We start from the raw sequence: 56225 nt of genomic DNA on the forward strand, positions 1-56225 counted from the left end.
GTGTGGCAGGGCTTTTCTGACTGATAGCGCGACAGTTCCTCGCGGACCCACATACTGTCTGTCTGCGCCATGCGCCGCCGCAGGTTTTTGAGCACGCCTTCAAAGGGTTTCGTAACGGTATGGACCTTGCTGCCATCACGATACGGAATGGCGATGGCCTCTTTGGAACCATACAGGATCAAATCCCGGGTTTCGGCTTTCAGGTCTCGCCATGGCGTGTTCATGGTGTCCCCGCAATGGCGAGCAAGAGCTGCAAGAGTCTGGTCATACCAGTCCGTGCTGGCACCACTCCAAGGGGCAATCACACCTTCAGAAAGTGTCAGGGTGTCGTCACTGACGATCAGGTTCTCGTCAAAATGGGTTTCCGTACCGATACCATCGCAGGTCGGACAGGCGCCCATTGGGGCATTGAAGGAAAACAGACGGGGTTCGATTTCCTCAATCGTAAAGCCTGAAACAGGGCAGGCGAAACGTGAGGAGAAAACGATGTGGGCGGGGGCAGCTGTTTCTCCCGCACGCCTGACTTCTTCGGCGTAGGCCAGACCGTCGGAGAGTTCGAGGGCTGTCTCAAAGCTGTCCGCCAGCCGGGATTCGAGGTCAGGTTTGACGACAATCCGGTCCACCACGACTTCGACATTGTGGCGGGTCTTGCGATTGAGTTCGGGGGCTTCGGCAATTTCGTAAAGCTCACCGTCAATTTTGACGCGCGTGAAGCCCTTGCGAGCCAGGTCTGCCAGTTCGCGTTTGCAATCCCCTTTACGGTCCCGGACGACCGGCGCCAGCAGCATGAGACGCGTGCCTTCAGGAAGCGCCATGACGCGATCTACCATCTGGCTGACCGTCTGGGCTTCAATAGGGAGGCCGGTTGCGGGTGAATAAGGAACACCTACGCGCGCCCAGAGAAGGCGCATGTAGTCATGGATTTCCGTGATGGTGCCGACGGTGGAGCGGGGGTTCTTTGAGGTCGTTTTTTGTTCGATCGAGATGGCCGGGGAGAGGCCCTCAATGGAGTCCACATCCGGCTTGCCCATCAGTTCAAGGAACTGGCGGGCGTAAGCGGAAAGGCTTTCCACATATCGGCGCTGACCTTCGGCATAGATCGTATCGAAGGCGAGAGACGACTTTCCGGAGCCAGAGAGACCCGTGATGATCGTCAGGGAGTCACGGGGAATCGTGACATCGATATTCTTGAGATTGTGGGCGCGGGCACCACGGACACGGATCGAATGATTGTCTGGAAAGCTCACGAAAACCCCGAAGACTATGCAGAAAGTAGAATGTGAGATGGGAACGCATCCAAAGGGATGCTAGATCATTTCATAGATGGGCTTTCTGAGCCGCATGAAAAGAACAATTCGAGAATAAATGGTTGGTACGGAATGGCAGGTAGCGTCAATAAGGTGATTCTGGTCGGGAATCTGGGCAAGGACCCGGAAGTCCGGAACACGCAGTCAGGTGGGAAGGTTGTCAATCTGACGATCGCCACGTCTGAAACATGGAACGACCGTCAGTCCGGTGAGCGCCGCGAGCGTACGGAATGGCATCGCGTCGTCATTTTCAATGATCGCCTGGGCGACGTGGCTGAGCGTTTTCTGCGCAAGGGGCGCAAGGTTTACCTCGAAGGTGAGCTGCGGACCCGTAAGTGGACCGACCAGTCTGGCCAGGAGCGTTACACGACGGAAGTGACGATTGATCGGTTCCGCGGTGAGCTGGTGCTCCTCGACAGTAACCGCAGTGGCGGTGATGAAGGCGGTGGCTTCGACGGTGGTGGTTCGTCCTACGGTGGCGGAAGCAACAACGGCGGCGGCTTTGGTGGTGGAAGCCGGAGCGGTAGCAGTGAAGGCGGCTTCGGCGGTGGCTCTCGGAGTAGCGGCGGTAGCGCAGGCGGCGCGTCGGGCAGTCGGGGCGGTGGCTGGGATGCTCCGCCAGATAACGATCTGGATGACGAAATCCCGTTCTAAGGGATTTTCCGGAGAACCGGGCTGGCAGTGTCAGTCCGGTTTTTTTATGCGTGAAAGGCCCGTTTCAGAGCGACAGATGAAGGAACTGGTTGAACACAGAGGCCTCATAGTCAGCGAAAGGTTCGCCGAGTTGAAAGCCTCGGGCCTTGTAGAGCTTTAATGCGGGTTCGAAAGAGGAGTTCCGGCCGGTTTCAAGGTTGAGCTTTTTCAGGCCCACAGAGCGTGCTCTGTGAATGAGATGATCCAGAAGAGTGCTGGCGATGCCCCGTCTTAAAAAATCCGGATGAGTACGCATGGACTTGAGTTCACCGTCGTGAGCACTCAATCGTTTTAGCGCACCAATGCCAGCAACGTGGCCGTGGTGATGGACAGTCCAGACCTCGATATCTGATGAGGTGAGAGCAGCCAGATCCAAGGCGAAGACGTGTCCAGCAGGGGTGTTTTCGTGCATTCCTGCAAGATGAAGGGCCAAAAGGCCGCGTGTTTCTTGGTCGGAAAAATCTGCTGGGTGGAGAGTGTAGTTCGGGTTCATGGGGTGGAATCCGGAGTGGCCGTGCTTCTGGACAGAATGACAAGTTTATAGCCCGCATGAGCTGTCGGAATGAACGTTGTTTGATCGTAGTGGAGAAGGCCTTGTGTTGGATGCTGAAAGCTCCGCTGCCCTCCTTCTCTGGGGAGGACGCTTTGGTCCTCCCAGAAACGGTTAAATTCCGGACTTTCTCTCTGAAGAGTTGAGACAAGTGTCTGAAAAGGTTTGGTACGGGCACTCGAAACTGTATCGGCCCGAAATTCGGCCAGAAGCCGCTGGGCGCGGGTTAGCCAGTCCGTAAGGAAAATTCGGGCATTGAGGTTCAGAAAAACATAGCGCAGCTGATTGGTCTCTGAGCTGTTCAGCCAGGCATCGAAAAGGGTTTTGGCTGCGGAATTTGCGCTCAGAACATTCCATAAGGGATCTAGCAAATAAGCAGGGCTGGAGATCTGTTCCGGGAGGCTGAGCAGTGTGGCCGGTGCAGTTGGCGCAGTGTGATCCTGCTGAGGGTCTCGCAGTTCTGCCAACGTGAAAAGGTAGCGTCTTTCCGTCGTGGACAGTTTCAGAGCCGTGGCAATTCGCGACAGTGTGGCGGATGAGCATGAGACGTCGCGTCCCTGTTCCAGCCACGTGTACCATGTCGTGCTGATCCCGCAGAGTTGAGCTGTTTCCTCGCGGCGTAGCCCTGGGGTGCGTCTGCGTCGTAATGGAGTCAGCAATCCTGCTTCTGACGGGGGAAGCCTTTCGCGGTGCGTGCGAAGAAACAGACCAAGAGTTTTACGGCTGGACGTAGGCATGGTGCAATTTATACCATGATAAAATAGGATCTTATACCTGATTGTTTGTTGTCTGATGATGGTCTCCAAGGGAGAAAGATCAGATGGTTAGGCAGGCAGGACAATTTGCTGCGAAGCATTATGAAGACAGGGCGTCATCTTACGTAAATAGCGTGGTGCATCGTCAGGGCGATGATCTGGACGTGATGGTTCGGGCTGTTCAGGGGCGCGGGTTTGAACGTGTGCTGGACCTTGGCTGTGGCGGGGGGCATGTCAGCTATGCTGTGGCGCCACATGTCGGGCAGGTTGTCGCCTGCGATGTCACGGCCGGAATGTTGGCTGCGGTGAGCCGGTCCGTTCAAGACCGTGGGCTTGGCAACATTGCTGTTGAACAGGGCGCCGCAGAAGCGCTTCCGTTTGATGATTGTGTGTTTGACGCTGTTTTATGCAGGTTTAGTGCCCATCATTGGGAAGGCTTTGAGGCTGGTCTGAGAGAAGTGCATCGCGTTCTGAAGCCAGGAGGTCTGGCTATTTTCGGCGATGTTACGGCTCCTGAAGACGCTATGTCCGATAGCTGGCTCCAGACGTTGGAATTGATGCGGGATATCTCTCATGTGAGGGACTATGCCGTGACAGAATGGGTGTCTGCTCTTGGAAGATCCGGTTTTGTTGTGGATGGCCTGATACGCAGCCGTTTGCGGATGGAATTTGAGAGTTGGGTATCGCGAACACGAACGCCGACGGAACGTGTAGAGGGCATCCGGTCGTTGCAGCGTGGTGCGCCTGTAGCTGTCCGTGAAAGACTGGGGTTGGAAGAAGACGGCAGTTTCCTGCTGGACGTGACCGTTTTTCAGTCTCACAGGCCATAATGGGGTGGGTGTGGCATGTAGGCCGCGCATGGGCTATGCTGTGCGGACTGTATTTTAGCGTGGTGGACCTGTCTTGACCGAGCTGAACGAGCCGACTGATATTGTACCTTCCGATCGTCTTCCGGTGACGATCGAGGAGGAGATGCGCTCCTCCTATCTGGCCTATGCGATGTCGGTGATCGTCTCGCGTGCCTTGCCCGATGTGCGTGACGGCCTGAAACCCGTCCATCGCCGCATCCTGTACGCGATGCGCGAGAGTGGGTTTACGTCTGATAAGCCTTACCGCAAGTCTGCGCGTGCGGTCGGTGACGTGATGGGTAAATACCATCCGCACGGTGACAGCTCGATTTACGATGCCATGGTTCGTATGGCGCAGCATTGGTCAATGCGCGTCAAGCTGATTGATGGACAGGGTAACTTCGGTTCGGTCGATGGCGATAGCCCGGCTGCCATGCGTTACACCGAAGCTCGTTTGGCCAAGTCTGCGTCGTTCCTGCTGGATGATATTGAGCGGGACACGGTTGATTTTCAGCCGAACTACGACGAGAGCGAGCACGAGCCTAAGGTTCTGCCAGCGACGTTCCCAAATCTTCTGGTGAATGGCGCTTCGGGTATCGCGGTCGGTATGGCCACGAACATCCCGACGCATAATCCTGGCGAAGTTATTGATGCCACGCTGGCGATGATTGCCAATCCGGCGATTGAGCTGGATGAGCTGATGCAGATCATCCCCGGCCCGGATTTCCCGACCGGCGGCATCATTATGGGCCGGAGTGGCATTCGCAAGGCGTTCGAGACAGGGCGTGGGTCTGTTCCGGTTCGGGCTCGTGCTGAGATCGAGGAGATCCGCAAGGATCGTCAGGCGATCGTCATCACCGAGATCCCGTATCAGGTGAACAAGGCAACCCTTCAGGAGAAGATTGCCGATCTCGTTCGTGCGAAGGAAATCGAAGGCATCTCCGATATCCGGGACGAAAGTGATCGTTCTGGAATGCGCGTTGTCATTGAGCTGAAGCGCGATGCGACGCCGGAAGTGGTGCTGAACCAGCTCTATCGCTTCACGCAGCTTCAGACGTCCTTCAGTGTCAATATGCTGGCACTCGATGAGGGCAAGCCGCGCACGATGGGGCTGATGGACGTTCTGCAGGCGTTCATTCGTTTCCGCGAAGACGTCATTCTGCGTCGCGCACGCTTCGATCTGAACAAGGTCCGGGATCGTGGGCATCTGCTGGTTGGCCTTGTGCTGGCTGTTGCCAACATCGACGAAGTGATCGCGCTGATCCGTTCTGCCCCGGATGCCTCGACAGCGCGTGAGCTGCTCATGGCGCGCGAGTGGGATGCGAGCGAAGTTGTGCCGTTGCTGGAGCTGATCCAGGACGAAGGCAATGTCATTTATGATGGCAAGGTTCGCCTCACAGAAGCGCAGGCTCGCGGTATTCTCGAACTGCGTTTGCAGCGTCTAACCGGTCTGGAACGTGAGAAGATCCAGGGTGAGCTGAGCGAAGTTGCGGCCAAGATTGCCGACCTGCTCGACATCATTGGCAGTCACACTCGTCGCATGGATGTCATGCGCAATGAATTGCTGGCGGCCCGGGCTGAAATTGCCACCCCACGGATGTCGGAAATCTCCGATGCGCTGGGCGATCAGTCTGACGAAAGCCTGATCGAGCCGGGTCAGATGGTTGTGACCATCACGCGTGACGGTTTCATCAAGCGGACGCCGCTTGAGATGTTCCGCTCACAGAACCGCGGTGGGCGTGGTCGTACGGCGTCTGGCCGTCGTGGCGATGACGTCATTATTCGCAGCTTCAATGCCCATACCCACCAGTGGGTACTGTTCTTCTCTTCGGGCGGCAAAGCTTATCGCACCAAGGTCTGGCATCTGCCGGAAGCGTCTCCGACGTCCAAGGGGCGCGCGCTGGTCAACCTGCTTCCAGAGCTTGGTTCGGACGCTATTACAGCGGTGCTGCCGCTGCCGCAGGATGAAGAGCTGTGGGAAGACCTACACCTCACCTTTGCGACCGCCAGCGGCAATGTTCGTCGTAACCGCCTGAATGATTTCCGGAATATTCGGGCATCTGGTCTGATTGCGATGAAGCTGGATGAGGGCGATTCCCTCATTGGTGTGGCGACGTGTCGTGAAGGTCAGGACGTGTTCCTGGCAACGAAGAACGCGCGCTGTGTCCGCTTCCAGATCACCGATGATACGCTGCGTGTGTTTGCCGGCCGTGGCAGCTCGGGCGTGCGTGGTATCCGCCTTGGTGATGGGGATGCGGTGATTTCACTGTGCATCCTCAACCATGTGGATGCCAGCGTTGAAGAGCGTGCGGCCTATCTGCGGATGGCCAATGCAAAACGTCGTGCCGAAAATGCTGCGTCGGCAGAAGGTGCTGAAGAAGAAGTGGTGTCCGGTGACGAAGACACTGTGGAGATCGCTGGCGATCTGACGCAGGAGCGCTTCGAGGAGCTGGAACATCAGGAAGAAATTCTTCTGACTGTGACGGATGGCGGGTTTGGCCGTCGTTCCTCCGCCTATGATTATCGTGTGTCGGGCCGTGGCGGTCAGGGCATCACGAACATGACCTTCTCGGCCAATCGTCGTGGCAAGGAAGTGGTTGGGACGCTTCCGACTCTGGATGGCACGGATGTCATGCTCGTGACCGATACGGGTCGTCTGATCCGTCTGCCGGTGTCTCAGGTGCGTGTCATGGCACGTCAGGCCAGTGGTGTGACGCTATTCCGCCTGAACGACAGTGAGACCGTGATCTGTGTCTTCCCGGTTGTGGAAGATGATGGAGAAGAGGGCGACCTGATCGAAGGGGATGTCGTGGCAACGCCAGACGGTACAGTGCCTGTTGATGGCACTGTGACGGACGGTGAGGCTTCTGTGGGTGACGCAGCCCCTGATGCCTGAGTGGCAGACTGATCCGCGTGTCGGGTTTTATCCCGGCACGTTTGATCCGGTGACGTTCGGTCATCTGGATATTATCGACCGTGCGTCTACTCTTTTTGACCGCCTGCTGGTTGGTGTGGCGGTCAATGAGGGGAAGCAGCCGCTTCTGACGCTGGAAGAGCGTCTGGAGATGATGCGGCAGGAGGTCTCGAAATTGCCTCATGCGGACCGGATCAGGGTTTTGGGGTTTGATACCCTATTGGTCGATGCCGTACGTAAGGCTGGCGCCGGGACGGTTGTGCGCGGCCTTCGTTCTGCGGGGGATTTCGACTTTGAAAGTCAGCTCTCTGGGGCGTTGCGTCGTCTGGCGCCGGAAATTGAGACGGTCTTTCTGCTGTCTTCCGAAGGGCATCGCACGACGGCCAGTCGGATTGTGAAGGAAATTGCCCGTCTTGATGGCGATATTTCCTCCTTTGTCAGCGAAGATGTTGCAAGTCTCGTCTTGTCGAAACTGGGTCGAAGGGCGACATAGGAACCTTCATTGATTTCTGGAAGGTTCCAAGATGTCTGAGACCGCAGTACCCGACGGCAATAAGCTGGTTTTCGAACTCAAGAGCGGCAAGGTCGTCATTGAGCTGCGCCCTGATCTGGCGCCGCTGGCTGTGGAGCGTCTGAAGCTTCTGGCGAGCGAAGGTTTTTATGACGGTGTGAAGTTCCACCGTGTGATCGAAGGCTTCATGGCACAGGGCGGCGATCCGACTGGCACAGGCACCAGCGGTAGCAGCTACCCGGACCTGAAGGCCGAGTTCACGGACAAGGCAAAGTTCGAGCGTGGCACACTTGGCATGGCCCGTACGATGGCTCCGCACTCTGCAAACAGCCAGTTCTTCATCATGTTCCAGGACGTGCCGTCCCTGAACGGTCAGTACACGATCGCTGGCAAGGTTGTTGAAGGCATGGAGTATGTCGATCAGATCAAGCGTGGCGCTGGCTCGTCAGGCGTCGTCAAGGATCCGGACACCATCGTTAAGGCTTATGTAGAAGCCTGAAGCTGTTTGGGCTGTTCTGAGTGTCTTGCGGGACGCTCAGGCAGCTTGCTGCTTGTTCTCTGGTGTGCGCAGGACTGTCACTCCTGCGGCATCATGAGGGTAGGGCGAGCCGCATTGAGCGGTGTAGCGCTCTGAAAAGGCCTCGCGTTCGAGGCGTTCACAATAATCCAGATATTTGATCAGGGCTCGCTCGGCACGCGGAGTGCGGCCGTAAATGCGCTTGTAGTGCTTCCACAGGATCAAGGCGTTGACGGACCAGGCATCATAGACGTGTTCGTTCAGGCGTCTGCGAATGGATGCTGGAAGCTGGTCGAATGCATCCCACTCGTTCCCCTCAAAGCGTTGCCAGATTTCATGCCGTACAGTGCGATCGTTTAAGGCGGAGTGAGTGGTCAGGTTGTTATTTTTGGAGCGCATACGGGGGGGCTTTTTCAGGCTCTGAATCGGTAGTATTTAATATGTTATAACATAACTAAAAAAATTCTAGTGCTGTTTTCCGGCTGCTGGAGGTTGACCTCCATAGTGGTTGTGGGGTAGCCATCCGCTCGGATGAACCGGTAGCTCAGTTGGTAGAGCATTCGACTTTTAATCGAATGGTCCTGGGTTCGAGTCCCAGCCGGTTCACCATTTTCCTTTTAGATCAAATATGTTTGGAAAACTTCGCCTAGGGCGAGGCATATTCGATGATGGGCTCCGTTAGCCCTGCGCCATTAGCAAGCAACGCTTTCAAGCTAATGATTTCGTCCCAGGCCGATATGTGCTGCCAGCCTTATGGGACGAAAGACGCTTTGCCACGGAGTTGGTCCGCAGAGCGTGGTTTCATTTTTTTCCGGATGCTGAGTGCTTTATCAAGATGCGTCAGATGGGCATCCATGATCTTTACAGCATCTTTTACCTTGTTCTTGCGGAGTGCGCTTACAAGTCGACGGTGGTTGTCGCAGGATTGCTGCGCGTCTGCCTTGGATTGATACAAGGTGGCGATCAGCACGATGCGGGTTGTCAGTTCTTCAAGAATGTTGGCCAGAATAGAATTGCCAAGCGCTGCGGCAAGGTGAACGTGGAAGTGGCCTAGAAGGTAGCTCCGACGACCCAGGTCATTCTCATCGATGGCGCGCTGTTGCTCCAGGACATGTGCTTCGAGCTGCTTGATCATCTCTGCACTAATATTTTTTTGAGTCATGAGAAGACCGATTTCAACAGATCGGCGTGCTTCGATTGTTTCCCGGGCTTCTTCGACGGTGGGTTCAATAACGAACCAGCCTCTTCTCGGTGAGACTGCCACAATGCCTCGACTGCTGAGGCGCATCATTGCTTCTCGCACCAGTGTTCGCGAGACCCCGAAGATCTCGCCCAGATCTTTTTCTCCCAGCCGCTCTCCTGGTGAAATCTCTTCAGAAAGAACGGCCTGTATGATTCTGTTCTCGATGACATTGCTGCTGGCTGGCTGCATCGATTTGTTCCGGTCTTCCATGGCAGCTTTTATGCGCCTCCTTTTTTGAGGGAACAAGCACAACAGAAGATCGGAAAAAGGAATATTCCGGTTTAGATCATTTTTAATGTGGAACAAGAAGGGTTTGTATTCTATCTGGTATACAAGATTCGCCGACATGGTGAATTGCGACACATCCTGACTGCTTCACATCGCCGATCTGGAAATGCCCGATGTCCCTTGTTTCGCCCTGCCGCTCCCGTTCTGCTCTCTCGTTGCGCGTAACGCTCTTGTCCACAGCTCTTCTGTCCTGTGCAGGCAGCGCGGATGCTGCTGTAGTGGCAGCGAAGCGGAGTTTGCATCCGATCGCTAAGCATGGGGCTGGAGCAGTACGGCATCGTACAGTTGATGCTTCCGCGGCGAGTAATGAGGTCGTTCACGTTAATGCCCGGCGCGGTGTGACTGGCGCAGGTCAGCACGAGGCGCATTCTGAAACGGTACTGTCCCGTCAGGAGCTTCAGAATCGTAACGTTCGTCAGTTGATAGACATCGTTCGTGTGGCACCAAATCTGACTATTCAGCCTTCTTTTGGAAGCTCTGCACTGAACTTTGCATTGCGCGGTGTCGGGCTGATGGATTTCACCCAAAACAACACCCCGTCTGTCATGCCGTATGTCGATGGTGTGGCCTATCCGGTGAGTATTATGACTTCGGGTATGCTGTTTGACATGGATGACATTTCTGTTGCGCCTGGTGCGTCCGGTTTCACGCATGGGCAGTCCACCACCGGTGGTGAGATTAATTTCCACACGGGTGATCCTACCCCTGAGTTTCATGCAGGTCTGATGGAAGACATTGCCAGCTATGGTCGCAATCGGGTCGAGGGGTTTGTCTCCGGGCCAATTTCCAAGTCGGTTTCGTTCCGTTTGGCAGGGCAGTCCATGACGGGGGGCGGCTTCCAGCACAATTCGCAGGGCGAAGGGTACGGCAACTCTAATATCGGAGCTCTTCGCGGCAAGCTGCGCTGGAAAATCGACGCTACATCGACGCTGGACATTGGCGGGCACTGGACGACGGACCAGTCCGAGACGTCTTCGGGGCATAATTTCTATAACAGCTACGGCGTTCCTGTGACGTCGGATATCATGCAGACCGAATGGGGACTTGATCCGCGGTTTGCGAAAATTATCGGTATCAACGGAGCTAATCAGAAGCCAAGGGAAGACAATATCTTCTGGGGAGCGAATGTCCGCTATACGAAGGACTTCAGCTGGGGCCGGTTATGGACGCTGAGCGCTTTTGAAGCCGTTGACGAGCATGAACTGACCAACCAGACGAACTCGGTTGCGTCCTATGGCAATATGTTCCGCAACAACCAGACGAATGTTTTCTCGCAGGAAGTTAAGCTTGAGTCCCGTGATCCGCATGCTCGCTTCCACTGGGAAGTCGGCATGTATTACAGCCGTGCACGGATGGCGCAGAATTTCTGGTATGATTCATCAGACCGCCCTGGGACGACACCGCTGAATGAGACGTCCTATCGTCAGAATCAGCAGAACTTCAATCAGTATGTTCAGCTTTCATATCGCATTTTGCCGAAGCTGACCCTGATCGGGGCGATCAGCCATGAGTCGGACGACCGGCAGATGCTGAATGTTGTCAGTGCTGATTACGACCTGAATACGGGTGCCAGAACGCATGTGCAGAACTTCGGCAATTCAGGGGCACTGACAAATCAGTTCGCTGGACGTGTCGGGGCACAATACCAGTTCAATCCCAGCGTGATGGGATATGTCATGTTCTCGCGTGGCTTCAAGCCAGGAGGATTTTCGGCCAACATCACCCAGCAGGCCAGCCAGCTAAAGCCGTTCAAGGCCGAGCAGGTTCTGACGTATGAGGGTGGTTTCAAAACGATGCTGTTCAACCGGCGTCTGCGCTTTAATGCAGCCGGTTTCTATTATGATTATCGGGACCAGCAGTTGCTCGGGACCATCCTCGTGCCACCGTACGGTGTGCTGGGCGGCTACGTAAATGCACCGCGCTCCAACATTTATGGCGCTGAGTTCGATATGGAAGCACATCCGTTTCGTGGGCTCGTGCTGACACAGAATTTTGGATACCAGAACGGCTCTTACTCCCAGTTCCAGAGCCTGAATCGCAGTGCCACAACTGCCCAGTTTGCCTCAACGGGTGTCTGGTCGCCTGTGAATACGAACTATAATGGCTACAACATGGGGCTGGCCAATCTGACTCTTTCTGGAGCGGCTACCTACACCTGGTCCATGTTCCATGACTACAAAATGACTTTTGACGTCGATTATAATTATCGCGGCGCACAGACGCAGCCGCAGCATATTGGAGATGGCGGGATCTACCGTGCTCCGGCCTATTTCCTTGTGAACTCGTTCCTGACGTTTGCGGCACCGAAACAGCATTGGTCTGTATCGGTTTATGGGCAAAATCTTGCTGATCGCCGTTACTGGCTTTCTGGCGGGACGCAGGCCACTTTCTATGGTGTCATGCCGGGTCTGCCACGTTTCGTAGGCGCAAAAATGAACGTAACGTACTGAACGAATCATCAGGACCTGAGCCGGAGCGCAGAACCTCTAGCCGGCGTCAGGTTTCCTGAAGGAACGACGGGAAGAAGGTCTGGATGACGAGCAATACGAGCCTTTCGAAAGATGCGAAACGCAGGTTTCGTCCAGGGATTTTCTCTCAGGTTGTGATTGCAACTCTGATCGGGGTTCTGGTTGGTCTGTTCGCACCGCATGTTGCAGGGCAATTCCGATGGCTCACTGATCTGTTCCTTCGTCTGATTCTGATGGCGGTCGGCCCGCTGCTGTTCTGTATTGTCGTGACGGGTATTACGGGCGCGGGATCGCTAGGTGCTGTGGGACGACTGGGCTTTCGGTCCCTGATTTATTTCGAGGGTATGACCACGCTCGTCCTGCTGCTGTCGGTTGGGGCAGCCATGCTTATCCGGCCCGGACAAGGGCTGACTTTTACGCCCAGCCCTGAGGATGCCCATATCGTGGCATCCTACGCTGCGAATGCTCACCTTCTGCACGGGCAGGGTTTTACCGGGTTCATCCTGAGTCTTGTTCCACGGTCTCCGGTTGCGGCTTTCGCCGAAGGGAACATTCTCCAGATCCTGTTTTTCGCTATTCTGACAGGATGTTGCCTAAGCAGGATTGGGGACGCTGGTGCACATGTTACACGCCTGATTGAAAGTCTTTCGACGCTTTTTTCAAGAATGATGCGCCTGATTATTGCTCTGGCGCCACTAGGTGTGTTTGGGGCTGTTGCGACGACGGTAGCAGAGTACGGACTGGATGCTATCGGTCGGCTTGCGTCGTTCGTTGTGCTCTATTTCGCAGCTATTGCAGTTTTCATCGTTGTGCTTCTGGGTGGCTGCCTTTTGGCGTGTGGTGTTCATCCATGGCGCTTTGCCCGTTATTTCCGTGAAGAGATCCTTATTGTCACGGCGACGACCAGCTCTGATTCAGTTCTGCCAAGCATCATGGCAAAGCTCGAAGCCATGGGCGTTTCCAGGCAGGTGGTTGGCTTGGTCGTTCCTGCCGGATATTCGCTCAATCTGGATGCACTATCGATCTATCTCGGCTTTGCCATTGTGTTTCTGGCCGATGTGACTGGTACGCCTCTGACGCTGACGCAAATGCTCTCTATGCTGGCGACGGCACTGATTACGTCCAAAGGGGCTCATGGAGTTCCGGGGATTGCGATCGTCGTTCTGGCTGCCACGTTGGCTGCTGCTCCTTCCATTCCGCTCTCCAGTCTTGTGCTTCTTTTGGCAGTAGACTGGTTTATCGGAATTGCCCGGGCTGTTGGTAACCTTGCAGGAAACTGTGTTGCTCCTGTTGTTATGGCGGCGTGGACTGGGGCGCTGGATCGTGAGCAGGCCCGACATATGCTGGCTCCCCGTGCGAAAATGGAGCTTCCGTCATGAGCAGCATGACAAAGCTTTTGTATTATCCGGAAGCGTTGCTGTCTCAGCGTGTTCACGCGTGTCTGGTGGAAGCCGGAGCGGAGGATACAGACGCCGAAGCCACGACCCGGGCCTTGCTTCATGCATCTCGTATCGGGGTCGATAGTCATGGTGTTCGACTGGTGGGACATTATGTGCGGCTTCTGCGGTCTGGTGGGGTGAATTCCCTGCCCGTTCCTGTCTTCACCAGAACAGGGCCGGCAACTGGGCAGTTGAATGCTGACGGTGGGCTGGCTCATTCTGCGGCCTATCGCGCCATGGATGAGGCTGTGTCGTTAGCTCGGGACGCTGGAATTGGCGCGGTTGGAGTGCATCATTCCTCGCATTTCGGAGCAGCTGGCGCGTATGTCGTTGAGGCTGCGAGGCAAGGAATGATCGGTTTGATCATGAGTAACTCTGACGCAGCCGTGTCCCTGTTCGGGGGCGCCAGGCCATTTCACGGAACAAATCCTATTGCGATGGCTGCTCCGACCAGTGGTTCTGATCCGTGGCTTATGGACATTGCGACGTCCTCAATTCCATTCAACCGCGTCAAACTCTACCGCTCCCTTGGCTTGTCGTTACCATCAGGTGTGGCTGCGAGTGATGACGGACGACCCACACGGGATGCACAGTCAGCTGCGTTTCTTCAGCCACTCGGTGGGGAAGAGTTTGGTTTCAAGGGAGCTGCACTGGCTGGGCTTGTTACCATACTGGCAGGCGTTCTGACGGGCGCGGCACTGGACCCGGTTATGGTTGGCACTGATGAAGAGCAGAGCGACCGGAAGCGACAGAACGTTGGCCACTTTGCAATCGCCATAGATCCAGCAAGGTTTATTGGCCAAGCGGCTTATGATCTTGCGATGGGCTCTTATCTCGATCTTTTAAGAAATGGTCCGTCCGTTAATTCGCATAACCCTGTTATGGCGCCGGGTGACCGGGAGTGGCAGGAAGCTCGAAAGCGTGCCGAGACAGGGATTCCGGTTGATCCCGATACACAGCGAATTCTCGGTTTGATTTGAAGGCATAATTTATTCCCCAAAAATAGCGATCGGTACGTCTTGGTTGGACGTGCTGTCTTTTTAGGGGGGGCGGAGAGGAGGCAGTCAAACCCAAACTACACCTCTCTCTCTATGTCATCAGTTTGCGCCCGTGCTGCTTTTTTCATGGTCCATTTGTCCTTTTGGTGGAGAAGGGGGCGAGATTGTGAGAAGGAGACACCATGGTTGCGCTCACTCCTTCTCAGAAAACGGCTCTCGATGAAATCATCAAGGCGCATGCTGAAAAGCGGCCTACGCATTTACTGACGGGGTATGCCGGGAGCGGCAAGACGACCCTGATGCAGGAAGTGGCCAGGCATTTCCTTCGTTTGAATGTTGTGACCGTGATTACGGCGCCGACACACAAGGCCACGGCTGTACTGCGAAGCAAGGTGGACAAGACCGTCGAGTGCCGGACCATCCAGAGCCATTTGAGCCTTCAGCCGTCATCCCAGGGTGGTAAAACCACTCTTGTACGCGCGAAGCGCCCGCAAACCATTCCGGATGGCGTGGTTATTGTGGATGAGTGTTCCATGATTTCGCGTGAGCTGATGGGGTGGATCCGGGATCTGCTCAAATACTGCTTCGTGCTGTTTGTGGGTGATCCAGCGCAGCTTCCGCCGGTGGGGGAAGACGCTTCGCCGTCTTTTTCTGTCCCGTCGACATCGCATCTTGAGACAGTGGTTCGGCAGGCGGCGGGTAATCCCATTCTGGAGGCTGCTACGATCATCAGGCAGAGTCAGGGTGGCGATGTGGACTGGAGCTGGGTTCAGGATGCCCGGAAAGGCTCCTCCGGGTTATTCGTCCCCAAGGATGTTGAAAGCTGGGTGCGCAAGGCCTTCACGTCTGATGCATTTGACGCAGACAATGATAGCTTTCGTTACCTGTGTTGGACGAATGACCGGGTTCATCAAGTGAACCAGATGGTTCGACAATGGCGGTATGGGGAGACGATTGATCGTCCCTTTATGCCGGGGGAACGTGCCGTCGCGCGTGCGCCTTTCAGTCGACAGAACGAAGACAAGAGCCGACAGCAGATTGCGACCAATGAAGAAGTTCTGGTCATGGATATTCAGGCGTCTCGTTTGTCGTACCGTTTTGAAGCCTGTGGATCTCTGGCGGCATGGACAACGGATTTACCAGCTTGGGAGCTGACTGTGCTCACGCTGGCAGGAGAAGAAATTACCGCGCATCTGGTGCAGGATCCGCGGGACCTTCAGGGCGTGGATCGTCGGCTTGTTCAGGAAGCCAAACAGGAGCGCAAACGCTGGCAGCAGCGGTTTGCGTTTCAGAGTGCGCTGCTTAATTTGCAGGCCATTTATGCCATGACGGTGCATACGTCTCAGGGCAGTACGTTCCGGAATGTTTTTGTGGATCTGGGTGACATTCGACGTCGGGCAGGAGGAAACCCTCTTGAGACCCAGCAGCTTTGTTATGTAGCCCTGACCCGCGCGACGGATATGGTCTTTCTCGTCAATACTGGCTCTGCGAACTGAAGACTGACGGTTGATTTACTGAGATTTCCGTTGGTGAGCTCGAACGAAACAAGGAATAGGGCGATGCGGGTAAAAGTTGGTCTGGCTCTGGCACTTCTGGTGGCTCTGGCTGCTTGCGGGCCGGATTATGGTGGACAGGGTTCACGCCAATATCGGGGAGATGGGTTCGGTAATACGGGTTCAGGTCGGAGCAGTTATGGATATCAAGGTGGCCCAACCTGAGAAGCGTTTGCTGGCCTGAGCGTCAGGCCAGCGCGTCCTGCACCAGTTTTTCCTGCTGCGCCGCATGTGCACCAGGAAGACCGGTTGCAGGAGAGGCAGCACTTTCACGGCCCACATAATCAGGGCGCTGTACCTTGTGACCGCACTCCCGAAGAGCGCGCTCGATCCGACGATCAACAAAAATCCAGGCACCATTATTCTGGGGCTCTTCCTGGCACCAGACAATCTGTTCAGCATCCGGATAAAGCTCCAGCTGCTGGATCAGGGCGTGATGAGGGAACGGATAAAGCTGCTCCAGCCGGATGATGGCCACGTCCGTGCAGGACTTCCGCGCCCGCTCGGCAGTCAGGTCATAGAAGACCTTACCGGAACACAGGATAATTTTTCTGGGGTTGGTAATGGTTTGCGGGTCTGCCAGGACTGGCTGGAAACGCGTGTGCGGGCCCATCTCAGCAAGCGCAGAAACGGCTTCCTTATGGCGAAGCAAAGACTTGGGCGTGAAGATGATCAGCGGCTTGCGGCAGCGGCGCGCAATCTGGCGGCGCAGAGCATGGAAATAATTGGCCGGGCTTGTGATGTTGCAGACGCGCAGATTGTTTTCGGCACACAACTGAAGAATGCGCTCTGGTCGTGCGGATGAATGTTCAGGTCCGCCACCTTCATACCCATGAGGAAGAAGGAGCGTCAGGCTGGATGTACGAAGCCACTTGGTTTCCCCTGAGGCGATGAACTGATCCAGAATGACCTGTGCGCCGTTGGCGAAGTCTCCGAACTGGGCTTCCCAGAGAACCAGTGTGTCCGGGTCGCCGAGGGAATAGCCGTATTCGAAGCCTAGCACCCCGAACTCGGAGAGGGGGGAATTCCAGAGGTGCAGTGGGGCCTGATGGGGGGCGATATGGGCGAGGAGCGTTTCTTCCCGTCCCGTTTCCTGATCAAACAGCACAGCATGACGCTGGCTGAAAGTGCCGCGTCGGCTATCCTGACCTGACAGGCGCACAGGATGCCCGTCCATTGAGAGCGTGCCAAACGCAAGGGCTTCGGCTGTGGCCCAATCGAGAGGGCCACCGTCAGCGACGGCTTTGCCTCGGGCGATAATCTGCCGTGCCAGGCGGGGGTGAACGTTCAGGCTTTTTGGAATAGTGCCGATGGCCTCTCCGATTATGCGCAGACGTTCCATCGGAACGCCGGTCATGGGTTGGATGCGCTCGGGCTCATCCTGGAGGCGGGTGGAATCCTGCGGCCCGTCCAGCCAGTCAGTTGCGTTTGGCCGGTAATGCTCGGAGGCTGCGAATTGTTCTTCCAGTCTTCTCTGGAAGTGCTGCCACATTTCTTCAACCTGATCCGACGTCAGAATGCCTTTACGGATCAGGGTATCGGCATAGAGGCGACGCGTCGTGGGGCGGGACTGGATGGCATGGACCATGGCAGGCTGAGTGAAGGCGGGTTCGTCGGTTTCATTGTGGCCATGGCGACGATAGCAGACGACATCCAGTACGACGTCTGCGTGAAAATCGCGGCGCCATTCATGTGCCAGCAGGGCTGCCCGCGCGACAGCGTCCGGGTCATCGCCATTGACGTGCAGGATGGGTGCCTGAACGGATTTGGCGATGTCTGTATTGTAGATACCAGAATGAGCGTCGGATTGAACGGTGGTGAAGCCGATCTGATTGTTGATGATGACGTGGACGGTTCCGCCTGTGCGGTAGCCTTCAAGTTTGGAAAGGCCCAGCGTTTCATAAACAACGCCCTGCCCGGCGAACGCAGCGTCTCCATGAACAAGAATACCAAGATGGCGATCGCGGTTCTTGTCTTTTTCACGATCCTGATCAGCCCGGACGCGACCGAGAACAACAGGGTCCACGGCTTCAAGGTGAGACGGGTTTGGCAGGAGGGAAATACGCAAGGTGTGGCCTGCGTGTTCCATCGTGGTGGCGGTGCCGAGATGGTATTTGACGTCCCCAGATCCTTGGATGTCATCTGGCTTGAAGGATGCACCAGCAAATTCGCTGAAAATTGCCGCGAAGGGCTTCCGCAGGATATTGGCCATAACGTTCAGTCGGCCGCGATGTGGCATACCCAGCGATACAGATTTTGCCCCATCGCGTGCAGCGGCATCGATCAGGGTCCGGAGGGCGACAATAACGCTCTCTCCACCTTCCAGACCAAAGCGGCGCATTCCCATGAAGCGCTTTTGACAAAACCCTTCAAAGCCCTCTGCACGGGTCAGGGCCAGAAGAATGCGTTCCGGCTCCATCGCTGGCGTCGAGGATGACGTCTCAAGCCGGTCAATCCACCATTGTCTCTGCTGTGGGTCCTGAATGTGCATGAATTCGGCACTTAAGGTGCCCGAATAGGCGCGGCGCAGGCGAGCAAGCAGATCACGGTCTGCGTCGGGTGGGCTAAGCTCAGGGATGTGCGGCGTTGGTGCGAGACCGAGTGGATCCAGGCGTGCAAAAGCGTGGCCGCGCAGACGATAGGCGTTTTTCAGGGCCTCAGCGCTATTGTCCGACGTGTCAGTTGTCGGACGTTCAGCACCAAGGGTTTCGAACAGGGCGGCGAAAGCTGGGTCTACGGACGCAGGATCGGTCTGCCAGCGGGCATGAAGCTCGGCCAGATAGACAGTGTTTGCGCCGTTGATGGCATCGCGGTCGTCGCGGTGATCGCCCATGAAAAATCAGTCTCCAGTCACAGGGGCGCGAACTCTAGCCCATCAGAGCAGGTGGGGGAACGCATTTGGATAATGCATTCCGTGTCAGTCTCTAGATGGGGTGAAGAACCGCTTCATGGAAGTGATTCGTCTGTTGAGGGTACGTTTTGCCACAGGAGTTTCTGTCACATCAAAGGCATGGAAGGCCCCGGGGACGATCTCCAGTTCCACGGAGACCCCGCTTCGGATCAATCGTTGGGCGTAGAGCAGGTCTTCTTCGAGAAACAGATCCAATGAGCCGATCGTCATAATGACTGGGGGCAGCCCAGAAAGATCGCTGGCGCGGGAGGGCGCGGCATAGGGGGAAATATCGTCAGCGCCGGGCAGGGAGGGTGCGAGAAGAATCCCCCAAGCGTAAGTGTTACTGGCGCGCGTCCAGACGAATTCGCCTGCGACAGGAGAAGGGTTTGCCTCGTTGTCGATCGTCCGGTCATCCAGCATCGGATAAATCAGGTTCTGAAAGAGAATGGCTGGCCCGTTGCGGTCTCTGGCCAGCAGGCAGATAGCCGCCGCAAGATTTCCGCCCGCGCTTTCTCCGGTAACGGCGATCTGATCGCGGCGGATATTCAGGGCGTCAGCGTTGTCATGAATCCAGCAGAGCGTTGCGTAGGCATCTTCAATGCCACCAGGGAAAGGTGTTTCTGGTGTGAGGCGGTAATCCGGGGAGATGACAAGGCAGTTCAGATCCTGAGCAAAACGGCAGAGCTCGGCAGTGTTCTGTTCGGGGCGTCCAGCGCAGTGACCTCCACCATGGAAGTGCAGCAAAACCGGACGGGGTGTAGAGCTTGTCTCTTTAGGTTGAACGGTCAGAAGGCGGATGGTTCTGTCGCCCTCAGGGGTTGCAGGGATGTGACGTTGTTCAACAGTAACCTGAAAATCTTCAGCTTTCTGAAATGCTTGCGCGGCGCGGTTCTCAAGGGCGTTTCTCAGATCCGGAAGTGTTTCTGGTGTCAGGTCAGTGGCAGGAAACTGGCTTAGGGTCGGAAGGAGTTCCGGAAGGACAAGTCGCGCTGTATTCATGAGAGCATTCCTGAAAAATGGGAAACCTGATCTTTTGGTGGCTTCAACGTCTGCCTGAAGGGGAGGTTTGAGGCATCATGTTTTAAGGTAGAGCGAAGTTTGCCATAAAATTGCCGCAACTTTTGAGCGGCACGCAGCGTCATACAGGCAGTGCCTTCTGGCAGTTTCTGGAAATTGCGAAGGACATGTCGAGGAGTTCAGCTCATGCGTGCTCTGCTTGTCTGTCTATTTTTGACTGTCACAACCCTTATGACTCCGGATGCATCGGCTCAGGGTCTGGAAAGTGATATGCTGTCCGTACGGATGAGACTTGCTGAAGATGCAGGGATGTCTGGTGTGGACCGGCGGTTGATTGTTTGTCGGATCAATCCGCGCCTGTTGCATACGGTCTGGATTCCGAACGTGAAAGAACCGCGTCAGCCGCAGGTTTGCACGGGCGGCGCTAACGGGCTTGGGGCTGGATATGTCCGCTATCTGTCAACCAGCCGCGTTTCAAAGGCGCAGAAGCCACTTCGCGGGTAAGTTTCTTTCGTAAGAGTTGGTGTTGGCGTGTGTGGAATAGGTCTTGCCGGGTCGTTGGGGCAGGGCTAGCCTCGGCCACTATGTCCAACATTTCTCTCGATTATGATGCTCTGGCGCATACGCCGATTGCGGAGAAGCCTTTCCCGCATGTGGTTGTGCCGCATTTCATCAGCAATGATGATCTTCAGGCCATTGTGGCTGATCTGCCGGACATGCAGTCCGGCGGATCTTTTCCGCCGGAGGCGCTGGAGCTCACCCCTCGTGTGAACAGCATGATCGAGGAGTTGCAGGGTCTTTTGCTCAAGGACCTGATTGCGGAGAAGTTTGGCCTGGACTTGGCGGATGCACCGACCATGCTGACGGTTCGTGGTCGGACGCGTGAAAAAGACGGGCGCATTCACCGGGATTCCGAAGCCAAGCTGGTTACCGTGTTGCTGTATCTTAACCCGCGAGGCGAAGACTGGTCTTCGCGGGATGGGTGTTTGCGTCTGTTGAATGGCCCGGATGATGTCGAGGACTATGACGTCGAAGTCACGCCGGCTGAGGGAACGCTGCTGGTGTTCCCTAATGGTCCGACAACGTGGCACGGACATCGGCAGTTTATCGGGACGCGGTATGCGATCCAGCTCAATTATATGGCAACGGGCCGGAAGGCTCGGTACGAACTGGGGCGGCATCGTCTTTCGGCGCTGGTCAAGCGCCTGCCTTTCGTAGGCTGATTTTTTACAAGGGAACGGAAAACATCATGGGTTATCGGGTTGCGGTTGCGGGCGCCACGGGAGCGGTGGGGCGCGAGCTGCTGCGGATTTTGGCAGAACGTAATTTCCCTGTGGACGAGGTCGTGGCACTCGCGTCGCCGCGCTCTGTCGGGCGGGAAATTTCCTTTGGCGACAAGGCAGTGCTGAAGGTTCAAAACCTTGAGACGTTTGATTTCAAGGGGTGGGATCTGGCGCTGTTTTCGCCGGGCGGAGAAGTATCGGCGATTTATGCGCCGAAGGCTGCCGCTGCGGGTTGTGTCGTGATCGACAACACGTCCCATTTCCGTATGGAGCCTGGTATTCCTCTGGTGGTGCCAGAGGTGAATGCGTCTGCGCTGAAAAAGGCGCGTCGCGGAATCATCGCCAACCCGAACTGCTCAACGGCGCAGATGCTTGTAGCGCTGAAGCCGCTTCATGATCTGTTCAAGATCAAGCGGATTGTTGTCTCGACCTATCAGGCTGTGTCCGGTGCGGGCAAAGACGGAATGGACGAACTGTTTGGGCAGACCAAGGGCACCTTTGTGAACGACCCGCCGACGGTGGCTCAGTTTACCAAGCAGATCGCGTTTAACGTCATTCCGCACATTGATCGTTTCATGGAAGATGGAGCGACCAAGGAAGAGTGGAAAATGGCGGTTGAAACCCGCAAGATTCTGGATCCGGATATTCAGGTTCTGGCGACCTGTGTCCGTGTTCCGGTTTTCATCGGCCATTCCGAAGCGATCAGCATTGAGTGCGAGAGGCCGATTGACCTGAAGAAAGCTCGTGAGGCTTTGCGCAAGGCTCCTGGCGTCATTCTGCGCGATGTACGTGAAGACGGCGGTTATGTAACGCCGATTGAATGTGTCGGGGAGGATGCAACGTATGTGTCTCGCCTGCGCATTGATCCGACAGTCGAGAATGGTCTGGCACTCTGGTGCGTCTCGGACAATCTTCGCAAGGGTGCAGCACTGAACGCCGTGCAGATTGCGGAAAGTCTGGTTGAACAGGGTCTTTTGAAAAATGGAGCCTTGTTTCCGGTAAAGGAATAAGGGAGTTTTCTAAAGTTCTGGCGCGTCTGAAGGGAAACTTTCAGACGCGTTTTTTATGTCGAGATGAAAAGGGTCATTCGTGACTGTTCCCCGCACAGAAACGGTTCTTGAAGCCAATCAGACTATTGAACTTCTGCCTTTGAATTCGCTTCTGGGACGGCTGTTGGACTCTCAGAAAGAGGCCTTAGAGCGGGTCGGAGAGGCACTCCCGTCCATTGAAGCCGCAGTTGAGGCGAGTGTGCCCCGTCTTCAGGGTGGCGGTCGGTTGATTTATGCTGGGGCTGGAACGTCTGGTCGTATTGGGGTTCAGGATGGGGTGGAACTGACACCAACGTTTGGACTGCCCCCTGAGCGGCTGGTTTTGCTACTGGCTGGTGGCGCCGGTGCAGGGACGCAGGCTGTCGAAGGTGCAGAAGACAGGGAAGATCAGGCGCGCGTTGATCTTGGAGCATACGGGCCCACGCCGAATGACGTGGTCATTGGTGTCGCGGCGAGTGGCAATACGCCCTACACCTGTGCTGTTGTTGAAGCCGGGCGTGAGGTCGGGGCTTTGACAATTGGGGTAAGTGGAAACGCGCATTCACGTCTTTTACGGAGTGCTGAAATCGGGATCAGTATTCCGACGGGCGCTGAAGTTCTGGCTGGCTCCACGCGGATGGCAGCAGGGACGGCCCAGAAGGTTGCGCTTAACCTGTTTTCTACCGCTTTGATGACGCGCCTTGGGCATGTCTATCGCGGGCGTATGGTCGATATGCGAATTAGCAATGACAAGTTGCAGTTGCGTGCCGAGCGTATGGTGTTCGAATTGGCTGGGGGAACGGACGAGGAAGTTCGTGATGCGTTGCGGTTGGTTGGCGGCAATGTAAAGCGGGCAGTTCTTGTGAGAAAGGGTGTGTCTGTCGAGAAGATTGAGACGCTTCTTCAGGCGCATAACGGCAATCTGCATACGGTCCTGGCCTCTCTCTGAAGGTAGAAACCTGATGTCTTTCGAGAATATGCAATGGGCCATTGGTCTCATGAGCGGCACGTCTCTTGATGGGGTGGATGCGGCTCTGGTGCAGACAGATGGGGAGCGGATTGCTCAGTATGGGCCAGCCGTGACGGTTCCCTACGACTCTGCTTTGCGGGCTCGGCTGCGCCATTTGCTGGATCATGCTGCACATCTGGCAGAAGATGATCCGGATATTCTGGCTGCCGAACGGGACGTAACGCTACGGCATGTGGATGCTGTTCGGGAGCTTATGAAGCTGGCTCCAGATATTCGCCCTGATGTCATTGGCTTTCATGGGCAAACAGTCCTGCATCAACCCGAAAAAGGGCGAAGCTGGCAGATTGGTGATGGAGCGCTTCTTCAGGTGGAGTGTGGCGTCCCGGTTGTTTATGATTTCCGTGCACGGGATCTGGAATGTGGTGGTGAGGGTGCGCCATTGGTGCCAGTCCTGCATGCCGCGCTTTTGGAAAGTGAGACGCAGTCTGTTGCTGTTCTGAATATTGGTGGCGTGGCAAATGTCACCTTGCTCGGGCCGAATACAGAGGGGCAGCGTCAGGTCTGGGCGTGCGATACCGGACCGGGAAATGCTCTTCTGGACGACTGGGCGGAGCGACATACTGGCGTTGCGTGTGACGTCGATGGCGCGTTAGCGAGAAAAGGAAAGGTAGACCGAGCTGTTTTAGAAAACTTGCTGGCAATGCCGTATTTTCAGCGTGAAATGCCAAAGTCATTGGACCGTTTGAGCTTTCATGCCTCTGCCATGCAGGCCGTTGAAACCCTTTCTGCTGAAGACGGCGCGGCGACACTGCTGGAGTTTACGGTGGAAGCGATCGCTCGAACGCCCATGCCAGTCAAACCCACAAAGTGGTTTGTCGCTGGAGGGGGACGCCACAATCCGGTTTTGATGGAGCGCTTGCGCTCACGTTTGGGATCTCTGGGGTCCGTCGATGATCTTGGGTGGGACGGAGATGCACTTGAGGCCCAGTGCTTTGCGCTTCTGGCCGTTCGTTATGTACGTGGTCTTCCTTCGTCGTGGCCACAGACGACTGGGACGGAAAAGCCTTGTGTGGCAGGCCGATCAGCACGCTGAGCGGTCTGCCTGTCTGCTCGGATTTTAGACTGATGCAAGTTCCGGCCAGCCCGTTTCGGGACGGTCCAGATGCTTCAGAAGTTCATGATCCGGGGTGTTCGTAAGATCTTTTGTCAGGCTTTTGAAAAGCTTCTTGGACGCCGGCTTGTCCAGACTTTCACGGATGTCGTGAAGAGACTGCGCTGGAGCTATAAGAAGGATTCCCTCAACATTGCTGTCCTGTGCAGCCTTGTTGATGTGAGCCGCCAGATCTTTCGCGAAGTGTGTCTTGAGCTGCTCCTTCGGGCTTGTATGAGCAGCCTTGAGCGAACCTACATCCTTGGCTGCGTCTGAGCCCTTATGGATATCGAAGTTTTCGATTGTTCTGAGCTGTGAGCCTTCCAGACGAAGGAAACGAGCCTTTTCACCATCAGCGACGACGTAGATGACGGGGTCTTGGGTTGCCATTGTATCAGATCCTTTCCCGATCAATCAGATTGGTCAGGATCTGAACGTGGGCGGAGCGCTGGGGTTGCCCTTCCAGAAGGGCTCACCTCGATTCTTCAAGGCTTAGGATCATGATAAAAAAGGATATTTTTCAGTGAAGGTTATTTTTTTGACGTTTGGATGAATTTTTCTCTTGAATACCGACGGCGATATGATCACTCTCAGTATTGAGCCCACGGAAAACTTTCCCAGAGGGTTCAAGGAGGCAAATATGGCTTTGATGAATACTTTCATGCCGTATATCGGAACGATCGGTGCTGTAATGGCGGTGATCTTTTACAATGCTTCCCGCCGGGTTGAACAGCCAAGTCTTTCCTATGCACGTGTAAAGCGCCGACGATAGCGTCCCGAAAGGGACGCGCATCCCTCGGTTAATGTGTTTTTTCTCTTTCGCCATTTGTAGCCCTGTTTCACACTGAAGGGTACTATGGCCTTCTTTTTCAAAAAACCCCAGCATGCCTCTCCGCCTCATGGACGGACAGGCATCCTACTTCTCAATCTCGGTACGCCTGATGACACCAGCTATTTGGCGGTGCGTCGGTACCTGAGTGAGTTCCTCTCCGATCGGCGCGTTATCGAAAGTTCGCCGCTGATCTGGCAGCCCATCCTGCAGGGCATCATCCTTACCAAACGACCATTTGCCAGCGGTGCAAACTATGCACGAATCTGGGATCGGGAGGAGAATGCCTCTCCGTTGCGGGTCTATACCCAGCGTCAGGCTGAGAAGCTTCGCCTTCGGTTAAAAGCAGACGGTGTCCCTGTTGAGTGGGGCATGCGCTATGGCCGCCCATCTGTTGCGCAGGCTGTTGAGAGCCTGATGGACCAGGGGTGCGACCGTATCGTCAGTATTCCGCTTTATCCGCAATATTCCTCAGCAACGACCGCCACGGCCAACGATCAGCTTTTCCGGGCATTGATGAAGCTGAGAAAGCAACCCGCTGTTCTAACGGTTCCGTCTTTTCCAGATCATCCTGCGTTTGTGCGGGCCTTGGAAACGTCGGTGTTGAAGACGCTGGAAAGCCTTTCCTTCAAGCCCCAACGAATTGTGGCGTCGTTTCATGGATTGCCAAAAGTCTGTATCGAAAAGGGCGACTCGTATCAGGACGAATGTGTTCGTACGATCGCTGCCTTGCGTCAGGCGTTAGGGCTTTCTGAAGAGCAGATGCCGCTGACGTTCCAGTCGCGCTTCGGGCCGCTTGAATGGATTCAGCCTTATACGGCCCCTTATGTAAGTGCTCTCCCGAAGCAGGGCATCACGAAAATTGCAGTTATCATGCCAGGCTTTATGGCGGACTGTATTGAAACGCTGGATGAAATTGGGAATGAGCTTCGAGAAGAGTTCATGGAAGCGGGCGGCGAAGAGTTTGCGCTTGTGCCCTGTCTGAATGATTCAGACGAGTCGGTTGACCTTCTGGAGGCATTGTCTCGTACAGCCCTAAGAGGGTTTGGAGTGGCTTGAGACTGTTTCGATACTTATGGAAAAGGCCCGGCTGTTACCAGCCGGGCCTTTTTTGTTTTTAGTGCTGCGGCGCCTGCGGAGCTGGCGCATTTGTGCCTGGCTCGGGGTGTTCTGCGTCGTACCACTGAGCCTTCTGGTTCACGGACGTCGCATCGTGGTGGCTCTGCCACCAGCCGCCGGTATTCGGGGCTGCCGGATGCTCCTTGTCCCAAAGAGCAGCCTTTTCGCGCAGATCCTTGCGATACAGGTGGCGGCGATACATGCCAGCGGCGCATCCACCAACGGCGCCAATAACACCATGGTGGTTGGCCAGATGTCCGCCTACGGCACCGGCTGCACCGTACTTGATGCAGCCACCCGGTTCGGCAAGGGCCGGGGTAGCGGTGAGGAGGGCGGCCAGAGCCAGAGCAGAACGCATTGAGCGTGTCATGGAAGTTTCGTCTCTCTTATCGGTCTCTTGGGAGAAAGAGACTTTCTGAATGTCGAAACTAGGTATGTGGGGGGAAGGTTTCAACTCTCTGGCGAGCAGAGATGGTTTTTAGGGTTGTGTTGCGGCCAGGTTTTTCATATAACTGTGGCATTGAGCCACAAATCGTTAGGCAGATGGCTCAATTATCAATATCAGAAAATGATTTTCATAAGAGGCTGACTCCACGAGGGGGCAGCCTCTTTTTTTATGAGCCTATTAGGATTTCAGGCTGTGGATATTTCGGGTTTTGATCTTTCGGGTCTGCTTGCTGACATTCCGGCCCGCTATGAACTTTGGGTGGCTCTGCTGATTATTGGCTGCAAGCTGATAACGGTTTTCTTGCCGCCTCCACAAAATACATCACGGTTCGGCGGAATTTACCGCGTCATTACCCTTCTGGGGCTGAACTTTGGCTGGGCTGCCAATCGTCTTGAGCGGCAGGTCGGTAAAGTTACGTCAGCTTCTGGGAGTGGAGAAAGCGTGAAGAAGGACGCTTCTCCGAAAGCGTAAAATACTCTGGCTCCCGAATTACTTGGAATTTTTTCCTGAGAGCCAGAAATTTTTTCAAATACTTATTCAGTATGGATCAGTAAAATTATGAATGCTATTTCCTCCCAGTCTCTGGTGCAGGCAAATTTTTCGCGTCCTGTTCCAACCAAATATCCTGTTTCTCGCTGGACGATTGCGGATGCGCTGAAGGTTCGTACAGACGATCCGACGACGACCATGCCGCTGATCGATTACCAGTTTCCCATTATGTCCAATGACGTCATGATCTGGGACAGTGGTGCGCTGCGTGACATGCACATGCGTACCGTGACGTTCAAAGGCTGGTTCGTCCTGTGGTCGCTTGCCGTGGACAAGATCGATAAGACCAACGCCAAGATTTATGACGAATGGCACTCCCGCAATGACCGCGCTTATATCGGCTACTGGTATAGCCGCGATGGTGTGGAGTGGACCTGGGGCGGCCGACTGTTCCAGACCTCTGCCGATCTGCGCCCATGGGAATGGTCCGGTTCTCTGGTGATGCGTGAGGGCACCGAGAACAAGGTGGACATGTTCTACACGTCCGTCGGTGCGCCTGATGGCAACTCTGTTCCGGCGGTCAGTTCCGGCACTATTCATGCAGATGATAAGGGTGTCTGGTTCGACGGCTTCGCCACAAGCACGGAAATGTTCAAGGCAGATGGTGTTCATTACGCCAATGCGTCTGAAGATCCATATTTTGATTTCCGTGATCCGCAGCCGTTCATCAATCCGGGCGATGGCCAGCTTTATACGCTGTTTGAAGGCAATGTTCCGGGTGCGCGCGGCCAGTTTGTTATCGGCACCGATGAAATGGGTGCGGTTCCGCCAGGATATGCGGTGGATGCTGGCGCACAATATGGTGCAGCAGCGATCGGTCTGGCCCGGTGTGTCTCCGGCTGGCGCAAGGGGGATTATTCCCGATGGGAACTGATGCCTGCTCTGGTAACGGCTCTTGGCGTGAACGATCAGACCGAACGTCCCCATTTCGTTTTCAAGGACGGTCTGACCTATCTGTTCACGATCAGTCATCACTCCACGTACACGGGCAAGAGCACGGGGCCTGATGGCGTTTATGGCTTTGTGTCCGAGAAGGGTATTTTCGGCCCATACAAGCCCCTGAATAGCTCAGGGCTTGTACTCGGTAATCCGTCTTCGCAGCCGTATTCGACGTATTCGCACTTTGTGGATGCGGAGGGCTATGTTCAGTCCTTTATCGATACCATTCCGGCTGCCGGTCAGAATGCAGAAAATCCGGAGACTTACCGGATTGGCGGTACACTTGCACCGACGGTTCGTCTGGTTCTGGATGGTGATCGGACGTTCCTGACAGAAGTCCATGATTACGCGCAGGTTTTTGCCCAGTCTGCCTGGCCGGCCTCTCTGGCGTATGACGTCAGAGCCTGAGTGTCAGAGGCTCAGGTTAAAAAGACCTGAGATTTTTTGATAAGGCGTTGATGAAAGCCACTCTTTTACGGGAGTGGCTTTCATTTTTTTCGGAGCGTTTTGGCATGTGCCTTGGCTTTGCTTCGATCAGAACGAAGAACTCCCTGCAAATACGGCATGCCGCTCTGGTTTCTTCATTCTCTGTTCGTGGAGTGTTGATGAGTGATTGAGCGTAGACTGGGCAAGTTGCCTCCGCGTTATGATGTACGAACCTATCGGCTTTCGCCCGTTCTGACGGCGCGGGTTCCAGACGTTCCAGAGCACCAGGACTGGTCCCAGGGGGTGCCCTATCAGATGTGGGGTAATGATCAGTTCGGATGCTGTGCTTTTGCAGCTCATGCGGCTTTGACAGCAACCTGGACAAAAGTGGCCCAGGGGCTGGTATTGCTTTCTAGCGAACAGGTTCTTCAGAACTATGGCGCTGTCACGGGATTTAATCCGGTAACGGGTCAAAATGATAATGGCACGATTTTGCTGGAGCAACTGCAATACTGGAAGAGCAATGGATTTGTTCGGCCGGGGCAGACACGAGATTATCTGACGGCTTACGGTATTATTGATTCCCATTCAGTGAGCGGCATCAAACGCGGTATTTCCTATCTGGGCGGCGTCTTGGCAGGGGTGCAGGTTCCGCGCGGGTTCATGAGTCTTCCATTAGGTACCGATTGGGATTGGGATGCTGTGCAGGACCACGTTTTTGTCGGAGGACATGCTATCGCGCTGACGGGGTACACACCGGACGGTGTATTTTTTAATACATGGGGCAGCCGGACCTTCATGCCGTGGAATACGTTCCTGAAGATTTGTGATGAGGCCTATGGGCTCGTTAGCAGACAGAACTGGCTCACTGTGCAAGGTCTTTCGCCAAAATCTGAAGATGTACAGGCCCTTGTTGCGGAAATGAGCGCAGCATGAAGCCGATATATTTTTTGCCTGTATGGTTGATGCTTTCAGGATGTGTCTTTGGTTCTGGTGAACAGACTTCGGTGAGTGCAGCGCTGGCCGGTGTTCAAAAGGATCTGGCTAAAGCTGGTATCGTCAGTGTTTCCGAGGTTCAGGACTGGTCCGCAGAGCAGTCTCATCGCTTTGATGGGAACGTGCGTGCGCTACAATGTTCGCAACACACTCTGGACCCGGTTGTCGCGCTTGTTTCCGGGCCTGTGACAATGCAGCTCAATGGTAGTTTGACGCAGTCTGGTTCATTCTCTGTGTCTGCGCTGACAACTGTGCCAGTCATTGGTATTGCCGCAGATGCCAGCCGTTCAAAGACGCAACAGTTGAGTTTGCCTGTTCAGTTCGTGCCATTGTCTGCTCTTCCTGATGCGGAGATGCAGCGTGAAGTCGAGTATGCCGGCGCTCTGCTCGGGCAACCTGGCGATGTTCGCGATAAAGAGGCTGGCAGAATTCTCAATGCGCGGCAGGCCTTGTACACGCATATTCACGGCCTTCAGGCTCCGGAAATTCTAGCGGAATGTCAGCCGAACCAACCTTTGCATCCCTTTGTCGGGCTGAAACCTCTTTGAAATCAGGGGAGATCGCCTGACAGCGCCGTAGTCAGGAGATCGAGCAGACGTTCCGGAAAAATGATTTCGGTCGTCTGTTCCAACTCACGTCTAGACCACCAGTGATGACCCTTGAGAACGTTCTTTTCGTTGGGCGTCCAGCCGGAAGAGGAGAGCGTGGTCTCTGGTGCACGAAGGGCAAAAAAGCGCTCGTCAGCTAAAACAGTTTCACCACTCGCGAGCGTCAGGACGAATGTTCTCTGACCAATTTCAGAGCTGAGAAAGGGCGCGTTTAATCCTGTTTCTTCGTGCAGTTCGCGTTTTGCCGCCTGAACAAAATTTTCTCCATCCTTCAGGCTTCCGCCGGGCGTGGACCAATAACTTCGCCCAGCCAATGCGCCTGAGGAGTGAAAAAACCTGAAGAGAAGGACGCGATCCTGCTGATCCAAAACCAGTAATCGGGCAGCGGGGCGTTGACGCATAGCAAGTCTCCCGAGAACTGTTCGGGCCATGATTTTTGTATATGAAATTAGGACACGGTTAGAGCGTCAAGTAACTACGCTCTGATCAGATTTTTCTGATAATCCGTTTATCGGCTGGTCGGAGTGAGAGGATTCGAACCTCCGGCCCCTGCGTCCCGAACACAGTGCTCTACCAGGCTGAGCTACACTCCGGCCGACGGCGCTTCTCCTACCGGGAATTTGCTTTCGTGGCAAGAGGATGGGGTAAAAAATCAGATGGAAACCAATATTCTTTTGATACTTTTCCAAGAGAACAGAACGGTAATCGCACGACCCTGAAGATTCCAGATTGGAAGAAGGCCTACACCGCCTTCTGCGACTGAAACACGGGAGTCAGCCGAATTGTCTCTGTTGTCTCCCATGACGAATAACCTGTCTGCCGGGACCGTAAATTCGGGGACGCTATCCAGAGGTCCATGGGTCGTCAGTTTAACAATGTCATGGTGAATTCCGTCTGGAAGCGTTTCTTCATAACGCTCAGCGGAGTAAGTATGCCCGCGACTGTCCTCTTCTTGATCCGGCCCCTTATCTCTCCAAGGCAATATTTTCCCGTTCAATAGAATTCGACCATCCATCAGTGCAATTCTGTCTCCAGGAAGGCCGATGACGCGTTTAACCCATGTTTCATGAAGATTTGCGGGGGCTCGAAAGACAGCGATGTCGCCCCGGTGTGGCAAATGCTCAAAGAGGCGTTTTTGCGTCGTTCGGGCGAACGCGTAGCCGAAGGGTAGAGAGGCTGTGCTTAGGCCATAAGAAGGTGCAGAAACGATAATTTCGTCACCGATCTTTAAGGTCGGTTGCATCGACGCCGATGGAACGATGTAGGCCGCGCCAAGCGCTGTATGAATAAATAGTACGCCCAAAAGAGGTGGCAGCGCAGGCAGCAGTTTTCGGAAAATCTGAAGATGTTTCATTGCGGTCTCTCCAAGATCGGAGAGTGCCATACGGCCGGGGTTCCGCAACTTAAGCCTTGGACAGGCTATGTCAGGAAAATTGCAGGTGACCTGTCATAATGGTCACCTGCAAAGACGTGTTAGAGAGCTTTTTCGAGTGCCGGAAGCACTTCAAACAGGTCACCCACGATACCGTAATCGGCAACGCGGAAGATTGGGGCTTCAGGGTCTGTGTTGATGGCCACGATCACGCGGCTGTCCTTCATGCCAGCCAGATGCTGGATTGCGCCAGACAGTCCGACGGCGATGTAGAGTTCTGGTGCCACGATCTTGCCGGTCTGCCCGACCTGCATTTCGTTCGGAGCAAAACCAGAGTCCACCGCCGAACGGGACGCACCAATTGCGGCATTCAGCTTGTCAGCGATAGGCTCAAGCAGCTTAAAGTTGGCTGCATCCTTCATGCCTTTACCGCCAGAAATAACCACCCGGGCAGATTCCAGTTCCGGACGATCGGACGCTGACAACTCAACCTTCACGAAAACTGACTTTTCGCTGGCTGGGGCTTCCAGTGTTTCAACCGCTGCAGAACCGCCATCTTTTGGAGCAGGATCAAAGCTGGAACTGCGAATGGTCAGGACCTTGATGCTGTCAGCAGAACGAACGGTTGCCAGTGCATTGCCCGCGTAGATGGGACGCACGAACGTCTCGGCGTCCTTGATCTCCACAACATCCGGCACAGGTTGTACGTCAAGCAGGCCCGCCAAGCGTGGCAGGATATTCTTTCCGCTTGCTGAGGCAGACGCCAGGATGTGGCTGTAGTCCTTTGCGATGGACGCCAGCAGGTCGGCGGCAGGCTCCGCCAGATCCGTGGCCAGAGCTGGCACGGACAGAACCCGCTTTACCCCAGGCAGGGCTGCGGCGGCGCTGGCGCCTTCACCAAAAACGATGGCGTCTACATCGCCAAAGCGTGCGGCGGCTGTCAGGGCTGAACGTGACGCCTGACGAACTTCACCATTCTCGACTTCGAGCAGAACAAGAGCGGTCATCAGATCACCTTCGCTTCTGTCTTGAGCTTTTCGACCAGTTCGGCCGCACTGCCCAGCTTGATACCTTCCTTGCGTTCCGTCGGCTCGGCGACAGATACGATGGTCAGGCGGGAGGCCAAATCAACACCGAGATCTGTAGCCTCAAGCGTTTCAAGTGGCTTCTTGCGAGCTTTCATGATGTTCGGGAGGGACGCATAGCGCGGCTCGTTGAGGCGCAGATCGGCCGTCACCACGGCGGGAAGCGCCAGCGAGACAACTTCCGTACCGCCGTCGATCTCGCGAGCGACTTCAATACGACCATCCGCAACGGTCACTGCGCTGGCGAACGTGCCCTGAGGCCAGCCGAGCTTTGCTGCCAGGATCTGGCCCGTTGCATTCATGTCATCGTCAATGGCCTGCTTGCCCATGCAGACAAGACCCGGCTGTTCGCGTTCGACAATGGCTTTCAGCGCATTGGCGACGGCGCGAGGCTCAAGAGTATCATCTGTTTTGACCAGAATGGCCCGGTCTGCGCCCATCGCCATTGAGGTACGCAGGATATCCTGCGCGGCCTGAACGCCGATGGTCACCACGACCACTTCGGTTGCCACGCCTTTTTCGCGCAGGCGGATGGCTTCTTCCACCGCAATTTCATCGAACGGATTCAAGGACATTTTCAGTCCCTGCGTTTCGACACCACTACCATCGGCCGCTACACGTACCTTGACGTTGTAATCGACCACCCTTTTGACTGGGACCAGAATTTTCATCGTGATCTTTCGCTGCTGACGCCGCTGGAAAAACGGCCGCCACCGTAGCGGAAATGGATCAGGAAGTCACATTCCGGTCAGGAAGCGGCCCGTCTGTTTAGAGGATTTACATCCCGACAGGGTAGTTCGGGCCGCCGCTACCTTCTGGCGTGCACCATTCAATGTTCTGCGTCGGGTCCTTGATATCGCAGGTTTTGCAATGGACACAGTTCTGCGCATTGATGCGCAGCGACCAGTCATTGTCTCCACTCTTTTCCTGCTCATACACACCTGCCGGGCAGTAACGGCTTTCCGGCGCGTCAAACACATCATGATTGACGGTGCGCCAGATAGCTTCGTTCCGCAGCTTCAGATGGACAGGCTGGTTTTCTTCGTGATTTGTCGCACTTAGGAAAACCGAGCTGACACGATCGAAGGTCAGGACATTGTCTGGCTTCGGATAGTCGATCTGTTCGCACAGCGCCGCTGGGCGTAGCGTCTCATTGTCTGCGTGCGGATGATGCAGCGTCCAAGGTGCGCGGCCGCGCAGGATCATGCTGTCAATGCCAGCATAGAGCGCGCCAGCCTTCATACCCCATTTAGCGAAAGCCGGACGGATATTGCGGACATCGCGCAATTCGGACCAGAGCCAGGAATTGCGGACGCGCTCTGTCAGGCTTGAAGCTTCTGTACGCTCGGTCTGGAGTGCTTCGGCTACAGCCTCAGCGGCCAGCATGCCGGACTTCATGGCGGTATGCGTTCCCTTGATTTTGGGAACGTTCAGGAAGCCTGCCGAATCGCCGGCTAGAACGCCGCCGGGGAATGTCAGGCGTGGAATGGACTGAAGTCCACCTTCCGAGAGCGCACGGGCGCCGTAGATCAGGCGCTTTCCACCTTCAAAATGTTCCCGGAATGCCGGGTGCAGCTTCGTACGCTGCATTTCCTCAAAGGGGGAGAGGTAGGTGTTGCTGTAGTCGAGGCCGGTCACGAAACCGTAGCTGACCAGATTTTCCCCGAAATGATAGAGCCATGCGCCACCGTAGGTGTGGTCGTCCAGTGGCCAGCCGAAGCTGTGCTGAACGAGGCCCGGGCGGTGCTTTTCCTTCGGGATTTCCCAGACTTCCTTGATGCCTAGGCCATAAGTCTGTGTATCGACATCCTTGCGTAGGCCAAAACGCTTCATGGCGTGGGCGCTCAGCGAGCCGCGTGCGCCTTCGGTCAGGATTGTCTGTTTGGCACGCAGGATCATGCCGGGCGTGAAGTTGGAACCATGCGTGCCATTGCGCTCGATGCCCATGTCGCCTGTAATGACGCCAGCAACGCGATTGTTTTCAATGAACAGTTCAGCGCCCGCAAAGCCTGGGTAGATCTCAACGCCAAGCGCTTCTGCCTGTTCACCCAGCCAGCGGCAGACTTCCCCCAGAGACACCACATAATTTCCGTGGTTCGCCATATGGGGCATGACACGATCCAGATAGGGAATCTGAATGGCGCGCTTTTCCGTCAGGAAAAGCATGCGCTCTTCCGTGACTTCCGTATTCAAGGGGGCACCAAGAGAGCGCCAGTCTGGCAGGAGTTCCTCAAGCGAACGCGGTTCGATGACAGCACCAGACACGATGTGCGCACCGATTTCGCTACCCTTTTCGATCAGGCAGACCGAGGCGTCCGGAGCAATCTGTCGCAGGCGGATTGCCGCGGACAGACCGGCGGGGCCACCACCGACCACCACGACATCGAATTCCATTTCTTCGCGTTCGATCTGGGTCATGATGTCAGGAACTCACTGTAGTCAGATAAAAGGGCGGCGCCTCAAGGGCGCCGGGTAAATGTCCAGTAGAAAGGCTGTCGACCTTCCCGGAAGGCTTTGGCCTCATATCGGGTTGGGGACCATCCTTCAGGACGTTCCGTTTCCGGAGGGGGGGCATCAAACAGATCCTGTTTGCCCATCACTTCCGTCACCCATTCCTGATAGACCGGATGATCGCTGGCGACGCGCCAGATTGCTCCGGGTTTCAGAACGCGGTGAACCTCCTTGAGGTTTTCCGGGTGGATGAAACGGCGCTTCGCATGGCGTGATTTAGGCCATGGATCCGGAAACATCAGATAAGCCCGATTCAGGCAATTGTCCGGCATATCCTTCAGGAGTTGCCGAGCGTCTTCTGGCCAGATCCGGAAATGAGGCGGAGGCTCGGCTGTCTCGTCCTGTCCTTCTGGGACAAGACGAGACATAAGCGAGCACAAGCCGTTCTCGAAAACTTCAGAAGCAATGTACCCGACATCCGGGTTCATTTCAGACTGGGTAGCGGCATGCTCGCCGCCACCAAATCCGATTTCGAGAAAAACGCGCGACACAGGCGTGGAAAATCCGGCTGTTGGATTTTCAGCAGACGCAAATGTAAAGCGCGGCAGCACGTCTTCGAGAAGGCGCTGCTGTCTGGCCCGGAGCGGATGGCCGCGTTGGCGGCCGTAAAGCCGCTCCGGCTGGGGTTTGAGAGACTGTGTCAGGGTCTTACCTGTTCAGTGCGTTACGGAGGGTGTCGACCAGATCTGTCTTTTCCCACGTGAAGTTGTCCAGAGCCTCATTCGGCACACGACCGAAGTGACCATAGGCAGACGTCGGAACATAGATCGGGCGGTTCAGGCGCAGGTGCTTGCGGATGCCGCGCGGGGACAGATCCACAACTTCATTGAGGAGCAGGCCAAGGCGTGCTTCGTCGATGTCCTTGCCTGTGCCATCGAGGTCCACATAGACCGAGAGCGGCTTGGAGACGCCAATCGCATAGCTGAGCTGGATCGTGCAGCGATCTGCAAGACCAGCAGCAACAACGTTCTTGGCAAGGTAGCGCGCAGCATAGGCAGCCGAGCGGTCAACCTTCGTGGGGTCCTTGCCGGAGAATGCGCCACCACCATGAGGGGCTGCACCGCCGTAGGTGTCCACGATGATCTTACGGCCGGTCAGGCCTGCATCGCCATCTGGGCCACCGATGACGAAGTTGCCGGTCGGGTTCACATAGAACTCGTCTTCCGGGCAGCTCCAGCCATTCGGCAGAACGTCATTGACCACGCCGCGAAGCGTTTCGCGGATCGTGTTCTGGCTCATGCCTTCAGCGTGCTGCGTGGAAATCACGACAGACGTGACGCCAACCGGCTTGCCATCGACATAACGCAGCGTGACCTGGCTCTTCGCATCCGGAAGAAGGCCAGCGCCGCGGGCGTCGCCGTTCTTGCGGTAGTCGCGGATACGCTCAAGGATTGTCTGGGCGTAGAATAGCGGAGCCGGCATCAGGTTTTCGGTTTCGCGCGTGGCGAAGCCAAACATGATGCCCTGATCGCCAGCGCCTTCGTCCTTGTCGCTGCCGCTGTCAACGCCCTGGGCGATGTCAGCAGACTGTGCGTGAAGGTAAGACGTGATGTCAGCCGTCTTCCAGGAGAAGCCAGCCTGGTCGTAGCCGATGTCCTTGATGGCCTCACGGACGCGGTCGATCAGCGTGTCTTCGACGGCCTCGGGGCCACGGACTTCACCGGCCAGAATGACACGGTTCGTGGTGACCAGCGTTTCACAGGCAACGCGGGCTTCCGGATCGGCTTCAAGATAAGCGTCCAGAACTGTGTCGGAGATACGGTCTGCCACCTTATCGGGATGGCCCTCGGAAACAGATTCAGAGGTGAACAGGAAATCGCCGTGATTGCGCACTCAGGGACCTCGCAGGGAATGAGTGGTGAGAAGGGCTGCAGACGTCATGACGAACGGATGCAGCATTCAGGAGAGGCACGGCTTGGCGGAATTGAACGCAGGGGTCAAGGGGCTTAGGAAAACTTGGACATTTTTTCTGTGAAATCCAAAGGGAAGTCTTTGGAAAATCAGGAAAACCGACAGGAGTATTCACGTTTTCTCATGGTGCGAAATCAGGGGGAGACGACTGCCTTCGATCTCGATATTGTGGGCCGCAGGTGAAAGCACCGTATTTTCATGAGGCACCAATGGCGTACGTCGTAAGTTTCTTTAGCGGTAAAGTCTGTCTTGTTACGGGTGCCGGGGGCAATATTGGCCTCGCGACTGCACTTCGGCTGGCAGAAATGGGCACGGAAATTGCTCTGCTCGACATGAATCCGGACGCTCTGGCCAAGGCGGAAGCCGCTGTGCGGGAGAAGGGCGTGAAAGCTGCGTCCTATGTCTGTGATGTCACATCCGAGCAGTCAGTGATTGATGTCGTCGGCCGCGTTGTCGAAGAGTTTGGAAAAATCGATTTCCTCTTCAACAATGCCGGATATCAGGGTGCCTTTGCCCCGGTTCAGGATTATCCGTCAGAAGATTTCCCGCGTGTTCTGAGCATCAACGTCACAGGCGCCTTCCATGTGATGAAGGCTGTCTCACGGCACATGATCGAGAACGGTTACGGTAGCATCGTGAATACTGCCAGCATGGCAGGTGTAAAAGGACCGCCGAACATGGCGGCTTACGGGGCATCCAAAGGTGCCATCATCGCCCTGACGGAAACTGCAGCCCAGGATCTGGCGCCCTACAACATCCGCGTTAACGCCATCAGCCCTGGTTATATGGGCCCTGGTTTCATGTGGGATCGACAGGTGGAGCTGCAGGCCAAGGCTAACACGCAGTACTTCTCCACCAATCCTGAAGAAGTTTCCAAGCAGATGATCGGCAGTGTGCCGATGCGTCGTTATGGCGATATCAGCGAAATCCCAGGTGTGGTGGCGTTCCTTCTGGGCGACGACTCCAGCTTTATGACGGGTGTGAACCTCGAAATCTCGGGCGGCTGACCACCTGGTTCTCCGCCGGAAAGATCAGTCTTTCCGGCGAAGAACATCTGCCATGCCGTAAAGGCCGGGAGGCTGATGGGCCAGCCAGCGTGCAGCCATCAGTGCACCGCGGGCGAAAACCCGTCGATCCAGCGCACGATGAGACAGGGTGATCTGTTCATCTGCGGCCATGAAGAGAAGGTCATGCTCGCCAATAATCTGCCCCCCCCGCAGTGAGGCAAACCCGATAGCGTTATCCGGTCGCGCGCCGTTCTGATCCAGGCGAGCAACATCCTCGAATGCTACGTTTCGTCCTTCGGCAACTGCGCGTCCAATGGCCAGAGCAGTGCCGGACGGTGCATCAACTTTCTGCCGGTGATGAATCTCTACAATCTCCGCATCATAACCTGGCAGCCCTGCGCCAAGCTGCTTCGCGAGCTCCAGAAAAAGCGTCAACGCCGGGGAGAAATTGGCAGCCTGTAAAACCGGAATATGTTTTGCAGCCTCGCTCACGGCAGCCTGGGCCGTAGCGTCAAGGCCGGTCGTTCCCAGAACCCAAGGGCACTTTGCGGCTGTGAATGCTTCTGCATGGGTTGCTGCGGTTGAAGCATGGCTGACGTCGATAATGACGTCGCAACGCGTCGCTAGTTCTGCCGGGTTATTGGTGATGCTGCGTGCTGCATCTGCGTGACGGGACAGCCCGCCAGCCAGGGAGTCTCCCGCTTCTTCGGCGCAGAGAGCGCCCAGACGCCCAGTGATGCCAGCAATACCGATGCGGGGAGAAGTCGTCATAATCCGTGCCTGACCGTCAGAAACTGTTGGGCGCAACCTAAGGGATTATTGGCGTGCGTCAAAACGGAGGCGAGCATTTTCAATCTGATCCCGGTGTGTGACAGCCCAGCGTCCGAAGGCTTCGGTAATGCTTTGCAGAGAGTGCCCGAGATCCGTCAATTCATAATCCACGCGAGGCGGAGTGGTAGGGGTAACGGTGCGGGCAACCAGCCCATCGCGTTCCAGATTGCGCAATGTCAGCGTGAGCATGCGTTGTGAAATACCTTCGATGGAACGACGCAGTTCACTAAAACGCATGGAGCCATCTCCCAGCATCCGCACGATCAGGATGCTCCACTTGTCTCCCACGCGCGCCAGAATGGCCCGGACAACGGCGCATGTATCGCTCTCATGAGCTTCTGGAGGGGGAAGGGTACTAACATCCATGTGCCTATGATCCCTGAATGTGCCGTCTTGCGGAGGTGAGGAAAAGGTTTCTTATCATGTGCTGGTTACGATCAGGAACCGAAAGAGATTACAATGAAACTGCTTCATATCGATTCCAGCATTCTTGGCGGATATTCCGCAACACGCCAGCTGAGTGTGGCGATTGTGGACCGCTATCGTCAGAAGCATCCGGATCTGGACGTTATATCCCTTGATCTGGCAGCGAACCCGCTTCCTCACCTGGACGGCGAAGCTCTGTCTTTTCTGGGCAAGGACCTTACGGAAGACGCTGCCTCCAACAAGGATCTGGTCGCGGGCGCGAAAGCCCTTTCCGATTTTAAAGAGGCCGACATTCTCGTACTCGGTGTGCCGATGTACAACTTTGGCATTCCGAGCCAGCTGAAGGCATGGATTGATCGCATTGCCATTGCCGGACAGACATTCCGCTATGGTGCGAATGGTGTTGAAGGACTTGCCGGCGGTAAGACCGTGATTCTCGCCGTGGCGCGTGGCGGCATTTATTCGGAAGGCACGCCGCAGGCTGCTTTTGAGCATCAAGTCACTTATCTTAAGGCCGTTCTTGGCTTCCTTGGCGTCACGGACGTGAAGGTCATTGAAGCAGAAGGCCTGGCAGTCAACGGCGGCAATGATCGCCCTCGCATCCTTGCAGAAGCGGAAAGCGTCATCGCCGCCCTCTGACAATTAGTCAGTCACGCCGGTATCCGGTCCGAACGTCTCATAACGCAGACGGTCGGCCGGAATGCCGGCTTTTGAGAGCCCTTGAATCATGTCACGCATGAACCCTGTTGGGCCGCATAGGTAGCAGGTGGCGTTTCCCGGAATGCGATCAGCGATCCATGCCGCATCCGGGCGCCCGTCAACGGATGTCAGGCGTGTATGAAGCGTAATCGGGCTTTTCGCCTCTTGGGCAAGGCTGTGCAGCTTTCCTGAAAAAGGTACGGCCGTTTCAGAATGGGCAATCTGAATAATACTGACCGCTGGCGAGCCTGCCTGCGCTGCCAAAGACTCGATCATCCCGATCATGGGTGTCATTCCAATGCCCGCACAGATGAAGGCGAGCGGTGTGTCGCTTTTCTGGGGAAGGACAAACTCACCTGCTGGCGGCGACAGGCGAACCTGATGGCCCTTGCATTCCGGGCTATTGAGCCATGTGGAAACCACACCGTTCGGAACATGACGCACGCTGATGGTGTAAAAATCGTGGTTGGGGCGCGATGTGATGCTGTAGTTACGTCTGGTCTGCCCATGTCCCGGAACATTTAGGTCCACACCCAGATATTGGCCGGGGATAGCCTGAATGACGGTTTTGCCATCCACAGGCTTCAGTTCCAGCGTCGTGACATTGTCGCATTCGCGCGTTGCATTGATGATCGTGAAGTCGCGCCATCCAGTCCAGCCACCTTCTGCATGTGTGCTGGCGTCATAAAGCTGGCCTTCCCGGCCCATCAGAATGTCAGCCAGAGCCCAGTAAGCACGGCCCCATGCATCCAGAATTGCAGGTGTCGCGGCGTCTCCCAGAACATGTTGAATCGCGCCGATCAGGGCAGTGGCCACATGTGGGTAATGCTCTGGCAGAATTTCCAGGCTGACATGCTTCTGGGCAATGCGCTCAACCGCTCCACCCATCACTCCGAGATTATCGATGTTCCGGGCATAGGCCAGGACGGCCATGGCGAGCGCGCGTGGCTGCGTTCCTTTGGATTGATGGGTCGGATCAAACATCTCAGCAATGGCCGGATCAGCCAGAAGGCGGCGGTACATCTCACTGGTGATGTCGAGACCATGCGCTTCGAGGGCCGGAATGGTCGCCTTGATGGTGGCAATGACGTCTGGCGTGAGGCTGCGGTCGGAAGAGGACATGATGGGTCTTCTTAAAGGTGTATAATAAATACATCTTTAAGCACGTGACTTCTGACTGTCAATCTGCCAGAGGACTCGTATGCGCCTGACCCTGCATACCGACTATGCCTTGCGGACCCTGCTCTACATCGGGGCACGCCCGACTGTGCGCGTCTCCATCCGCGAAATTGCCGAGGCATACGGCATCTCGGAAAACCATCTGGTGAAGGTTGTGCATCGTCTGGGGCAGGGGCGTTTCATCACCACCGTACGAGGTCGTGGCGGTGGCCTGACGTTGGGCCGCCCGGCACAGGATATCGGTGTGGGAGAGGTCGTTCGGTTTACGGAAGACGATATGATGCTCGTGGACTGTGAGGGCCGGGCAACAGGAAGCCGTGCCTGTGTTCTGTCTCCCTCCTGCCGCTTGCGTGGCGTGTTGGGAGAGGCGCTTTCCGCATTTCTGGCCGTGCTCGATCGCTACACTCTGGCAGATCTTCTTCAGCCTGCGGATCTGGCCAGACTGTTTCCAGAATTAGCCGAACCGCCGTCCAACAATATTGAAAAAAACTGATTTCCCTGCCGCTCCAGCAGGGTTGAACCGCGTCCTTTGGGTGATCCGTGCAATGTGATTGGAAGAGTCTCCAATCCCGCGCGAAGGTCAGTCGTTACTTCTGGTCATGTGACTGAAGAAAAGGATGTAGTGTTCATGCCTGATGCAAAAATGGCCGAGCAGGTGTCAAAAACTCCCGGATTTATCGCAGCTCTTGATCAAAGCGGCGGATCGACTCCCAAGGCTCTGGCACACTATGGCATCGGGCCGGATGCCTATTCGAACGATGCGGACATGTTCCGTCTGATGCACGAAATGCGCGTTCGCATCATTTCCTCTCCTGCTTTCCAGAGCCACGAGGTCCTTGCGGCAATCCTGTTTGAGAAAACAATGGATGGCACGGTCGACGGCACGCCAGTGCCGTCCTATCTCTGGAAAACCTGTGGAATCGTCCCGTTTTTGAAGATCGATAAAGGTCTGGAAGACGAAAGGGACGGCGTTCAGCTCATGAAGCCAATTCCAGGCCTGGATGAACTGCTGGAACGAGCGGCGAAGCTGGGCATATACGGTACCAAGGAACGGTCAGTGATCCGTCTGGCCAATCCTGCTGCCATTAAGAGCATTGTTCAGCAGCAGTTCGATATTGCGGCGCAGGTGGCATCGCACGGACTCGTCCCCATCCTTGAGCCGGAAGTGCTGGTGAAGAGCCCGGAAAAGGCTGAGGCTGAAGCACTCCTTGAAGACGCTGTTCTGAGTGGACTGGAAGCACTACCGGGAGATTATCCGGTTATGCTGAAGGTGACGTTGCCTGAAAAGCCGGACCTGTATGCCCGCGTGATGAAGCATCCGCGCATGCAGCGCGTTGTCGCGCTTTCAGGCGGTTATCCTCTCGATGAAGCCTGCCAGAAGCTCAAAGCCAATCATGGCATGATCGCCAGCTTTTCGCGGGCTCTCGTGGATGATCTGCGCGTTTCACAGTCCGATCAGGCGTTCAACGAAACCCTGAGTAAGGTCGTGGACAAGATTTACGACGCTTCTGTTCACAAGATCTGAACAGCGGCTTGAGAGGCGGGTGAGCATACGAATCATTCGCCTCTGATCCAGAAATTTCAGCAATCCAGCTTCGGGCTGGCAAAGGGCTTTCAGTTACTGAAAGCCCATAGGGAAGGCATGCGTCATGAGCACCACCCTCTGGCTAATTCGCCACGGCGAAACAGAATGGACCATCAGCGGCCAGCACACGGGGCGTACGGATATTGCCCTGACGGAAAACGGACGTAAGCAGGCGCTGTCTCTGAAGAGCCGGTTAGAACATCAGAACTTTGATCAGGTGTTCACCAGCCCGCTTCAGCGGGCGCATGAAACCTGCGTTCTTGCCGGGCTGGGCGAGCAGGCTCAGATCGAGCCTGATCTCATGGAATGGAATTATGGCGTGTACGAAGGGCTCACCACGCCGGAAATTTTGAAAGCCGAGCCCGACTGGTCTTTGTGGACGTCTGACGTGGAAAATGGCGAAACGGCCGCCCAGGTTCAGAAACGGGTCAGTGGCTTGCTGGAGCGGCTGACGGCACAGGGAGGAACGATTGCCCTGTTTGCGCACGGTCATATTCTTCGCAGCTTGATTGGTGTGTGGATCCATAATGATGTGCGGCTTGGGGAAAATCTGGCCCTGGATACGGCATCAGTGTCTGTTCTTGATATTCACCGGGGCGCACGCGTTTTACGCAGGCTGAATGCCTGATCGGCAAGGATGAGGGGCCAATGCCGCGTTCCCGCCGGGAGTTTTGTGCAACATAACGTCAGGGCAGACGATAGTGCCTTGGTTGTCATCAAACAGGCTGGCAGTCTCCCGTTCATTGAAGACGATGAACACTCATGGGAGCTGCCAGATGATTATTTCCTCAGCCACTGATTATCGTGAGGCAGCCCGACGCCGTCTGCCGCCTTTTCTGTTCCATTATATTGATGGCGGTTCCTACGCAGAGCAGACAATGCGGCGGAACATCACAGACCTTGCAGATATTTCCCTACGACAACGCATCTTGAAAAATGTGTCCGGTTTGACGACCGGGACTGAGTTGTTCGGGCGCAAACTGCATATTCCTGCGATTCTTGCCCCTGTTGGACTGACGGGCATGTATGCTCGCCGCGGAGAAGTGCAGGCAGCAAGGGCCGCGGCGCGGAAGGGCATTCCTTTCACGTTGTCCACAGTATCGGTGTGCCCCATCGAGGAAGTGCAGGGTAGAAGCCCGGTGCCCATCTGGTTCCAGCTTTATGTTCTCAAAGACAGGGGCTTCATGAAGAATGCCCTGGAGCGCGCGAAAGCTGCGGGCATTACGACTTTGGTGTTCACCGTGGATATGCCCACGCCGGGCGCGCGTTATCGCGATGCCCATTCGGGCATGTCCGGCTCCCATGCCAACATCCGGCGTTACCTTCAGGCCGTGACCCATCCTATGTGGGCTTGGGATGTGGGTCTTCGTGGCAGACCACACGATTTGGGCAATATTTCGCGCTATCGCGGAAATCCAACCAAGCTGGAAGATTATATCGGCTGGCTCGCCAATAATTTTGATCCGTCCATTAGCTGGAAAGATCTGGAATGGATCCGCGAGTACTGGGATGGTCCCATGATTATCAAAGGTATTCTCGATCCTGAGGATGCCAAAGATGCTGTCCGGTTTGGTGCGGATGGTATTGTTGTTTCCAATCATGGTGGTCGCCAGCTTGATGGGGTTCTCTCCAGCGCGCGCGCACTTCCGCCGATTGTGGATGCCGTGAAGGGCGACCTGAAAATCCTGGCAGATTCAGGCATTCGATCCGGCCTCGACATCGCCCGGATGGTTGCGATGGGGGCCGATGCTGTTCTGCTGGGGCGCGCCTTCGTCTACGCGCTTGCTGCCGGTGGCCAGAAAGGTGTGGAGAATGTGCTCGACATCATGGAGAAGGAGCTCCGTGTTGCCATGACCCTGACAGGGGCGAGTGCCATATCCGATCTGACACCAGAGAGTCTTGCGCGGTTGGCTGCGGAGTGCAGGTGATCTTTGTCGAGGTCTGCCGCATAAACTGAGGCGCTGTTCCAAACGCTATATCGAGGCGTTTTGACGCACCCCGTACCCGTTAAGGGGCAGATTGAATAATTGCGGATTAAAGAAAAAGATCCGCAATTTTAAAAGCTGTAGCAATCAGCCCTGGCGTGATCAAAGGTCGCTCTATTTGCGAGCTCAAAGCATGTGCCTCAATGAATGGATACAGAGGAAATGTTCCCAGTTTCTGCGACACGTCACCAGAAGAGCAGCTCTAAAACTGGCGGCTCTCAGACTTAATACGGTTTTGGACTGAAGCCTGATGATCGGTCAGCATTCAGTAACTGCCGCTTGTCGTATGGCGGCGCTTCACGGGCCTTTCTCCACACGAAAAGGATGATGTTCATGCTGCGCGGTATTGCTCTCACCCTAGTCCTTGTTGCCACCACACTCTGTGGGTCCAGTCTTCAGGCCAAGTCACACAGCCAGAGTAAGGGGCGCGTACTGGTCGTTCTTTCCAGCGCCAATGAACTCACATTGCGCAACGGTCAAAAGTATCCCACGGGCTTCTATCTCAATGAATTCGCAGTCCCGGTAAAAGCCCTGATCCAGGCTGGCTATGAACCCGTATTCGCTGACCCGAAAGGGAATGTCGTGAAGTGGGATGCACACTCTGCATCCCCTCGATATTTTGGAGGCAGTGAGAAAGCTCTGCAGGATACGATACAGTTCGTCGAAGGCCTGGACTCACTCAAACATCCCCGCTCTCTCGCTTCGGTCAATGCTGAGGGGATTAATGCCTATGTTGGGATCGTTATTCCCGGTGGCCATGCACCACTAGAGGATCTGATGACCGATCCTGATCTGGGGAAGATCCTGCGCGCCTTCCACTCTGCTGGAAAAACGACCGCTCTGATCTGTCATGGTCCGGTTGCACTGGCGTCCAGCTTGCCAGATGCCAGCGGTTTTCATGACGCGCTGATGACCGGCAACATGAATGACATTCGCCAACTGGCAGGAGGGTGGCCCTACGCAGGCTACCGTATGACCGTTTTTTCGATACCAGAAGAGCACTTCGCCGAAACGCATCAACTCAACGGACAAGTTTTTTTCTACCCGGCTACTGCGCTGACGGATGCGGGAGCTACTGTTGAGACGGCCAAAGCCTGGGCTCCTAACGTCGTGACAGACCGTGAGCTTATCACGGCACAGCAGCCGTTTTCCGATAAGGAATTTAGTGCGGCTTTAATAAAAGCTCTCGATAATCAGACAAAACCACAGGACGTGCCGTCGCTTAAATGACGTCTCCTGATAGCGTTCATGTCTGTGACTGAATGTGGAAAAACAATAAATCCCCACAAAGATGCGAGCTAGCAGAAGGGATTTTCCAAAAAAAATACCCCTCCGTTTCGGGAGGGGTATTTTTAAAATCAGCGACCTTCGAAGAAATCACGGACCTTGGCAAAGAAGCCGCTGTTTTCAGGGCTTGCCTTGGCGTGATCGTCACCCGCTTCTTTCTCAAACTCTTCAAGAAGTTCGCGCTGGCGCTTGGTCAGGTGATGCGGTGTTTCCACCGAGACCTGAATGTACATGTCCCCACGGGCCGAAGACCGCAGTACGGAGAATCCCTTGCCGCGCAGGCGGAAGGTTTCACCTGTCTGCGTTCCTGCAGGAATGCGGACACGGGTGCGGCTTCCGTCAATGACAGGAACCTCAACCTCCGTTCCCAGCGCAGCCTGCGTCATGCGCAGCGGAACGCGGCAGTAGATATTGGCGCCGTCACGCTGGAAGATGTCATGAGACAGGACCGAGACGTGCACATACAGATCGCCGGGCTGTACACCTTCTCCCCCGGCTTCACCGCGGCCTGCCATGCGGATGCGCGTGCCATCCTCAACGCCAGCCGGGATTTCGATCTGAAGGGTCTCAGTCTTTGCCTGGGTGCCTGTGCCCTGGCAGACCTTGCACGGATTGCGAACCGTACGCCCTGACCCATGACAGGTGGGGCAGGGACGCTCAACAAGGAAGAAACCCTGCTGCGCGCGGACTTTACCCGCACCGTGGCAGGTAGCGCAGGTCGTGCTGCCACCACCGGCATCCGCGGAGCCAGAACCATGACAGGATTCACAGGCAACGCGCGTGCGGACTTCAACGCTCTTGGTTACGCCGGAGAAGGCTTCGGTCAGACTGATTTCAACCTGAACCTGAACGTCAGCACCTGTACGACGTCCGCCGCCACGGCGGCCACCCATCATGTCTCCGAACATCTGGTCAAAGATGTCCCCAAGACCACCAGCGCCGAAACCACCAAAGCCTCCGCCGCCGCCCATTCCACCCATGCCGCCGTCAAAGGCTGCGTGTCCGTACTGGTCGTAGGCTGCGCGCTTCTGCTCGTCCTTCAGGACGTCATAGGCTTCGTTGATTTCCTTGAATTTCTGCTCGGCTGCATCATCACCAGGGTTACGATCCGGGTGATAACGCATGGCCTGCTTGCGGAAAGCTTTCTTCAGCTCATCTCCGGAAGCAGTACGCGAAACTTCGAGGCTTTCGTAGTAATCGATCTTCGTGGCCATGATCGGTCCTTGTCTGAGGGCCGGAAACAAGAATGGCGCCCACCCCCTTGCGGGAACGGGCGCCCTTCGGAAAACAGGTCAGGCGGGGCGGGAAGCCCCACCTGGGGAAGTCACCCGATCAGTGCTTCTTGCTGTCGTCGACGTCTTCAAAGTCGGCGTCGACAACGTTTTCGTCCTTGGCTTCCGCACCCGCAGCTTCACCACCCTGCTGGGCCTGATCTGCCTGATACATGGCCTGACCAACCTTCATGGCAGCCTGCGTCAGACGCTCGCTTGCGCTTTTCAGCGTTTCGACATTCTCGCCACCCAGAGCTTCACGGGCTGCTGCGATAGCGGCTTCTGCTTCAGACTTATCTGCAGCCGGAACCTTGTCGCCACCTTCCGTGAGGGACTTTTCGGTCTGGTGGATCATGCTCTCGGTGCTGTTGCGCAGCTCGACCAGCTCGCGCTTGGCCTTGTCAGCGGAAGCGTTCGCTTCCGCTTCCTTGACCATGCGATCGATGTCACCGTCGGACAGACCACCAGAAGCCTGGATCTTGATCTGCTGTTCCTTGTTCGTCGCCTTGTCCTTGGCGGACACGTTGACGATACCGTTGGCATCAATGTCGAACGTAACTTCAATTTGCGGAACGCCACGCGGCGCCGGAGCAATGCCCTGCAGGTCGAAGTTGCCAAGCAGCTTGTTGTCCGCTGCCATCTCACGCTCGCCCTGATAGACCTTGATGGTCACGGCGTTCTGGTTGTCTTCAGCCGTGGAGAAGGTCTGGCTCTTCTTGGTTGGGATCGTCGTGTTGCGGTCGATCAGACGGGTGAACACGCCACCCAGCGTTTCGATACCCAGCGACAGCGGCGTCACGTCGAGGAGCAGAACGTCCTTCACGTCACCCTTCAGGACGGCGCCCTGAACGGCTGCACCGATAGCGACCACTTCGTCAGGGTTGACGTTGCGTGCCGGATCCTTGCCGAAGAATTCCTTAACCGTCTCGATGACCTTCGGCATACGGGTCATTCCGCCAACGAGGATGACTTCGTCGATCTCGCTCGTGGATACGCCAGCATCCTTGATAGCGGAACGGCACGGACCAAGCGTACGCTGAACCAGATCGTCAACCAGGCTTTCCAGCTTGGCACGGGACAGCTTGACGACAAGGTGCTTCGGGCCGGACGCATCAGCCGTGATGAACGGCAGGTTGATCTCGGTTTCCTTGGAGGAGGAAAGCTCGATCTTGGCCTTTTCAGCGGCTTCCTTCAGGCGCTGCAGAGCAAGCTTGTCGCCACGCAGGTCGATGCCCTGGTCCTTCTTGAACTCATCAGCCAGAAAGTCGATGACGCGGTTATCAAAGTCTTCACCACCCAGGAACGTATCACCGTTCGTGGACTTCACTTCGATCACGCCGTCAGAGATCTCAAGGATGGAAACGTCGAACGTACCACCACCAAGGTCATACACAGCCACCGTGCCGGAATCGCGCTTGCCAAGGCCATAAGCCAGTGCAGCTGCGGTCGGCTCGTTGATAATACGCAGGACTTCGAGGCCGGCAATCTTGCCAGCGTCACGAGTTGCCTGACGCTGTGCGTCGTTGAAGTAAGCCGGAACCGTGATGACGGCCTGTGTAACCGTTTCACCGAGGTAGGACTCGGCCGTTTCCTTCATCTTGCCAAGAACGAATGCAGCGATCTGGGACGGGGCGTAATCTTCGCCACGGGCGCGAACCCATGCATCGCCGTTGTCGCCCTTGACGATTTCGTAAGGGACCATGCCCTTGTCCTTGGCGACGGTCGGGTCATCGTAACGACGACCAATCAGACGCTTGACGGCATACAGGGTGTTGGTCGGGTTCGTGACAGCCTGACGCTTCGCGGCCTGTCCAACCAGACGCTCACCGTTTTCGGTGAATGCGACCATGGACGGCGTCGTACGTGCGCCTTCGCTGTTTTCAATAACGCGGGTCTCGTCGCCTTCACGCACTGCAACGCAGGAGTTGGTCGTGCCGAGGTCAATACCGATGACTTTGCTCATAATATGTCCTTTCAGCGGCTCGCTTCGGCCCTGTCAGGCACCGGGGCGAGCCCTTGTGACGTAAAATCCGATCCATCAAGGGATCGTGTTTCCGAGACCAGATTTAGGCGGGGCAGCAAAGTGTTTCAAGCCTTGGCGGTAACATCTTTCATGAAAAATATACGTTCGCATCATTCAGGAAACGGTTGTGACTTCCGCTTGGCCACGGAATGGTCCACTTTGAGATAAGTCATGAAAATTAATCTGATATTCCGGGCCGCGCCCCTGGCTGCACTTATCTGTCTTGCTGCCTGTGGGCCGATAGGGCCATCCAGGCTTCAGCATGACGAGCTTGAATACTCGCGCGCTCTGGGCGAATCCCAGAAGCATGAGATGCTCCTGAATATCGTGCGCCTGCGTTATGCCGATCCGCCGACGTTTCTGGATACGACGCAGGTCATTGCCGGATATAGCGTATCCAAGAGCGTGAGTGGCGGGTTCTATGCCTATCCTGCCACTGCCGTCGGCAATTATCTCTTCGGAACGGGGACGATGACATCGGGTGAAAGCCCGACCTTCACCTATCAGCCGGTGACGGGGCAGCAATACGCCGAGAATATCGTGCGGCCAATTTCTCCTACCGTTATCATGCCCCTCAGTCTCGGTGGTCTTCCCATTGACACCCTCTTGCGCCTGACAGCGCAGTCGATCGATGGACTGTCCAACGTGCGAGGGCTGGGAGCAGGGCCATTTGGCGGAGGCTCTGTCCGCTTTTATCTTTTGCTGCATGATCTGCGTCAGCTTCAGATCGCAGGCGCGATGACTATCCGCATCACAACCGATGCGCCGCCTCCGACCGATGACAACAATACCAAGAAGAGTTCTTCCAAGCCGGAAAACGGCAACGGCCAAGAGCATTCCTATCTGGTGCTGTCTTCGACATCTGATAGCAGCCTTCTTTCGACGCAGGCGGAAGTGCGGCGCCTCCTGCATCTGGATGCCCAGGCTGAAGAAGCGGAAATAGTTTACGGCCCCTATCCCAAGCATCCTGGGCAGATTGCTATCCTGACGCGCTCGATGCTCGCGATGCTCACGCAGCTTGCTTATGAGGTTGAGGTTCCGGAAGAGGACATCAAGGTCGGCCGGACACCGCCAACGATCGGGCAGGTGGGTATTGAGAACCGGCCGGAAGTTGTCATTCATTCAGGACACAAGGTTCCCGACCGCCGATATGCGGCGGTTGAATATAATGACATGTGGTTCTGGATTGATGAGAAAGACTTCCAGAGCAAGCTCGCCTTCACAATGGTTCAGGTTCTCAGTGCTCTCGCTGCCACCAACCATACAGGTGGCGCAGTGGTCACGATTCCAGCTGGATAATGCTGATATTTGCTGAAATGGTCATTTTTCAAATAGTTCCAAGCACATTTTTGTTACCGCAAACACGCCTTTGTTAAAGGATATTCAGAATAACTCTAATGGACCTCGCTGGATAATCGACATACCGTCCCGGGTATTCAGTCTGGGAGGCATCCGGTTATGCCGAATATTAACGGCACGAAGACTCTGACGGAGTGGCTGACGCTGCTTCTGGGGGTCGTTATTCTTCTTGTGGGCCTGATCTTTGTCATCATGGGGGCTGACCTCGCGATGCTGGGCGGCTCTGTTTACTACGTCATTTGCGGGATCGTGCTGGTTGCCAGCGGGGTGTTCATGGTGATGGGCCGCACGCTCGGCGCGTTCCTGTACCTAGGCGCCCTGGCCTACACATGGGTCTGGTCCCTGTGGGAAGTCGGGGTCAGCCCGATTGACCTTCTGCCGCGCGCTTTCGGTCCGACCATTCTTGGCATTCTGGTGGTCCTGACCATTCCGGTCCTTCGCCGCCTGGAATCCCGCCGTACACTCAGAGGAGCCGTCTGATGCGTCGGTCTCACCTTCTCGCAACAGCCGCAGGCCTCGCGCTCGCCTGTTCGCCCCTCGCCGCCCACGCTCAGTTCGCTCCCGCAGGCTCGGGTGGTTCTCCGACCGCCGCAGTTCCTGGTCCAGGCAATGCGAATGAGCCTACTGAGAGCGGTCCTAAAGAGCAGAGCTATTTTGCCGGACCCTCTCCATATGCTCCGCAGGCTCCGGGCGTAAATGCTGCAAACCTGCCGGATATCGAGTCAATTGATCCGTCAGAAGTGCCTGCCATGGCACCCCAGCAGAGCGCAAACCCTGCTCCAGGAGACTGGGTTGCTTATGGCCGTGATGATCATCAGACGCGTTATTCGCCGCTGTCTGAAATCACGCCTGAGAACGCTGGCAACCTGAAGGTCGCGTTCACTTACCATACGGGCAGCTATCCACGTCCAGGTCAGACCAACAAATGGGCAGCTGAAACCACACCCATCAAGGTGGGTGACGGCCTCTATATGTGTTCGGCCATGAACGACATCATGAAGCTGGACCCGGTGACGGGGAAGCAGATCTGGCGTCGCAATGTGGATGTGAAGTACCACTCCATTCCCTACACAGCAGCCTGTAAGGGCGTGACGTATTTCACGTCGTCCGTCGTGCCAGAAGGCCAGCCCTGCCACAATCGGCTTATCGAAGGTACGCTTGATATGCGCCTGATTGCTGTTGATGCGGCAACGGGTGAGTTCTGTCCGAATTTCGGTCACGGTGGTCAGGTTAACCTGATGCAGGGTCTTGGCGAGTCCGTTCCGGGCTTCGTTTCCATGACCGTACCGCCACCGGTCGTTGATGGCGTTGTCGTCGTCAACCACGAAGTGCTGGATGGTCAGCGTCGCTGGGCACCGTCTGGTGTGATCCGCGGTTACGATGCTGAAAGCGGCAAGTTCGTCTGGGCATGGGACGTCAACAACCCGACCGACCACAGCCAGCCAACGGGAAATCGCCACTATAGCCGCGGTACGCCGAACTCATGGGCCGCACTGACGGGCGATAGCGCTCTTGGTCTGGTTTATGTGCCGACCGGGAACTCCGCTGCCGACTATTACAGCGCTCTTCGTAGCGATGCCGAAAACAAGGTTTCTTCCGCAGTCGTGGCGATTGACGTCAAGACGGGTGAAGAAAAGTGGGTTTTCCAGACCGCCCATAAAGACGTCTGGGATTATGATATTGGCTCTCAGGCAACCCTGATGGATATGCCTGGTCCTGACGGCCAGCCCGTTCCAGCTCTTATCATGCCGACGAAGCGCGGTCAGACGTTCGTTCTGGATCGCCGGACAGGTAAGCCAGTTCTCCCCGTCGTAGAGCGTCCGGCTCCGTCACCAGGCGTCATTCCTGGCGACCCACGGACACCGACGCAGCCCTGGTCTGTCGGGATGCCTGCTCTGCGCGTGCCTGATCTGAAAGAGACGGATATGTGGGGCATGTCTCCCATTGATCAGCTCTTCTGCCGCATCAAGTTCCGTCGTGCGAACTACGTTGGTGAATTCACGCCGCCGAGCGTTGATAAGCCATGGATTGAATACCCGGGCTACAATGGTGGCAGTGACTGGGGTTCCATGTCCTATGACGAGAAGAGCGGAATCCTGATCGCGAACTGGAACATCACCCCGATGTACGACCAGCTCGTCACCCGCAAGAAGGCCGACAAGCTTGGTCTGATGCCGATCGACGATCCTAACTTCAAGCCAGGTGGCGGTGGCGCCGAAGGTAATGGTGCCATGGACGGAACGCCATACGGCATCGTCGTGACGCCGTTCTGGGATCAGTACACGGGCATGATGTGCAACCGTCCGCCTTATGGCATGATCACGGCCATCGACATGAAGCACGGTCAGAAGGTGCTGTGGCAGCACCCGCTGGGAACGGCTCGTGCTAATGGTCCATGGGGTCTGCCGACAGGTCTTCCCTGGGAGATCGGAACACCGAACAATGGTGGTTCTGTCGTGACAGGTGGCGGTCTGGTGTTCATCGCAGCCGCTACGGATAACCAGATCCGTGCCATTGACGAGCACACCGGCAAGGTCGTGTGGAGCGCGGTGCTCCCGGGTGGCGGTCAGGCCAACCCGATGACTTACGAAGCCAACGGACATCAGTACGTTGCCATCATGGCAGGTGGGCATCACTTCATGATGACGCCAGTCAGCGATCAGCTCGTGGTTTACGCTTTGCCTGACGCCGTTAAGTAAAGCCGACGACTGTGGCGGATGTGCTGTGCACATTCGCTACACTCCATCGTCAAGGGGGGACTTCTGTGCTAGCAGGGCATGGACGCCTCCCTTTTTCGTTTCTGCCTGTTTTTCATTCTGAAAGCCTCAGGCGCAGACCGATCAGGAAGGCTTCTCGTTCGGATCAAAATTTCAGAATGGCCCGCCGAAACGCTCATGACTGACCGTTCTCCCGTGATCCTCCAGGTCCTTCCTGCACTCAGTACTGGGGGGCTTGAGCGCGGTGCCATCGAAATCGCCGCTGCCATCACTCAGGCGGGCGGGAAAGCCATTGTTGCTTCAAAGCCGGGGCCGCTGCTGATCCAGTTGAGGCACGCTGGCGCAATTCATGTGCCGCTCAACCTGAAATCCAAATCACCTGTTGCTGTACTGCGCCGGGCCCGTGATCTTCAGAAACTGATCCGCCAGCAGGGGGTGGATCTGGTGCATGCCCGCTCCCGTATTCCGGCATGGGCGGCCTGGCTGGCCTGTCGTCGTGAAGGGATCCCGCTGGTCACGACATGGCATGGTGTTCATGGTGCGGGTTGGTGGGGCAAGAAGCTTTACAATTCTGTTCTGGCCCGTGGCACGCGCGTGATTGCCATTTCGAATTTCATCGCTGGCCGTTTGTCCGGGCAATATGGTGTTCAGTCAGACCGTCTGCGGACCATTCCCCGTGGGGCCGACCCTTCTCTTTTTGACCCGGAAAAGGTCTCCGGCGAGCGGATCCAGCGTCTTGCTGAAGCTTGGTCAGTGCCTCACGGCGCCCGCGTGATCCTGATGCCTGCACGTCTAACGGCGTGGAAAGGGCAGAGGGTCCTGATTGAAGCGCTGAAGTTTCTCAAACAGGCCTCTGTTGCACCCTGGATCTGTGTTTTGGTTGGCCCGGAAACGGATCATAAATTCGCGCTCTCTCTTGGGCGGAGAATTCAGGAGCTGGGTCTGGAAGACAGGGTTCGCTTCGCAGGGACATGCCAGGACATGCCAGCGGCCTGCGCTTTGGCGTCCGTTGTCGTCGCACCGTCTCTGCGGCCTGAACCCTTCGGGCGGACGCTTGTAGAGGCGCAGATGATGGGCAAACCCGTTATCGGAACGGCACAGGGCGCCATGATGGAGACGGTATTGCCCGGACAGACCGGTCTCGTTATTCCTCCCGATAATCCTCAGGCATTGGCCGAAGCACTTGTCGGCATTCTGTCGGCCGATGATGAGACGCTTGCCTATCTGGCAGAAAATGCCCGTGAGCATGTCTTGCGAAATTATACGATCCGACAGATGCAGTCGGCGACACTCGGTGTATATGACGAGCTGCTTGGAACGCATCTTCGAGCATCTTTCGACGGACAGACTGATGACAACTGACAAGACGGAAAACGGCAAAGCTACGGCCCATCTGACTGATAAGGCGCAGGCTGCCAAAGAGGCACGCGCAGTTCGCGAAGCCAAGGCGCTCCGGGCCAATCTTCTGCGTCGGAAACAGCAGCAGCGCATCAGGCCCACAGCGCCCACACCGTCCTCCGAAAGCTAAGGCGTCATGAAAATTCGTCTGCCAACGCCAACGCCACAGGAACTGGCGTTGGCGGGCGTTACGGCGCTCTGGGGAGGCACTTTTCTGATCCTGCATCTGGCCATGCAGCATTGCGGACCGATGTTTTTTGTCGGTGTGCGATTTCTGATGGCCGCAGCCATGGTGGCGTGTCTGGCAGGTCGTCACATGACGGGTCTGACACGGAAAGAAGTGCGATCCGGTATTCTGATCGGGATTGCCCTTTCAATCGGGTATGTTCTGCAAAGTGCAGGTTTGCGTGAGGTGACCAGCAGCCGTTCTGCATTCATCACGGCTCTCTATGTGCCGTTGGTGCCACTGTTCCAGTGGGCCATTCTGCGTAAATCGCCGCACATTATGAGCTGGGTCGGAATCGGCCTGGCGTTTGCCGGCTTGATTGCGCTGGCAGGGCCGGCAGCCCTGACCCTGACCTTTAGCCATGGCGATTTACTGACGGTGCTGTCAGCATGCGCCATCGCCGCCGAAATTGTTTTGATCAGCCTGTTTGCCCAAGGCGTGGACAGTCGTAGAATCACGGTCTGTCAGCTTGTTGGAGGCGGCCTTTTTGCACTTTTGCTCATGCCGGTCGCCGGGGAGCATGTGCCAACGTTTTCATGGATCTGGGTTGTCTGTGCTGCGGCTCTCGGAAGCCTGAGTGCTCTGGTACAACTCGTGATGAACTGGGCTCAAAAGTCCGTCCCACCTTCAAAAGCTGCTGTGATTTATGCAGGAGAGCCTGTCTGGGGTGGACTGGTCGGCTGGCTGGCAGGCGATCAACTGCAGGCCACCACGCTTCTTGGGGCTGCTTTGATTGTCTGTGGTGTTCTTGCCAGTGAGATGAGACCGCGCTGGCTTGTCAAAAGGCAACAGCACCTCACGGAAAATGGCTAAACCGACACATTGCGTGATCGGGCGGCTGTCGCTAGAGCAGATCGATCCCCCCGTGTAGGAGTTAATGCGTCCATGCCAATCATGCCTGATACCTGGATCCGCCAGATGGCCAAAGAACACGGCATGATTGAACCGTTTGTGGAAAACCAGAAGCGGGAAGGCGTTATTTCCTACGGTCTGTCGTCATACGGTTATGACGCG

56 protein-coding genes and 2 tRNA genes (2 of these 58 only partly in view) are annotated in these 56225 nt (G+C 55.9%); 35 read left to right on the top strand and 23 right to left on the bottom strand.

All coding sequences use genetic code 11. From position 1 onward, the window contains the following. On the bottom strand, nt 1-1247 hold the 5' end (the start) of the coding sequence (gene uvrA / locus GCE01_RS05240; RefSeq protein WP_099211481.1) for an excinuclease ABC subunit UvrA. It extends 1786 nt beyond the left edge of the window; only the first 1247 of its 3033 coding nucleotides appear in the window; the start codon lies at nt 1245-1247; its stop codon lies off the left edge, out of view. A 132-nt stretch (nt 1248-1379) separates the two neighbouring features. Between uvrA and ssb the strand changes: the two genes are divergently transcribed. Beyond that, a complete protein-coding gene (ssb, locus tag GCE01_RS05245) occupies nt 1380-1961 on the top strand; it encodes a single-stranded DNA-binding protein (RefSeq protein ID WP_086634612.1) in 582 nt (193 codons plus the stop codon). A 64-nt stretch (nt 1962-2025) separates the two neighbouring features. Here ssb and GCE01_RS05250 read toward each other — a convergent pair whose 3' ends face one another. Beyond that, nucleotides 2026-2493, bottom strand: coding sequence for a GNAT family N-acetyltransferase (locus tag GCE01_RS05250; protein WP_099211483.1), 468 nt, complete (start codon nt 2491-2493; stop codon nt 2026-2028). Then, the gene (locus GCE01_RS05255) at nt 2490-3287 is read right to left on the bottom strand and encodes a helix-turn-helix transcriptional regulator (protein ID WP_099211485.1); all 798 of its coding nucleotides are present in this window, start codon (nt 3285-3287) and stop codon (nt 2490-2492) included. Before GCE01_RS05255 ends, GCE01_RS05250 begins: the two co-directional genes overlap by 4 nt. 83 nt (nt 3288-3370) lie before the next feature. Here GCE01_RS05255 and GCE01_RS05260 point away from each other — a divergent pair, with 83 nt between their 5' ends. The 4 genes from GCE01_RS05260 to GCE01_RS05275 all read left to right on the top strand — a co-directional run bounded on the left by GCE01_RS05260 (nt 3371) and on the right by GCE01_RS05275 (nt 8077). Further along, nucleotides 3371-4135 (top strand): class I SAM-dependent methyltransferase, encoded by a 765-nt coding sequence (locus GCE01_RS05260; protein WP_099211487.1) that lies wholly within the window; start codon nt 3371-3373, stop codon nt 4133-4135. Between the two features lie 73 nt (nt 4136-4208). Then, complete coding sequence (gyrA, locus tag GCE01_RS05265; RefSeq protein ID WP_099211489.1) at nt 4209-7049, top strand: DNA gyrase subunit A; 2841 nt, start codon at nt 4209-4211, stop codon at nt 7047-7049. Beyond that, entirely contained in the window at nt 7042-7560 is a 519-nt protein-coding gene (gene coaD / locus GCE01_RS05270; protein ID WP_046900542.1) for a pantetheine-phosphate adenylyltransferase, read from the top strand. The genes gyrA and coaD overlap by 8 nt, the downstream gene beginning before the upstream one ends. A gap of 31 nt (nt 7561-7591) precedes the next feature. Then, nucleotides 7592-8077, top strand: a complete 486-nt coding sequence (locus tag GCE01_RS05275; RefSeq protein ID WP_099211491.1) for a peptidylprolyl isomerase — start codon at nt 7592-7594, stop codon at nt 8075-8077. Between the two features lie 36 nt (nt 8078-8113). On the opposite strand, the gene GCE01_RS05280 is transcribed toward GCE01_RS05275, so the two are convergent. Continuing rightward, complete coding sequence (locus tag GCE01_RS05280; RefSeq protein WP_099211493.1) at nt 8114-8494, bottom strand: DUF6525 family protein; 381 nt, start codon at nt 8492-8494, stop codon at nt 8114-8116. A gap of 134 nt (nt 8495-8628) precedes the next feature. On the opposite strand from GCE01_RS05280, the gene GCE01_RS05285 reads away from it, so the two are divergent. After that, nucleotides 8629-8704, top strand: a tRNA-Lys gene (locus GCE01_RS05285). A 142-nt stretch (nt 8705-8846) separates the two neighbouring features. Here the strand turns inward: GCE01_RS05285 and GCE01_RS05290 are convergent. Next, entirely contained in the window at nt 8847-9686 is an 840-nt protein-coding gene (locus GCE01_RS05290; protein WP_244591095.1) for a GntR family transcriptional regulator, read from the bottom strand. A 53-nt stretch (nt 9687-9739) separates the two neighbouring features. Here GCE01_RS05290 and GCE01_RS05295 point away from each other — a divergent pair, with 53 nt between their 5' ends. The 5 genes from GCE01_RS05295 (at nt 9740) to GCE01_RS16805 (ending at nt 16249) form a co-directional block, all read left to right on the top strand. Beyond that, nucleotides 9740-12076: a TonB-dependent receptor gene (locus GCE01_RS05295; RefSeq protein ID WP_099211497.1), complete on the top strand. Its 2337-nt coding sequence runs from the start codon at nt 9740-9742 to the stop codon at nt 12074-12076. A gap of 83 nt (nt 12077-12159) precedes the next feature. After that, the gene (locus tag GCE01_RS05300; RefSeq protein ID WP_099211499.1) at nt 12160-13473 is read left to right on the top strand and encodes a cation:dicarboxylate symporter family transporter; all 1314 of its coding nucleotides are present in this window, start codon (nt 12160-12162) and stop codon (nt 13471-13473) included. Next, nucleotides 13470-14513: an Ldh family oxidoreductase gene (locus GCE01_RS05305; RefSeq protein ID WP_099211501.1), complete on the top strand. Its 1044-nt coding sequence runs from the start codon at nt 13470-13472 to the stop codon at nt 14511-14513. Before GCE01_RS05300 ends, GCE01_RS05305 begins: the two co-directional genes overlap by 4 nt. Before the next feature lie 200 nt (nt 14514-14713). After that, nucleotides 14714-16027, top strand: a complete 1314-nt coding sequence (locus GCE01_RS05310) for an ATP-dependent DNA helicase (protein WP_099211503.1) — start codon at nt 14714-14716, stop codon at nt 16025-16027. Between the two features lie 63 nt (nt 16028-16090). Then, nucleotides 16091-16249: a hypothetical protein gene (locus tag GCE01_RS16805; RefSeq protein WP_167386119.1), complete on the top strand. Its 159-nt coding sequence runs from the start codon at nt 16091-16093 to the stop codon at nt 16247-16249. Nucleotides 16250-16271: 22 nt separating this feature from the next. Here the strand turns inward: GCE01_RS16805 and GCE01_RS05315 are convergent, their stop codons facing one another. Both GCE01_RS05315 and GCE01_RS05320 read right to left on the bottom strand, forming a co-directional pair. Then, entirely contained in the window at nt 16272-18917 is a 2646-nt protein-coding gene (locus GCE01_RS05315; protein WP_099211505.1) for a 2-oxoglutarate dehydrogenase E1 component, read from the bottom strand. Between the two features lie 84 nt (nt 18918-19001). Continuing rightward, nucleotides 19002-19976 carry an alpha/beta hydrolase gene (locus tag GCE01_RS05320; RefSeq protein WP_099211507.1) on the bottom strand — a complete coding sequence of 325 codons (975 nt, stop codon included), beginning with the start codon at nt 19974-19976 and terminating at the stop codon, nt 19002-19004. Between the two features lie 204 nt (nt 19977-20180). Between GCE01_RS05320 and GCE01_RS05325 the strand changes: the two genes are divergently transcribed. From GCE01_RS05325 to GCE01_RS05345, 5 genes are all read left to right on the top strand, one after another. After that, nucleotides 20181-20498 carry a hypothetical protein gene (locus GCE01_RS05325; RefSeq protein ID WP_244591096.1) on the top strand — a complete coding sequence of 106 codons (318 nt, stop codon included), beginning with the start codon at nt 20181-20183 and terminating at the stop codon, nt 20496-20498. Between the two features lie 80 nt (nt 20499-20578). Continuing rightward, complete coding sequence (locus tag GCE01_RS05330) at nt 20579-21217, top strand: 2OG-Fe(II) oxygenase family protein (protein WP_099211509.1); 639 nt, start codon at nt 20579-20581, stop codon at nt 21215-21217. A gap of 26 nt (nt 21218-21243) precedes the next feature. Beyond that, entirely contained in the window at nt 21244-22287 is a 1044-nt protein-coding gene (locus GCE01_RS05335) for an aspartate-semialdehyde dehydrogenase (RefSeq protein WP_099211511.1), read from the top strand. Nucleotides 22288-22366: 79 nt separating this feature from the next. Next, on the top strand, nt 22367-23254 hold the full coding sequence (locus GCE01_RS05340) for an N-acetylmuramic acid 6-phosphate etherase (RefSeq protein WP_099211513.1): 888 nt from the start codon (nt 22367-22369) through the stop codon (nt 23252-23254). 13 nt (nt 23255-23267) lie between these two features. Beyond that, nucleotides 23268-24368, top strand: coding sequence for an anhydro-N-acetylmuramic acid kinase (locus GCE01_RS05345; RefSeq protein WP_244591097.1), 1101 nt, complete (start codon nt 23268-23270; stop codon nt 24366-24368). Between the two features lie 24 nt (nt 24369-24392). Here GCE01_RS05345 and GCE01_RS05350 read toward each other — a convergent pair whose 3' ends face one another. Then, nucleotides 24393-24815 carry a host attachment protein gene (locus GCE01_RS05350; protein WP_099211515.1) on the bottom strand — a complete coding sequence of 141 codons (423 nt, stop codon included), beginning with the start codon at nt 24813-24815 and terminating at the stop codon, nt 24393-24395. A gap of 130 nt (nt 24816-24945) precedes the next feature. After that, a complete protein-coding gene (locus GCE01_RS16810; RefSeq protein WP_167386120.1) occupies nt 24946-25311 on the bottom strand; it encodes a hypothetical protein in 366 nt (121 codons plus the stop codon). On the opposite strand from GCE01_RS16810, the gene hemH reads away from it, so the two are divergent. Then, nucleotides 25282-26313, top strand: coding sequence for a ferrochelatase (gene hemH / locus GCE01_RS05360; RefSeq protein ID WP_099211517.1), 1032 nt, complete (start codon nt 25282-25284; stop codon nt 26311-26313). The two genes, GCE01_RS16810 and hemH, sit on opposite strands and share 30 nt — an antisense overlap. Nucleotides 26314-26371: 58 nt before the next feature. Here hemH and GCE01_RS05365 read toward each other — a convergent pair whose 3' ends face one another. After that, nucleotides 26372-26743 (bottom strand): hypothetical protein, encoded by a 372-nt coding sequence (locus tag GCE01_RS05365; protein ID WP_046900560.1) that lies wholly within the window; start codon nt 26741-26743, stop codon nt 26372-26374. A gap of 246 nt (nt 26744-26989) precedes the next feature. Here GCE01_RS05365 and GCE01_RS05370 point away from each other — a divergent pair, with 246 nt between their 5' ends. The 4 genes from GCE01_RS05370 (at nt 26990) to GCE01_RS05385 (ending at nt 30279) form a co-directional block, all read left to right on the top strand. Further along, the gene (locus GCE01_RS05370; RefSeq protein ID WP_046900561.1) at nt 26990-27292 is read left to right on the top strand and encodes a hypothetical protein; all 303 of its coding nucleotides are present in this window, start codon (nt 26990-26992) and stop codon (nt 27290-27292) included. An 87-nt stretch (nt 27293-27379) separates the two neighbouring features. Next, nucleotides 27380-28717, top strand: coding sequence for a glycoside hydrolase family 68 protein (locus GCE01_RS05375; RefSeq protein WP_099211519.1), 1338 nt, complete (start codon nt 27380-27382; stop codon nt 28715-28717). A gap of 201 nt (nt 28718-28918) precedes the next feature. Then, the gene (locus GCE01_RS05380) at nt 28919-29671 is read left to right on the top strand and encodes a C1 family peptidase (RefSeq protein WP_099211521.1); all 753 of its coding nucleotides are present in this window, start codon (nt 28919-28921) and stop codon (nt 29669-29671) included. After that, the gene (locus GCE01_RS05385; RefSeq protein WP_099211523.1) at nt 29668-30279 is read left to right on the top strand and encodes a hypothetical protein; all 612 of its coding nucleotides are present in this window, start codon (nt 29668-29670) and stop codon (nt 30277-30279) included. The genes GCE01_RS05380 and GCE01_RS05385 overlap by 4 nt, the downstream gene beginning before the upstream one ends. 2 nt (nt 30280-30281) lie before the next feature. On the opposite strand, the gene GCE01_RS05390 is transcribed toward GCE01_RS05385, so the two are convergent. From GCE01_RS05390 to metK, 8 genes are all read right to left on the bottom strand, one after another. Continuing rightward, complete coding sequence (locus GCE01_RS05390) at nt 30282-30740, bottom strand: NUDIX hydrolase (RefSeq protein ID WP_099211525.1); 459 nt, start codon at nt 30738-30740, stop codon at nt 30282-30284. A 115-nt stretch (nt 30741-30855) separates the two neighbouring features. Continuing rightward, a tRNA-Pro gene (locus GCE01_RS05395) sits at nt 30856-30932 on the bottom strand. 59 nt (nt 30933-30991) lie between these two features. After that, complete coding sequence (gene lepB, locus GCE01_RS05400) at nt 30992-31693, bottom strand: signal peptidase I (RefSeq protein WP_099211976.1); 702 nt, start codon at nt 31691-31693, stop codon at nt 30992-30994. A gap of 119 nt (nt 31694-31812) precedes the next feature. After that, a complete protein-coding gene (locus GCE01_RS05405) occupies nt 31813-32718 on the bottom strand; it encodes an electron transfer flavoprotein subunit alpha/FixB family protein (RefSeq protein WP_099211527.1) in 906 nt (301 codons plus the stop codon). Then, entirely contained in the window at nt 32718-33467 is a 750-nt protein-coding gene (locus tag GCE01_RS05410; RefSeq protein WP_099211529.1) for an electron transfer flavoprotein subunit beta/FixA family protein, read from the bottom strand. The genes GCE01_RS05405 and GCE01_RS05410 overlap by 1 nt, the downstream gene beginning before the upstream one ends. A 106-nt stretch (nt 33468-33573) precedes the next feature. Next, complete coding sequence (locus GCE01_RS05415) at nt 33574-35214, bottom strand: electron transfer flavoprotein-ubiquinone oxidoreductase (RefSeq protein WP_099211531.1); 1641 nt, start codon at nt 35212-35214, stop codon at nt 33574-33576. A 41-nt stretch (nt 35215-35255) separates the two neighbouring features. Then, on the bottom strand, nt 35256-35951 hold the full coding sequence (trmB, locus tag GCE01_RS05420) for a tRNA (guanine(46)-N(7))-methyltransferase TrmB (RefSeq protein ID WP_099211533.1): 696 nt from the start codon (nt 35949-35951) through the stop codon (nt 35256-35258). 4 nt (nt 35952-35955) lie between these two features. Beyond that, on the bottom strand, nt 35956-37140 hold the full coding sequence (gene metK / locus GCE01_RS05425) for a methionine adenosyltransferase (protein WP_064275660.1): 1185 nt from the start codon (nt 37138-37140) through the stop codon (nt 35956-35958). A gap of 287 nt (nt 37141-37427) precedes the next feature. Between metK and GCE01_RS05430 the strand changes: the two genes are divergently transcribed. Further along, complete coding sequence (locus tag GCE01_RS05430) at nt 37428-38225, top strand: SDR family NAD(P)-dependent oxidoreductase (RefSeq protein ID WP_046900570.1); 798 nt, start codon at nt 37428-37430, stop codon at nt 38223-38225. A 24-nt stretch (nt 38226-38249) separates the two neighbouring features. Here GCE01_RS05430 and dapB read toward each other — a convergent pair whose 3' ends face one another. Further along, nucleotides 38250-38996 carry a 4-hydroxy-tetrahydrodipicolinate reductase gene (dapB, locus tag GCE01_RS05435; protein ID WP_174694793.1) on the bottom strand — a complete coding sequence of 249 codons (747 nt, stop codon included), beginning with the start codon at nt 38994-38996 and terminating at the stop codon, nt 38250-38252. 45 nt (nt 38997-39041) lie between these two features. After that, nucleotides 39042-39422: a winged helix-turn-helix transcriptional regulator gene (locus GCE01_RS05440; protein ID WP_064275657.1), complete on the bottom strand. Its 381-nt coding sequence runs from the start codon at nt 39420-39422 to the stop codon at nt 39042-39044. 93 nt (nt 39423-39515) lie between these two features. On the opposite strand from GCE01_RS05440, the gene GCE01_RS05445 reads away from it, so the two are divergent. Beyond that, entirely contained in the window at nt 39516-40121 is a 606-nt protein-coding gene (locus tag GCE01_RS05445; protein WP_099211537.1) for an FMN-dependent NADH-azoreductase, read from the top strand. Between the two features lie 3 nt (nt 40122-40124). Here the strand turns inward: GCE01_RS05445 and GCE01_RS05450 are convergent, their stop codons facing one another. Continuing rightward, on the bottom strand, nt 40125-41303 hold the full coding sequence (locus tag GCE01_RS05450; protein ID WP_099211539.1) for a globin domain-containing protein: 1179 nt from the start codon (nt 41301-41303) through the stop codon (nt 40125-40127). A gap of 79 nt (nt 41304-41382) precedes the next feature. On the opposite strand from GCE01_RS05450, the gene GCE01_RS05455 reads away from it, so the two are divergent. From GCE01_RS05455 to GCE01_RS05475, 5 genes are all read left to right on the top strand, one after another. Then, complete coding sequence (locus GCE01_RS05455) at nt 41383-41853, top strand: Rrf2 family transcriptional regulator (protein WP_046900575.1); 471 nt, start codon at nt 41383-41385, stop codon at nt 41851-41853. Between the two features lie 135 nt (nt 41854-41988). After that, complete coding sequence (locus GCE01_RS05460; RefSeq protein WP_099211541.1) at nt 41989-42885, top strand: fructose bisphosphate aldolase; 897 nt, start codon at nt 41989-41991, stop codon at nt 42883-42885. Nucleotides 42886-43009: 124 nt separating this feature from the next. Further along, a complete protein-coding gene (locus tag GCE01_RS05465) occupies nt 43010-43573 on the top strand; it encodes a histidine phosphatase family protein (RefSeq protein ID WP_099211543.1) in 564 nt (187 codons plus the stop codon). 148 nt (nt 43574-43721) lie between these two features. Further along, nucleotides 43722-44873, top strand: a complete 1152-nt coding sequence (lldD, locus tag GCE01_RS05470) for an FMN-dependent L-lactate dehydrogenase LldD (protein ID WP_099211545.1) — start codon at nt 43722-43724, stop codon at nt 44871-44873. A gap of 390 nt (nt 44874-45263) precedes the next feature. Further along, entirely contained in the window at nt 45264-46160 is an 897-nt protein-coding gene (locus tag GCE01_RS05475) for a type 1 glutamine amidotransferase domain-containing protein (protein WP_244591098.1), read from the top strand. A gap of 128 nt (nt 46161-46288) precedes the next feature. Here the strand turns inward: GCE01_RS05475 and dnaJ are convergent, their stop codons facing one another. Further along, nucleotides 46289-47431 carry a molecular chaperone DnaJ gene (gene dnaJ, locus GCE01_RS05480; RefSeq protein WP_064275651.1) on the bottom strand — a complete coding sequence of 381 codons (1143 nt, stop codon included), beginning with the start codon at nt 47429-47431 and terminating at the stop codon, nt 46289-46291. Nucleotides 47432-47549: 118 nt separating this feature from the next. Further along, nucleotides 47550-49451: a molecular chaperone DnaK gene (gene dnaK / locus GCE01_RS05485; RefSeq protein ID WP_099211549.1), complete on the bottom strand. Its 1902-nt coding sequence runs from the start codon at nt 49449-49451 to the stop codon at nt 47550-47552. Nucleotides 49452-49682: 231 nt separating this feature from the next. On the opposite strand from dnaK, the gene GCE01_RS05495 reads away from it, so the two are divergent. The 7 genes from GCE01_RS05495 to dcd form a co-directional block, all read left to right on the top strand. Then, nucleotides 49683-50810 carry a hypothetical protein gene (locus GCE01_RS05495; protein ID WP_174694794.1) on the top strand — a complete coding sequence of 376 codons (1128 nt, stop codon included), beginning with the start codon at nt 49683-49685 and terminating at the stop codon, nt 50808-50810. Nucleotides 50811-50969: 159 nt separating this feature from the next. Beyond that, nucleotides 50970-51350 (top strand): glycerol dehydrogenase, encoded by a 381-nt coding sequence (locus tag GCE01_RS05500; RefSeq protein ID WP_086633540.1) that lies wholly within the window; start codon nt 50970-50972, stop codon nt 51348-51350. Next, nucleotides 51350-53569, top strand: coding sequence for a pyrroloquinoline quinone-dependent dehydrogenase (locus tag GCE01_RS05505; protein ID WP_099211551.1), 2220 nt, complete (start codon nt 51350-51352; stop codon nt 53567-53569). Before GCE01_RS05500 ends, GCE01_RS05505 begins: the two co-directional genes overlap by 1 nt. 195 nt (nt 53570-53764) lie before the next feature. Then, nucleotides 53765-54949 carry a glycosyltransferase family 4 protein gene (locus tag GCE01_RS05510; RefSeq protein ID WP_099211978.1) on the top strand — a complete coding sequence of 395 codons (1185 nt, stop codon included), beginning with the start codon at nt 53765-53767 and terminating at the stop codon, nt 54947-54949. Continuing rightward, a complete protein-coding gene (locus GCE01_RS16815; protein WP_167386121.1) occupies nt 54939-55115 on the top strand; it encodes a hypothetical protein in 177 nt (58 codons plus the stop codon). Before GCE01_RS05510 ends, GCE01_RS16815 begins: the two co-directional genes overlap by 11 nt. Before the next feature lie 6 nt (nt 55116-55121). Next, entirely contained in the window at nt 55122-56024 is a 903-nt protein-coding gene (locus GCE01_RS05515; protein WP_064275650.1) for a DMT family transporter, read from the top strand. A gap of 72 nt (nt 56025-56096) precedes the next feature. Then, on the top strand, nt 56097-56225 hold the start of the coding sequence (gene dcd, locus GCE01_RS05520) for a dCTP deaminase (RefSeq protein WP_064275649.1). It continues 423 nt past the right edge of the window; only the first 129 of its 552 coding nucleotides appear in the window; the start codon lies at nt 56097-56099; its stop codon lies beyond the right edge, outside the window.

This window comes from Gluconobacter cerinus, assembly GCF_002723935.1.
Taxonomy (GTDB): domain Bacteria; phylum Pseudomonadota; class Alphaproteobacteria; order Acetobacterales; family Acetobacteraceae; genus Gluconobacter; species Gluconobacter cerinus.

What these genes read in the sequence shown, in the direction of transcription:
- ssb (WP_086634612.1), top strand. Translation starts at nt 1,380, where the DNA reads ATGGCAGGTAGCGTCAATAAGGTGATTCTGGTCGGGAATCTGGGCAAG.
- GCE01_RS05385 (WP_099211523.1), top strand. Translation starts at nt 29,668, where the DNA reads ATGAAGCCGATATATTTTTTGCCTGTATGGTTGATGCTTTCAGGATGT.
- GCE01_RS05515 (WP_064275650.1), top strand. Translation starts at nt 55,122, where the DNA reads ATGAAAATTCGTCTGCCAACGCCAACGCCACAGGAACTGGCGTTGGCG.
- GCE01_RS05370 (WP_046900561.1), top strand. Translation starts at nt 26,990, where the DNA reads ATGAGCCTATTAGGATTTCAGGCTGTGGATATTTCGGGTTTTGATCTT.
- GCE01_RS05495 (WP_174694794.1), top strand. Translation starts at nt 49,683, where the DNA reads ATGAAAATTAATCTGATATTCCGGGCCGCGCCCCTGGCTGCACTTATC.
- dnaK (WP_099211549.1), bottom strand. Translation starts at nt 49,451, where the DNA reads ATGAGCAAAGTCATCGGTATTGACCTCGGCACGACCAACTCCTGCGTT.
- GCE01_RS05250 (WP_099211483.1), bottom strand. Translation starts at nt 2,493, where the DNA reads ATGAACCCGAACTACACTCTCCACCCAGCAGATTTTTCCGACCAAGAA.
- GCE01_RS05365 (WP_046900560.1), bottom strand. Translation starts at nt 26,743, where the DNA reads ATGACACGCTCAATGCGTTCTGCTCTGGCTCTGGCCGCCCTCCTCACC.
- GCE01_RS05305 (WP_099211501.1), top strand. Translation starts at nt 13,470, where the DNA reads ATGAGCAGCATGACAAAGCTTTTGTATTATCCGGAAGCGTTGCTGTCT.
- GCE01_RS05455 (WP_046900575.1), top strand. Translation starts at nt 41,383, where the DNA reads ATGCGCCTGACCCTGCATACCGACTATGCCTTGCGGACCCTGCTCTAC.
- GCE01_RS05475 (WP_244591098.1), top strand. Translation starts at nt 45,264, where the DNA reads ATGCTGCGCGGTATTGCTCTCACCCTAGTCCTTGTTGCCACCACACTC.
- GCE01_RS05405 (WP_099211527.1), bottom strand. Translation starts at nt 32,718, where the DNA reads ATGACCGCTCTTGTTCTGCTCGAAGTCGAGAATGGTGAAGTTCGTCAG.
- GCE01_RS05275 (WP_099211491.1), top strand. Translation starts at nt 7,592, where the DNA reads ATGTCTGAGACCGCAGTACCCGACGGCAATAAGCTGGTTTTCGAACTC.
- GCE01_RS16805 (WP_167386119.1), top strand. Translation starts at nt 16,091, where the DNA reads ATGCGGGTAAAAGTTGGTCTGGCTCTGGCACTTCTGGTGGCTCTGGCT.
- GCE01_RS05295 (WP_099211497.1), top strand. Translation starts at nt 9,740, where the DNA reads ATGTCCCTTGTTTCGCCCTGCCGCTCCCGTTCTGCTCTCTCGTTGCGC.
- GCE01_RS05415 (WP_099211531.1), bottom strand. Translation starts at nt 35,214, where the DNA reads ATGACCCAGATCGAACGCGAAGAAATGGAATTCGATGTCGTGGTGGTC.
- GCE01_RS05335 (WP_099211511.1), top strand. Translation starts at nt 21,244, where the DNA reads ATGGGTTATCGGGTTGCGGTTGCGGGCGCCACGGGAGCGGTGGGGCGC.
- GCE01_RS05450 (WP_099211539.1), bottom strand. Translation starts at nt 41,303, where the DNA reads ATGTCCTCTTCCGACCGCAGCCTCACGCCAGACGTCATTGCCACCATC.
- GCE01_RS05375 (WP_099211519.1), top strand. Translation starts at nt 27,380, where the DNA reads ATGAATGCTATTTCCTCCCAGTCTCTGGTGCAGGCAAATTTTTCGCGT.
- GCE01_RS05320 (WP_099211507.1), bottom strand. Translation starts at nt 19,976, where the DNA reads ATGAATACAGCGCGACTTGTCCTTCCGGAACTCCTTCCGACCCTAAGC.
- lepB (WP_099211976.1), bottom strand. Translation starts at nt 31,693, where the DNA reads ATGAAACATCTTCAGATTTTCCGAAAACTGCTGCCTGCGCTGCCACCT.
- GCE01_RS05500 (WP_086633540.1), top strand. Translation starts at nt 50,970, where the DNA reads ATGCCGAATATTAACGGCACGAAGACTCTGACGGAGTGGCTGACGCTG.
- dapB (WP_174694793.1), bottom strand. Translation starts at nt 38,996, where the DNA reads ATGACGACTTCTCCCCGCATCGGTATTGCTGGCATCACTGGGCGTCTG.
- GCE01_RS05290 (WP_244591095.1), bottom strand. Translation starts at nt 9,686, where the DNA reads ATGTCGGCGAATCTTGTATACCAGATAGAATACAAACCCTTCTTGTTC.
- GCE01_RS05430 (WP_046900570.1), top strand. Translation starts at nt 37,428, where the DNA reads ATGGCGTACGTCGTAAGTTTCTTTAGCGGTAAAGTCTGTCTTGTTACG.
- GCE01_RS05445 (WP_099211537.1), top strand. Translation starts at nt 39,516, where the DNA reads ATGAAACTGCTTCATATCGATTCCAGCATTCTTGGCGGATATTCCGCA.
- dnaJ (WP_064275651.1), bottom strand. Translation starts at nt 47,431, where the DNA reads ATGGCCACGAAGATCGATTACTACGAAAGCCTCGAAGTTTCGCGTACT.
- coaD (WP_046900542.1), top strand. Translation starts at nt 7,042, where the DNA reads ATGCCTGAGTGGCAGACTGATCCGCGTGTCGGGTTTTATCCCGGCACG.
- lldD (WP_099211545.1), top strand. Translation starts at nt 43,722, where the DNA reads ATGATTATTTCCTCAGCCACTGATTATCGTGAGGCAGCCCGACGCCGT.
- GCE01_RS05465 (WP_099211543.1), top strand. Translation starts at nt 43,010, where the DNA reads ATGAGCACCACCCTCTGGCTAATTCGCCACGGCGAAACAGAATGGACC.
- GCE01_RS05255 (WP_099211485.1), bottom strand. Translation starts at nt 3,287, where the DNA reads ATGCCTACGTCCAGCCGTAAAACTCTTGGTCTGTTTCTTCGCACGCAC.
- GCE01_RS05310 (WP_099211503.1), top strand. Translation starts at nt 14,714, where the DNA reads ATGGTTGCGCTCACTCCTTCTCAGAAAACGGCTCTCGATGAAATCATC.
- GCE01_RS05260 (WP_099211487.1), top strand. Translation starts at nt 3,371, where the DNA reads ATGGTTAGGCAGGCAGGACAATTTGCTGCGAAGCATTATGAAGACAGG.
- GCE01_RS05390 (WP_099211525.1), bottom strand. Translation starts at nt 30,740, where the DNA reads ATGCGTCAACGCCCCGCTGCCCGATTACTGGTTTTGGATCAGCAGGAT.
- GCE01_RS05300 (WP_099211499.1), top strand. Translation starts at nt 12,160, where the DNA reads ATGACGAGCAATACGAGCCTTTCGAAAGATGCGAAACGCAGGTTTCGT.
- GCE01_RS05350 (WP_099211515.1), bottom strand. Translation starts at nt 24,815, where the DNA reads ATGGCAACCCAAGACCCCGTCATCTACGTCGTCGCTGATGGTGAAAAG.
- GCE01_RS05460 (WP_099211541.1), top strand. Translation starts at nt 41,989, where the DNA reads ATGCCTGATGCAAAAATGGCCGAGCAGGTGTCAAAAACTCCCGGATTT.
- hemH (WP_099211517.1), top strand. Translation starts at nt 25,282, where the DNA reads ATGGCCTTCTTTTTCAAAAAACCCCAGCATGCCTCTCCGCCTCATGGA.
- GCE01_RS16810 (WP_167386120.1), bottom strand. Translation starts at nt 25,311, where the DNA reads ATGCTGGGGTTTTTTGAAAAAGAAGGCCATAGTACCCTTCAGTGTGAA.
- GCE01_RS05280 (WP_099211493.1), bottom strand. Translation starts at nt 8,494, where the DNA reads ATGCGCTCCAAAAATAACAACCTGACCACTCACTCCGCCTTAAACGAT.
- GCE01_RS05330 (WP_099211509.1), top strand. Translation starts at nt 20,579, where the DNA reads ATGTCCAACATTTCTCTCGATTATGATGCTCTGGCGCATACGCCGATT.
- GCE01_RS05410 (WP_099211529.1), bottom strand. Translation starts at nt 33,467, where the DNA reads ATGAAAATTCTGGTCCCAGTCAAAAGGGTGGTCGATTACAACGTCAAG.
- GCE01_RS05505 (WP_099211551.1), top strand. Translation starts at nt 51,350, where the DNA reads ATGCGTCGGTCTCACCTTCTCGCAACAGCCGCAGGCCTCGCGCTCGCC.
- GCE01_RS05315 (WP_099211505.1), bottom strand. Translation starts at nt 18,917, where the DNA reads ATGGGCGATCACCGCGACGACCGCGATGCCATCAACGGCGCAAACACT.
- GCE01_RS16815 (WP_167386121.1), top strand. Translation starts at nt 54,939, where the DNA reads ATGACAACTGACAAGACGGAAAACGGCAAAGCTACGGCCCATCTGACT.
- GCE01_RS05345 (WP_244591097.1), top strand. Translation starts at nt 23,268, where the DNA reads ATGTCTTTCGAGAATATGCAATGGGCCATTGGTCTCATGAGCGGCACG.
- GCE01_RS05510 (WP_099211978.1), top strand. Translation starts at nt 53,765, where the DNA reads ATGACTGACCGTTCTCCCGTGATCCTCCAGGTCCTTCCTGCACTCAGT.
- GCE01_RS05325 (WP_244591096.1), top strand. Translation starts at nt 20,181, where the DNA reads ATGCGTGCTCTGCTTGTCTGTCTATTTTTGACTGTCACAACCCTTATG.
- GCE01_RS05440 (WP_064275657.1), bottom strand. Translation starts at nt 39,422, where the DNA reads ATGGATGTTAGTACCCTTCCCCCTCCAGAAGCTCATGAGAGCGATACA.